Raw genomic sequence first — 48,974 nt, 5'->3', positions numbered from 1 at the left:
CTGATACCACTTTGCAGAGCATCGTTCGGGTACAGCTTTCTGATAGAGCATCACACAGAGGACACAGAGGACACAGAGAAACTTCAATCGCGTCTTCAGTTCCTCCGTGTTCTCTGTGTCCTCTGTGTGATTCCAATCTGTTCGGAACCAGAACAATGCTCGGCAATCTGGTATCAGAGGCTCGTTTCAAACGGATGCCGGGGAGGCGCGCGACGCGAAGCTTGACACGTGCACATCCGTTCCCGGCCTGTGGCGGCGGTGTCTCGATAGGGACGTATCCCGGACAGCGCGCGCATTGGGCCGTCCTGCGCACTGGAGGGACGTTCCGTGTAATTCCGTTCCTCCGCAGGGGGTTGGGCGGGCCCGGCGCGGGCTCGGAAAGGGGCGCGGAAGGTGCCTGCGCGGCGCGTGCCCACCGCCCGCGGCTCCCGCGGGCACGTCCCCTTCCCGGTAATGCGGAGGCCTTCATGCACCCTTCCTGGAGCGACCAGTTCACCGTCCCCGGCTGGTTCGGGCACGAGACGCAGGGCGCGGCGGTCGCCGTGGCCGACGTCAGCGGCAACGGCCGGCCGGACCTCGTCGTGTTCCACCTGGACAACCCTGCCGGCGAGAACCACGGCTACTACCGGATCGGCTGGAACCTGAACCCCTACGGCCAGGTCACCGGCGGCTGGAGCGACGTCAAGCCGGTCCCCGGCTGGTTCGGCGCCGAGAACCAGGGAGCCGGGATCGCGGTGGCGGACGTCAGCGGCAACGGGCGCCCCGACCTGGTGGTGTTCCACGTCACCAACCCCGCGGGCGAGAACCAGGGCTTCTACCGCATCGGGTGGAACCTGGACACCAGCGGCAACGTGACGGGCGGGTGGACCCCGGTGCAGCAGGTGCCGGGGTGGTTCGGGGCCGAGGACCAGGGGGCCGACATCGCCGTGGCCGACATCAGCGGCAACGGCCGGCCGGACCTGCTGGTGTTCCACATCACCAACCCGCCGGGCGAGAACCACGGCTACTACCGCATCGGCTGGAACCTGGACGCGGGCGGGGTAGGGGCCGTGACCGGCGGGTGGAGCCCGGTGAAGGAGGTGTCGCGCCTGTGGCTGCCGGAGCACCAGGGCGCCGGGGTGGCGATCGCCCGGGTGGGCGCCGCCCGCCACCTGGTGGTCTTCCAGCTGGCCGACTTCGAGGGCGAGAACCAGGCGTTCTACAACGTGGGCTGGAACCTGAGCGCCGCGGGAGACGTGGCCGGCGGGTGGAGCCGGGGCGCGCGGGTCCCCGGCGGGTTCGGCCCCGAAGACCAGGGGGCGGGGATCGCGGTGGCGGACCTGCAGGGCGACGGCGGGCAGGACCTGGTGGTCTTCCACGTCCAGAACCCCGTGGGCGAGAACCGCGGGCAGTACCGCGTGGGCTTCAACTTCCTCCTGGAAAACGCCGAGGCGCTGGCGGTGCACGCGGCGCTGCTCGGCAACGGCCGCGTGCTCTACTTCGGCGGGAGCGAGAACGACCCCGCCGCGAACGACAACGGCCAGGTCGACACCGCCCGCGTGTGGGACCCCGCCACCCAGGCCATCGCCTACGTGCGCGCCCCGGCCCACGACCTCTTCTGCAGCGGGCACGCGCTCCTCCCCGACGGGCGGCTCCTGGCCGCGGGGGGGACCGACGACTACGGGAGCTCCAGCCACGAGGGGAACTTCAGCGGCCTGCGCGAGGCCACCCTCTTCACCCCCGCCGCCCAGGCCTTCGCGGCGGCCGCGCCGATGCCGGCCGGCGGGCGCTGGTACCCCACGCTGGTGACGCTCCCGGACGGGCGCATCCTGGCCATGTCCGGCATCCCGGGCGAGGGGGACGCGCGCCACGTCAACACCACGCTCGAGGTCTTCCAGCCCAGTCCGGCGCCCGCGGGGAGCTGGGTCCGCGCGGGCGAGCGGCACGACGTTCCCGAGACCTACCCGCGGCTGCACGTGCTCCCCACCGGCGAGGTGCTGTGCGCCAGCCCGATGTCGGGCGACACCATGAAGTGGAACCCCGCCACGGGCGCGTGGACGACCGTGTCGACCGGCACCGGCTACCCGGTGGGCTACTGGTGGTCGTCGGTGCTCTTGCCGCTGCAGCCGCCCGACTATCGCACCCGGGTGCTGGAGGTGGGCGAGGTGAGCCCGCGGCTGCTGGATTTGGGTCCGGGCGGGAGCGCCACCGGCGCGGCCTGGGCGTCGCTCACCGGGCGCGTGGTGCCGGCCACGCCCCGGCACGGCGCCAACCCGCGCCGCCGCCAGTGCAACGCGGTGCTCCTCCCCGACGGCAAGGTGCTGGTGGTCGGCGGTACCGCCTCCACGGAAGACACCGACGCGCAGGCGGTGCTGATCACGGAGATCTTCGACCCGCAGACGGGCGCCTGGTCCACGGCGGGGAGCATCGCCGTCCCCCGCGTCTACCACTCGGTGGCGCTCCTGCTGCCGGACGGGCGGGTGTGGGTGGCGGGCTCCAACCACGACGGGAAGCAGGGGCGCACCCAGGAGCTGCGCCTGGAGGTCTACTCGCCGCCGTACCTGGGGTGGGGGGCCGCGCGCCCGTCGGTGAGCGCGCCGGCGCTGGTGCGCTACGGCACCTCGTTCACCGTGGGCTCGCCGCAGGCGGCGGCCATCGACGCGGTGACCCTGGTGCGCTGCGGCTCGGTGACGCACGCCTTCAACGCGGACCAGCGGCACCTCTTCCTCTCCATCACGGGCCGGACCACGAGCTCGCTCACCGTGGCCGCGCCCCCGAACGCGCGCGTGGCGCCGCCGGGGTGGTACATGCTCTTCGGCATCGACCGCCTGGCGGACGGGCGGCAGGTGCCTTCGGTGGGGAGGCTGGTGCAGGTGGGGCCGTGAGGAGCGGGAGAGTGCGAAATGCGAGGTGCGAAGTGCGTGACGCCGGGATCCGGAGGCCGGATCTTGCCGGCCGCCGGGAGCGGTGCCATCCTGCGGCATGGCATCCGAGACCGAACTCCGGGACCAGCTCGCCCTCGACCGCACCTTCCTGGCGAACGAGCGCACCCTGCTCGCGTACGTCCGCACCGCGCTCGCGCTCGCCGGGGCGGGGGCCGGACTGCTCGGGTTCGTCGAAACCCCGGCCGCCCGGAGCGGGGGCTGGGTCCTGCTCGTGGCCGGCGCGCTCGTGATGGTGCTCGGGATCTGGCGGTTCCTCACCGTGCGGCGGCACCTGCACCGGAACCGCACACCCGCCGCACAGGCCTGACGCCGCGCGCGATCGAAGGCGGTGGCGCGCCGAGGCCATGCTTCTCGATCGGGCCTGCCGTGCGGCGGTGATCGTGGCCGCACAGCTCTCTCGCAAGAGCGTCCCTCTCCCGTGGCGGCGCGGGAGAGGGCATCTTGTTCGTGCTGACCTTCTCTCCCGGTCGCCGGCTCTCCTCCCCTCCTTTCCTCGTCGACCATGGCCATCGTACAGGCCGACCCGTCTCGCGCCGCTACCCGCGAACCGACGGCATCCGACGCGCCGCCGCCGCGGCCGCCGGTGGCGTGGGCGGTCGTGGGCGCGCTCGCGGCCGTCAAGCTGGCGCTGCACCTGGCGACCAACGCCTTCACGCCGTACGGCGTCCACCGCGACGAGCTGCTGTACCTGGCGATGGGGCGGCATCTGGAGCTGTGGCGGATGGAGTTCCCGCCGTTCATCGCCATCGCGGCGGAAGCGGAGCGCGCGCTCTTCGGCGACTCGCTGCTCTCGATCCGGCTGCTGCCGGCGCTCGCGGGGACGCTCGTCCTGGTGCTGGCGGCGCTCGCGGCGCGCGAGCTGGGGGGCGGGCGCTTCGCGCAGGGGGCGGCGGCGCTGGCGGTGCTCTCGGGCGTCCTCTTCCAGCGCACGGCCAACCTCTTCCAGCCCGTGGTCTTCGACCAGCTCTGGTGGACGCTGGCGCTGTACGCGCTGCTGCGGCTGCGCCGCTCGGGCGACCCGCGCTGGTGGCTCGCGGTGGGGCTGGCGTGCGGGGCGGGGCTCCTCACCAAGTTCAGCATCCTCTTCTTCGGCGCGGCGCTCGCCGGGGCCGTCCTGCTCACCCGGCACCGGCGCGACTTGCTGACGCCCTGGCCCTGGCTGGCGCTCGCCGCCGCGCTCGCCGTCGGCAGCCCGAGCCTGGTCGGCCAGGTGCGGCTCGGTTTCCCGGTGGCAGGCTCGATGTCCGACCTCCAGGAGTCGCAGCTCGCGCACGTGGGCTACCTGGACTTCCTGCTCGGCCAGGTGATGATGATCGGCCCGGCGTTCGTGCTCGCGGCCGCAGGCGCCGTCTCGCTCCTGGCGGGGCGGGCGAGGGCGTTCCGGGTCGCGGGGTGGGCGTGCGTGCTAGCGGTGCTGATCCTGATGCTGCTGCACGGGAAGGCCTACTACGCGGGGCCCGTCTACCCGCTGCTGCTGGGCGCGGGCGCGGCGTGGCTGGCGGACTTGCGGGGGCGCGGGGCCGGTGCGCTGCGCTGGGGCCTGGTGGCGGTGGTCGCGGCCGTGGGGATCGTGCTCCTGCCGCTCGGCGTGCCGATCCTGCCGCCCGAGCGGATGGCGGCGTACACCCGCTCGGTGGGGATGGAGGAGGCCAACCGCAACAACCGCGGGGAGATGGAGCGGCTGCCGCAGGACTACGCCGATATGCTCGGCTGGCCGGAGCAGGTCCGCGAGATCGCGCGGGTCTACCGCTCGCTGCCGCCGGAGAAGCGCGCGAAGGCGGTGGTGTGGGGCGGCAACTACGGCGAGGCGGGCGCCATCGACTTCTACGGGCCGCGCTGGGGGCTGCCGGGCGCGGTGAGCGACGCGGGCACGTACTGGTTCTTCGGCCCGGGGCGCCTCCCCGGCGAGGTGCTGATCACCATCGGCGAGCCGGCGGAGGACCTGCGCCCGCTCTTCCGCACCGTCACCCGCGCCGGCTACGTCGACCACCCCTGGGCCGTCGGCGAGGAGCGCGGCAACACCATCTACGTGGCCGAGGGGTTCACCACCACGCTCCAGGCGCTCTGGCCGCAGCTGCGGGAGGACGATTGAAGAGGGTTCGTCCAGGGTGAGACCATCCAGGGGCGAATGAATTCGCTGCAACAACTACACGAAGTTCGCCTGCACAGGCGAATGAATTCGCCGCTACGACTACACGAAGTCCGCCTGCGCGGACTGGCGGGCTGCGCCCGCGCGCTTCGCGCCTCGAAGCCAGCCTGCCTGCGCTGAAAGCAGCCTCCGCACCGAACCAGCCTGCGCAGGCAGGCTTCTCGCCGTTGTTGCCGCGGATTCATCCGCCCGGCAACCCGCCCCGGCACCCGCCATCTGTTCCGCTTGTCCCTTCCGGAGCGCCCGTCTATCTTCGGGGCAGGGAGGCGCGACACGCTGAACCTGCCGCCTCCCGGGAGAAGTACCGATGCACGCAGTCCAGCTTTCCCGCTGGGCGGCCGTCTGGCTGACGGCCCTCGTGGTCGTCGCCGTGGTGGTGGCGATGGGCTACGGGCTGGTCGCCCTGCCGCTCCTGCTGCTGGCGGGAGGACTCGTCGGCGGCGCGCTGATGTCGTACCTCGGCGGCGACTGAGCCCCGGGGCGCCGCGGCGCCCGGGCTCCGGAGCCGGTCCGAGCCCCCGGCCTCTTCCCGCGCGGGAGACCGGTAGAGAGAGGTGCGTGCCGCATCCGCCGGCCCCGGGCCGGCGGGTTTTTTGTGCCTGGATCCCGCGCGCTCGCCGATCCCGATCAGGCGCTGGAGCGGGCATCGGCGCGGCGCTTGCAGCCCGGCGGCCCGGTCGGACCGTCGACTTCGGATGGAGACCGGGTCATGGACAACCGGGGTGCATCGCCGCTCAGGATCCTCCTGATCGCGGCCGCCGTGCTGATCGCGATCGTCTTCGTCGCCTTCGGCCAGCTCTACATCGCCCTTGCGATCTTCGTGTTCGCGCTGATATTCGGCGCGGCGGCGCTCTTCGCGCGCGCCAGGACACCGACCGACTGAAACCCTGCCGCATGCCCCGCATCCAGCTCGTGCACCTGGCCCACGCCCGCTCGGGCGACAAGGGCGACACCGCCAACGTGGGCGTGATCGCGCTACGCCCCGAGTTCTACCCGGTCCTGGTGGAGCAGCTCACCCCGGAGCGCGTGAAGGCGCACTTCGCGGGAATCGTCCACGGCGGGGTCGAGCGCTTCGAGCTCCCCAACCTGGAGGCGCTCAACTTCCTGCTGCACGGCGCGCTGGGCGGCGGCGGCACCGTCTCGCTCAAGACCGACGCGCAGGGGAAGGTGCTCTCCACCGCCATGCTGCGCCTGGAGGTCGACGTCCCCGACGAGGTGGCCGCCCTGGCGCTCGGGGCGGCCGGGACGCCGTCGTGAGCGACGCGCCGGAGGCCTCGCCGCTCCTGGCGCGGCGCGAGGGCGGCGTCGCCCGGCTGGTGCTGAACCGGCCGGAGAAGCGCAACGCCCTGGACGCCGCGCTGGTGGCCGCGCTCAAGGCCGCGCTCGGCGAGGCCGACGCCGACCCGGAGGTGCGCGTGGTGGCCGTCGAGGGGGCGGGGAAGGACTTCTGCTCGGGGGCGGACCTCTCGGCGCTGCGCAAAATCGCCGGGGCGTCGGTGATGGAGAACCTGGAGGACGTGGACGAGCTGGCCGAGCTCTTCCTCCTCCCGCGGCGGATGAAGAAGCCGGTGGTGGCGCTGGTGCGGGGGCGCGCGCTGGCCGGCGGGTGCGGCCTGGCCACGGCGTGCGACCTGGTGCTGGCGGCGGAGTCGGCGCAGCTCGGCTACCCGGAGGTGCGCATCGGCTTCGTCCCGGCCATGGTGATGGCCATCCTGCGCCGCAATGTCTCCGAGAAGCGCGCCTTCGAGCTGATCGTGCGCGGCGCGCCCGTCTCCGCGGCCGAGGCGGAGCGGATCGGGCTGGTGAACCGCGTCTTCCCCGACGACGCCTTCGCGGCCGAGACGGGCGCGGTGCTGGCCGAGCTGGCCGAGCGCAGCCCCTCGGCGGTGCAGCTCTCCAAGCGCCTCCTCTACCACTCCGACGCCATGGGCTTCGAGGCGGCCGTCCGCGCGGGGGCCGACGTCAACGTGGTGGCGCGGATGACGGAGGACATGCAGGCCGGCGTGGCGCGCTTCCTGGAGCGCGGATGATCTTCCTCTCCCGCCGGCCCCGCGGCCCGGGGCGGTTCCTCGACCTCAAGGTGCAGTTCTTCTTCGCGGGCGCGGCCGTGCTCCTGCTGGGGATGGCGCTGCGGCGCGACGCGCTGGTGGGCTTCGCCCTCGTCATTTTGGTCGCCGGTTTCGCGCTGCGCTTCTTCGAGCGCGACGAGGGGCCGCCGGACGCGGACGCAGACGCAGAGGACGGGGACGACGACGGCGTGGGAGAGCCGGCCGACGCGCCTCGCGGCGAACCGCCGCCGCACGGGCCACCCGACGAGCGATCCTGATCGTTTCGCACGATGGAGATGCCGCCGTAGCGAGATCCGCTGCGGCGGCTTCAATATTCCCGCGAATTTCCATCGACAGGAGAGCTGCTTGCCTGAAGAGGCGGGCAGGGCCTGGCGCCGGGACGGTCGCTGCGTTGCGCGAGCGGTGGGCGGCGTCTCAGGCGCGCAGGCGCTCGGCCAACGCGCGGGTGTCGGGGTCGGGGTCGGCTCCGACTTCCTTCTTCAGCCAGGCGGCGAACTCCTCGTAGTAGCGCAGAGCGCGGTTGCGCTCGCCCCGGGCGGCCAGCGCGCGCATCACCCGCCGCCGCCCCTGCTCACAGACGGGGTCGATCTGTACAGCGCGCTCGCCCAAGCGGAGCGCGCGGTCCCAGTCACCGGTAGCCTCGGCTTCGGCGCCGAGCCGCTCCAGCCGGGCCAGCGCCGCGTTGCGCAGGTCCGCGCGGCGGCGCCCCGCCCATTCGTCGAACTCCCTCGACCCGAAGCCCGCTTCGAAGCCCTCCAGGAACGGCCCCGCGTAGAGCGCGAGCTCGTCGTCTACGCCCGCGGGCGGGCCGCCGCCGAGCAGCAGCACCGCGTCGCACTGCACGGCGCCCGTCCAGCGCACGCTCTCCCTCTCCACCACCAGCGCGTCGCGGCCGGCCGTGCGCGCGATGCGCCCGAGCGTCTGGGTGAGCGAGTGCCGGGCGAGGCGCTCGGTGCTCTCGCCCCAAAGCAGCGCGGCCAGCCAGGCCCTCGAGTGCGGCCGGGCGCCCTCAATGGCCAGGTAGGCCAGGAGCGCCAGGTCCTTGCGATAGCGCAGCAGGCCGCCCACGACGCTGCCGTCCTCCCTTCGCAGGACCGGGTGCCCGAGCGTCTGGAGGAACTTCCGCCCGTCTCGCTCCATCCCTTCCTCCCACGTTCTCCAGTAAAGGAGCGTTGTGCACGCGCGCACGCACAGTGGTAGGGGTGTGCAATCTCGAAGTGTCAGCCTCAGGGCGATCCTACAGGCCCAAGACCTTACAACCCCATAGCGGGCCTGGAGAGGGGCAAGGCTAGGACCAGAGAGGAACGTCACCACTTGTCGCAAATAAGTCCTATAAATTCGTCGTGTTTGTAATTGTTGGCCCTCAAGGAGCGTTGTGCACGCGCTCGCACGCACAGTGGTAGGGGTGTGCAATCTCTGCACTTAGAGACAGCAAGACTCCCTTCGCGCCATTGCAAATCAGTGACAAGAGACGTGAAGCGACTGTGCACCAACACCACAGCGCCACCCCCGCCGAGTCGGTCCCTGAAGTGGCGTGGTTACGGGGCTGGCGTGGACGGCCTCGGGGGCGAGCTGATGTTCATCGAGGCCTCGCGACGCGTGCGGGGTTGCGGATCAGTGATTACGCCACGTCTGACGCCGGTGCAAACGTCCGTGTGCTTTCGGTGCGGGGTGTGTGCGCCTCGGGTGCGAGCTGCGTGTGCCCCGAGTGCGGGGCGCGTGCGTCCCGGGTGCGGGGTGGCCGATAGCGTGGAAGGCGCAACCTGCCCGGTGCCATGCCGGGTGCACCTTTCACCGTCTGACGGAGAAGTAAGATGACGAGAAAATTCTTCGCCGCACTGGTGGCCGCCGCGCTCGTGGCGGCGTGCGCGGACTCCCTGCCCACGGAGCCGCGGGACACGACGAGCTTCGTGCAGCCGCGCTTCGAGGACGGGGCAACCCAGCCGCCGCCCGACACCACGTGCCGCAACGGGATGCTCGGCTCGGGCACCCGGTGCTGATCCGGGGGTCTTCCGTGGCGTCGGCGCCCGGCCGCGGCGGAATGCGGAAGGATTTTCGTTTTCCGCATACTCGTACCAGGCGAGTCGGCCGGGGGCTCGGCTCCAGGGGTGAAATTCTCCCCGCCCGTCCTACTAATTCTCAGGCAAATTCTCAGGCGAGCCGCAGGTGAGCGGCGACCGTGCGGGGGGAGGCCATGGTGCACGCCGCACCTGAGCGGGAGGTGCGGGGAAAATTCGTTTTATGTGCGAGGTCCACAATAGCCTTGGTGGGTGCCAACCTGCTCGGTGACAACGCCGAGCGCACCCCCTCACCGTTTAACGGAGAAGGAAAAATGACGAGAAAGTTCTTTGCCGCACTGGTGGCCGCCGCGCTCGTGGCGGCGTGCGCCGACTCCCTGCCCACGGAGCCGCGGGACACGACCAGCTCCGTGCAGCCGCGCTTCGAAGACACGACCCAGCCGCCCGACACCGTCTGTCGCAACGGCATGCTCGGTTCAGGGACGCGCTGTTAGCCGGAGCCCCGTGCGGCCTCCCCGGCGCGTCTCGCCGCGCGCGACGCACGCGGCCTCGCCGCCCAGGAGGACCGCCGGGGATGACGCGGAAGAGGGGCGGCCGGTCCACGGCCGCCCCTCGGCTCTTCGGCGGAGACCGCACCGCCGCCCATCTCCGTCTATGAGGAATCCTGTGATCCGGCGGGGTGACAGGACGCGCTACAGGTGGAGGCGCGGGCCGCCGCGTGTGGCCGCCCAGGCGAGCGCGAGCCCCGCAGCCAACGCCGCGGGCACCAGCCAGCGGCGCCGCGCCGGGTGTGCGCCATCGGGCTCCGCCTCCCGCGGCTCGCCGCCCGCTTCCGCTTCCGGTGCGGCCGGGGCCGGTCCCGCCCACGGGCCGGGGAGGGAAGGGCCCGGCTCGGGCGGGTCGGGGGGATCGGGAGGATCGGGCGAATCGGGGGGACCGGGGGAGTCGGGGCCGGCGGAGCGGCGGATCTTCTCGTACAGGGCCGTGGTCTCGTCCTCCGGCTTCAGCCCCAGCTCGGAGAGCACGCGCGCGGCGTACTGCATGTAGTGCAGGAGGGCCCGGTTGCGCTGGCCGAGGGCCTCGAAGGCCCGCATCGCGCGCCGGTGCCCGGACTCGTCGTACTCGTCGATCTCCACCTGGCGCTGGGCGAAGCGGAGCGCGGCGGGCCAGTCGCCGCGCTCCTCGGCGGCCGCGCCCCACCGGTCCAGCAGCCCGGCCGCGAGCTCCCTGTACTCCGTCCGCCGCGCGCTCGCCCAGTTGTCGAAGTCGTGGGCGCCCTCCCCCAGGCTCAGCCCGGCCAGGAACTCGCCCGCATAGAGCTCCAGCAGCCCGGGCTCGTCGCGGCGCGCGGCCTCCTGCAGCTGCGCGGCGTCGCACTCGAGTCGCCCGACGAACTGGACCGTTTCCTTGGTAGTGACAATGGACCCCGCGCCCAGCACCTTGCGCAGCCGGACGACAGCCTGCGTGAGCGAGTGCCGCGCGTCGTGCTCGGAGTGCTCGGCCCACAGGAGCGCCGCCAGCCTGGTGCGGCGGTGGACGGTCGGCTGCTGCAGGCGCAGGTACACCAGCAGCGCCAGGTCCTTCGCCCGCAGCTTGAAGGGAACCGAGTGGGCGAGCAGATGGGGAGCGCCGAACGTGCGCAGGTAGAGCCGTGGCCCGAAGTTCGTTGCCGTCATAATGGAAGGGATGGGTGTGTGTCGGAAACGCGTGTGGCCCGGGGCGCTCCGCGAGAAGGACGGTGCGCGAGACGCCAACTTTTCAGTGGCAACTCCGAGGCCGGTTCTGTGGTTTATTTGAATTCCAGCAGCACAGGGCAGGAAGACCGCCCGTCGCGGCGGGGGGGTACTGTCCAACGTAAGCAGCGGGCGCATAATCACTTACCCGTTTGCGCGCGGAGCCGGGAGCTCCGAACGGCGCCGCTGTGCACACGGGGGTTGCGTTGCGAATACTGCGGCTGGCGGTGGGGCACCGCTGGAAAGGTGGGGCGGCGGTGCCACGGCGCCGACACCGGCGCCAACTCCGACTGAACCGGCAGGACGTAGCAGAGTAGCGTCTTGGCGGACCGCCGCTCCGGGCGAGGAGCAAGAGATCGGCTCATCGTGACTCCACGGGAATTGCCTGGGATCGATAGAGGCCACTTCATCGTGTCTCCTGCATTAAAACGTTTGGGCTTACGACTGCTTGACGCGTCGTAGTACCCTACAGGGCATCTCGCCGCACCACGTCTCGTCCGAAATACGACGCAATAGGGACGACTGCCGCGTTACATTTCGCAACGTGGCGGGACCATAGGAAGGCAAGGTGAGGGCCAGGAGAAAGCATCAGGAGCCCCAGACGAATAAGTCGTTTGATTGTATGCACTTCCGGTATTTTGTCACTTTTGGAGCGTCTGTTTATTCTGTGCACGGTCCTCTCTTATTCTGTTTATTCTGTGCACGACACTGCATCCATGCTCCTGGGCATCCCCAAGACTTTTAGGACAACTTATTCTAACAAACAAGACACCTGTCCGGTTCGCGAAGCTGGGCTCGATTCGCAATGTTCGCCTCCTAACGAGTTGTACACTTGTCTAAGCCCACTCCGGGCCGTTCGAATCGTCCATTCGCTGCCGTAAACTGCGCTGCGCTTCCCGACAGGCTGGTGGAAGCGGAGCTGTTCGGCCACGAAAAAGACCTTTACTGGCGCCACGGCCGCGTGGGTAGGGTGCTTCGAGGCGGCCGAAGGGGCACGCTCCTGCTGGACGAGATCACCGAGGTGGGCACCCCATATCTAGGCCAAGCTGCGGGCGATCCAGGAGCGGGAGATCCGCAGGGTGGGGAGCACCACGTCTCCCAAGGTCAACGTGCGGATCATCACCGCGTCCAGCGGCGACCTCCGCCAGGTGTTCGAGGCGGGAGTGCTGCGGGAGGACCTCTACTAGCGGCTGCGGATGATCGAGCTCACCCTGCCGCCCCTGCGCGAGCGCAAAGAAGACTCCCCAGCCTGTGCAAGCACCTCTTTGTGCGGTGCAGGGAGCGCTACAACACCCTATAACGATTTGTTCTGACATGTCTCGCGGCGTATCAGCTCTCCAGGTTTCGAGGGTCACCCTCCCGGAAGCAGCACAGGCCTGCGTATGTGGTACGCCTTGCAGTACCTCCCCATCTCGGGCCATTGGCTCCTCCTCGCCTCGGTGTCGCCGCCATCTCCTCCATCTTCCTTTGGGGGCTCAGCGGGCGCATGTCGGTCCACACCTCCTCCATGTGGGCGAGGCACTCGTCCTTCGGCCCCGTCTTCCCCGCGTCGTTCCAGCCCAGCGGCAGCTCGCGGTGCGCGGGCCAGAGCGAGTACTGCTCCTCGTAGTTCACCGCCGCCCGGTACACCTGCCCGGGGTCCCGTCGGCAAGCTCGCGCGGGTCGAAGCGCACGAACACGTAGCTGGGAAAGAGCGGCCAGAGGACATGCTTCCTGCGGTCCTTCACTGCTCCGTCCGGGTATGGGAAGGGACGAGGAGCGGGTCAGGCGGGCGGAGAGCAGACAATGCGAAAAGGGGCGACCCCCGCACACGGAGCCGCCCCTGCCGCATCCTCATCGAACCGCGAAGGCGCCTCTACGCTTCCTTCGCGGCCTGGCGGTCGGGCTCGACGGGGAGGCGGACGGGCTCGGAGGGCTCCTCCTCCTCGTCGCGCACCACCCTGGGCTCGCCCAGGAGCGCCAGGTCGAAGATCTGGTCCATGCGGTCCGCGAAGTGGAAGCTCATCCCCTCGCGCACGTCGGCGGGGACGTCGCGCAGGTCGCGCCTGTTCCCCGAGGGGAGGATCACCTGCTGGATGCCGGCGCGGTACGCGGCCAGCACCTTCTCCTTCACCCCGCCGATCTCCAGGATCTTGCCGCGCAGCGTAACCTCGCCCGTCATGGCCACGTCGTGGCGCACGGGGCGCTCGGAGAGCGACGAGGCGATGGCCAGCGTGACCGCCGCGCCCGCCGAGGGGCCGTCCTTGGGGGTGGCGCCCACGGGGAAGTGCACGTGGATGTCGAAGTCGACGAAGGCGCCCTTCTCGATCCCCAGCTCCCGGGCCCGCGAGCGCACGTAGCTGAAGGCGGCGTTCACCGACTCGCGCATCACGTCGCCCAGCAGGCCGGTGATGATCAGCCGCCCGGTCCCCGGCATCTTGAGCGCCTCGATGAACATCAGCTCGCCCCCCGAAGCCGTCCACGCCAGCCCCGTGACCACGCCCACCTCGGGGGCCGACTCGGCGGGGGTGGCGCTGTGGCGCGGGTAGCCCAGCACCTCCTCGATCAGCCCGCGGTCGATGATCCAGCACGCGTCGGTGCCCACGGCCCGCTCGGCGGCGATGTAGCGCATGATGGCGGCGAGCGAGCGGCGCAGGTTGCCGACGCCAGAGTCGCGCGCGTAGCCGCGGGTGAGGAAGAGGAGCGCGTCGTCGTCGATGCGCACGTGCTCCGGCAGCAGCCCGTGCTCGGCCACGATGCGCGGGAAGAGCCACTCGCGCGCGATGGCGATCTTCTCCTCGGGGGTGTAGCCGGCGATGCGGATCTCGATGAAGTAGTCGCGCAGGTCCCGCGGGATGCGGTAGAAGTCGGCCGCCGAGCCGATGAAGAACACCTCGGAGAGGTCGAACGGCACGTCCAGGTAGCGGTCGGTGAAGGCGTCGCGGTTCTCGGGGTCGAGCGTCTCCTCCAGCGCCTCCACGGGATCGCCGTCCACGTTGCCGAGCCCCACCTCGTCCAGCTCCTCCAGCAGGAACACGGGGTCGCGCGCGCCCGAGTCGCGGATGAGCTGCATGAGCTTGCCCATCTGCGCGCCGCTCCTGGAGCGGCGCGAGCCCACCAGCTGGGCCTCGCTCCGCCCGCCCAGCTCCAGCCGCACCAGGGGGCGGCCGAGCCCCTGCGCCACAGCCTGGGCCAGCGTCTTCTTCCCCACGCCGGGCGGGCCCACCAGGCAGGGGATGGGGCCGCGCAGGTCGCCGCGCAACTCGGCCACGGCCACCACCTCCAGCAGGCGGCGCTTGGGCTCCTCCAGCCCCAGGTGCTCGGAGTCGATCGCCGTGCGCACGGCCGCCAGGTCGATCACGCCGCCGTTGGCCTGCCGCGTCCAGGGGATGGAGACGAGCGTGTCGAGGTAGGCGCGGATCTCCTGCGCCTCGGACGCCGTGAGCGAGGTGGAGCGCAGCCGCTCGGCCTCGCGGCGGGCGGTGGCGGCCACGCGCGGCGGCAGCTGCGCGCGCTCCACCAGGCGCAGCGCCTCGTTCGCCTCGCGCTCCACCGGGTCCAGCTCGCCCAGCTCGGCCTGCAGCGACTGGATGCGCCGGCGGATCTCGGCGCTGCGCTCCCGGCCGCCCTGGGGGAGCGGCTCCTCGCCCTGGGCGGCCTCGTGCTCGTGCTCAATCTCGCGGAGGTGCTCCCACTCCTCCTCGAGCGCGGCCAGCACCAGCTGCAGGCGCTTCTCCACGTCGAGCTCCTGGAGCACCGCGTCGCGCGCCTGCAGCTTGAGGTTGCAGAGGTTGGCTGCCAGGTCGGCGAAGCGGCCGGGGTCGCCCAGGTTCATGCGCAGGATGCGCGGCACCTCGTCGGGGATGCGCTCCACGCGGGCGGCCACCCCGCCCAGGGTGCTGAGGACCTTCTCGATGAGCGGGTCGGCGTCCTCGGGCGCGGCGGGGACCTCCTTCACCTCGCGCGGGGTGGCCGAGTAATAGTCGTCCTCCAGCCGCACGTCGTCGAGCCGGATGCGGCGCAAGCCCTGGAGGGTGGTCTGGATGGTGCCGCCGGGGAGGTTCAGCCGGTCCAGCACGCGCACGGCGGTGGCGACCTTCTCCAGCCCCCGCGGGTCCAGGGGGAAGTCGTCGTCGGAGGTGGACACCATGGCCACCACCAGGTCGCGCTCGGGGTGGCGGGTGAGCGCCTCCACGTTGGGGGCGAAGCCGATCTGCAGCGCCGTGGCCCCGCCGGGGAAGACGATGGTGCTGCGGATGGGGAGGACCGGGATCCGCTCCGGGAGCTTCGGCATCCTATCTCGCGGTCTGGCTTCTGGTTAGCCCGGCGCCCCGTCGCCGAGGCGGCGGTCGAGCGCGTGCAAGAACCGGGCAATCCGGCGGGCGTTGGCCCCGAAGTCGGCGCCCTCGCGGCGCGACTGCGAGGCGACGTCCACGCGGGTCTGGCCGTCCTCGTCGAGCGAGACGCGCACCCACACGTCGCCGGCGAAGCGCTGCAGGCGCGGGCGCGCCTCGGCGTGGATCTCGCCGCGGCGGGGGTCGCTGGCCAGCACCGTCCAGCGCTGCCCCTGGGCCGCGGTCTCCAGCGCTGCGGTCCACACCCGTACGAAGGGGACGGCGTACTCGCGCCCCGTGAGCCGCGGGTCGGGCGAGTCGGGGTCGGTCCAGGCCCGGCTGAGGCCTCTGCGGAAGGGGCCCACGGGGTCGCGGCGCTGCGGGGGAGCGCGGTCCGGGCCGGCGGCCGGCCCGGGAGTTCGAAAGGCGGGCAATCTACGTCGCGGGGGCCGCGCGGGGAAGCGACCGGGGCGATCCAGGGCGGTCCCGCCCCGGCCTCCCGGCTGCTCTGTGCCACATCCCACCGTAGGGGCGAGGCATGCCTCGCCCGTTCCCGGCGGATACGCCGGGTGAGGCGGTCTCCGCCTCGATATCAGCTGGCCAGCGCCCCACAGTCCGTAGGGGCGAGGCATGCCTCGCCCGTCCCGGCGGATACACTGGGTGTATCCACTCCCTCGACTAACTATTGCGTTTCGGCGGAATTGACGCGATTGTAAGGTCCGTCCGTTTAGTGGCCTGTGTACCAGGGCGAAGATCCAGCGGTCGAGGCATGCCTCGCCCCTACGAGGTTTCAGTGCGACGGGGAGCGCTCGTGCAGGGACTGGCATTCACGGTCGAGGCATGCCTCGCCCCTACGGAGAGACAAATGGATCTGCCGGTACGCAAGCACACGCGGGTACGGGGGTACGATTACTCTCAGCCGGGGATGTACTACGTCACGATCTGTACGCACGACCGGGCGCTGCTGTTCGGAGAGGTGCATGAGAATGGAGTCCGTCTTTCCGATGCAGGTGAAATTGCCCGTTTATGCTGGGATGAGATCCCTACGCACTACCCCGGTGTGGTGATCGATGCATTCGTCGTCATGCCGAACCATGTGCACGGTATTCTCGACCTCACGCAGCGCTCGGCAGGCTCAGGGCAAGGTGGTCGTATGCCTGCGCTTGGTTCCATTGTCGGTTCGTTCAAGTCCGCGGTGTCGTCACGCGTCAACACGCTCCGGAACACCCCGGGCACTACGATCTGGCAGCGGGGATTCCATGACCGGGTGATCCGCACGGACGAAGAACTCTTCAAGGTGCGGAAGTACATCGCCGAGAACCCGCTGGCGTGGCACCTGGACCGCGAGAACCCGAACACCTGGCGATAACCACCGAGGGGCGACGACCATGCGGCCGCCGCCCCTCGTCGGTGCCATCATTTCGTCGCCGGCCCTACGGCTGCGACGCCGTGGTCCGCGCGGGTGCGGCGCCGTCCTCCTTCCTGGCGCCGTAGCGCTCGAACCAGCTCATCATGTAGAGCTGGGTGCGCATCCAGTTGCTGGGCCGGCTGCTGGTGCCGTGGTACTCGCCCGCGAAGCGCAGGAGCGCCGAGGGGACGCCGCGCGCCTTGAGCGCCGCGAAGTACTCCTCGGTCTGCGGCATCGGGGTGCGCAGGTCCAGGTCGCCCGTCATCAGCAGGGTGGGAGTCTTCACGTTGCCCACGTACATCAGCGGGCTCTGCCTGAGCCACGGCTGCGGGTCCTCCCAGAACGGCTTCTCGAAGAAGTTGCCCACGAAGAGCGGGATGTCGGTCTGCCCGTGGAAGGAGAGCCAGTTGATCACCGGGCAGCGCACGGCGGCCGCGGCGAAGCGGTCGGTGTGGCCGATCACCCAGCTGGTGAGCACGCCGCCGCCGCTGCACCCGCCCACGTACATCCGCGCCGGGTCCACGTAGCCGCGCGCGAGCACGGCGTCCACCCCCGCCATCAGGTCGTCGTAGTCCACGCTCGGGTACGCCCGGTCGATGGCGTTGCCGAAGGCGGTGCCGTAGCCCGTGCTCCCGCGCGGGTTGGTGTAGAGCACCACGTAGCCGCCGGCCGCGAAGTTCTGGAACATCGAGTTGAAGCCCACGTTGTACATCGCGTGCGGGCCGCCGTGGATCTCCAGGATCAGCGGGTACTTGCGGCCGGCGTCGAAGGAGGGGGGCTTGACGATCCACCCCTGCACCCGCGCGCCGCCGCTCGACGTGTACCACACCTCCTCCACCTCTCCCGTCTTCAGCCGCCCCAGCACGTCTTCGTTCACCCGCGTGAGCTGCGCGACGCCGCCGCGGCGCAGGTCGATGCGCGCCACGTCGTCGGCCTCGCGCGGGCTGGAGCGGATGCCGAACGCGGTGCCGTTCCTGGCCACCGAGCCGAGCGTCAGGTAGTGCGCCCCCGTGGTGACCGCCCGGACAGAGCCGGAGAGCGGGGCGAAGTAGACGTTGCGCGCGCCGCGGTCCTCCACCGAGAAGTAGACGCCGGAGTCGTCGGGGGCCCAGCGCAGGTTGAGCGGGTCTCGGTCCAGCGAGCCGGAGACCTTGCGCATCCCGCCGCCGTCCAGCGCCATCACGTACAGGTCCTCGGCCCGGTAGGTCTGCGGGGTGAAGGCGTAGCCGGTGAAGGCGATCCAGCGCCCGTCGCGCGAGACGGCGGGCTGGCGCCAGGTGCCGCGCTCGCGGGTGAGCTGGCGGACCGTGCCGCCGGCCACGTCCACCGCGTACAGGTGCGAGTCGCGGTAGCGCAGGTCGGCCTGCGGGTCGTTCAGCCCCTCGATCACGATGGTGCGCCCGTCCGGCGTCCAGCTCCAGTTCACCGTGCCGGCCAGCATGTCGAAGCGGTACCCCACGTTCCAGTCGCCGCGGGTGAGCTGGCGCGGGGTGCCCCCGTCGGCGGGGACCACGAAGAGGTGCACGAAGCCGGGCTCGGTGAAGCCCTGCCGGTCCTGCCGGTAGTGCAGCCGGTCCACCACCCGGGGCGCGGCCGTCCAGCGGGCGCCCTCGGGAGCGGAGGGCATGCTGATGTTCCACGGCGTGGTCTTCGGCACGAACATGGTGAAGCCGAGCGTCTTCCCGTCGGGCGACCACCCGATGTTGGCCGGCGCGCGGTCCACGCGGGTGACCTGCGAGGAGGCCCCCTCGGCGTCCATCCAGCGCACCCACACCTGCGCGCCGCGCGGCTCGCCCTCGGCCAGGTAGGCGATGCGGGTGCCGTCGGGCGACCAGACGGGGTTGGAGCCCCGGGTGAGGAAGCGGTTGTGCGAGCCGTCGGCGTCCATGATCCACAGCGACGAGTCCCAGCGGTCCTCCACCCGGTTCACCCAGCGGCGGGTGTAGACCACGGTGCGCCCGTCGGGCGAGACCTGCGGGTCGGTCACCTGCTCCAGGTCCAGGTACTTCTCCACGGTGAAGAGGGTGTCCACCGGGGGCTGCTGCGCGCGGGCCGGGGCGGCCAGCGGGGGCAGCGCGGCCAGGACGAGGGCCGCCGCTCGTAGCGTGCGCTTCATGGGTGCTCCTGCGGATAGAACCGGTGCCGAAAGGAAGGGGAAGACGGGACAAACGTAGGGCGGAAGCGCGGCGGGAGCAAATCGTCGGGCGGGGACGAAACGCGGCCGGACGGCTCGCAGGAGCCGTCCGGCCGGTGTGTGCTGTCCCGAGCCCGTTCAGGGAGATCCGCCGCCACCGCTGGCGACGCGGTAGTCCGTGTTCTGGCCCGTGCTGTTGGAAACGTCCATTCCTGCGCGGGTGCTGGTCGTGGTCTTCATCGTTGCCTCTGCGTGCATGGGTCGTTCTCCAGATGGCGCGCTGTCCGCGGGCTCACTGCCCGGAGCCGAGGACCCGGTATCCCGTGCTCTCCCCCGTGCTGTTGGACACGTCCATCCCCGCGCGGATGCTGGTCGTGGCGTTCATCCGATCCTCCTTCTCAGCCCTGACCACCGGTGCCGCTGACCCGGTAGTCGGTGTTCTGGCCCGTGCCGTTGGAGACTTCCATCCCCGCACGGATGCTGGTGGCGGTCTTCATCGTGGCCTCCCGCTCAGTTTCCGCCGGTGCCGGTGACCCTGACGTTCGTGTTCTGGCCCGTGCTGTTGGAGACTTCCATCCCCGCACGGATGCTCGTGGCGTTCTTCATCGTGGGCCTCCTGGTCAGGGAGTCGGGGGTGTCCCGGTCAGCCGCCCGGCCTGGCGGTTACCCGGTAATCCGTGCTCTCGCCCGTGCTGTTGGTGACGTCCATGCCCGCACGGAGAGCCGTCGAGGTGTGCATCGGAACCTCCCTCGTCCCGGGGAAGCGGTGGCCCCCGGCGTCGTACCGGAGCCACGGTCCAGGGTACCCGTGGATGGCCGTGCGCGCGTGGAGGTTGGGATGAACTGTGGGCGAGCGGGCCGTGGTGCGGACTGGGTGGGCTCGGCTGTCGTGCGTGCATACGGGACGAGCACAGGACCCGGCCGCGGCAGGCTCGGAAACCAGGGATGGCGACCCGGCGTCGATCGGTCGTCCGGCGGAGATAAAACGCTCGGGCCGGACGGCTCGCGGGAGCCGTCCGGCCGGGTGCGGCCCTCCGCGATGCGGAGGCGCTTCGGCCGCTAGCCGCCGGGCGAGATCCTGAAGTCGATGTCCTGCCCCGAGTCGTTCCCCGCGCGGATGCCGGTAGCTGCGTGCATGTGACCCTCCGTCGTCGTGGTGCGTGGGGTGGAGCCGTCCGGCCGGGTGGCCCGACGCGCGCCCACCCGGCCGCGGTGCTCAGTGGCTGCCGCCGGGCGAGGTCCTGATGTCGATGTCCTGCCCTCCCGCGCGGATACCTGTAGCTGCGTGCATGTGACCCTCCGTCGTCCTGGTGCGTGGGGTGGGCTCAGCGGCCGTCGGGCGCGATCCTGAACTCGATGTCCTGTCCCGCGTCGTTCCCCGTGCGCATGCCGGTAGCTGCGTGCATGTGACCTCCGTGGTCCTGGCGCGTAGGATGGGAGTCGACCAGCCGGGTGGGTCCCACGCCCACCCACCCGACCGGGTGTTCAGTGGCTGTCGCCGCCCGAGAGCCTGTAGTCCACGTCCTGTCCCGTCCCCGCGCGGATGCCGGTGGCTGCGTGCATGGGACCTCCGTGGCCCTGGTGCGTGGGGTGGAGCCGATCCGGCCGGGTGGCCCCACGCGCGCCCACCCGCCCCGGATGTTCAGTGGCTGCCGCCGGGCGAGATCCTGTAGTCGACGTCCTGCCCCGAGTCGTTCCCCGCGCGGATGCCGGTAGCGGTGTTCATCTTCCTCCTCGCTTTCCTCCCTGGTTCGGTCGCGCTCCGGCCGTCTTGCCGGGCTACCGTCCACGGTATCGCCGGACCGGCGTACGCGTTCGGCCGGCGGGACGAGCCGAGGGCGCGCGGGCCGCGGCGCGCCTGGCGGGGCCCGGTGGTGGTCGACCCATCATCTCCGCGGCCCGGCCGGTGCCAGGACACACGAGAACGGGGGCGGCGCACCCGGCGCCGCCCCCGTCGTTCGCATCTTCCCCGTCTCCCGCCGACGCGCTACGGCATGGTGCTGTTGCTGCGCGTGCCCAGGCCGAAGGTGAAGGTCCAGCCGTCGCGGCCCTTGCCGTCGACGCTGCCGTCGCTCAGCCGCGCGACGCCCAGGTGCACGGGGCCGAACGAGACGCCCGCCCCCAGCAGGCCGCCGTCGTCCAGGTTCGACGCCACGCCGGCGCGCAGGCCCACCATGCGGGTGAACTGCTGCTGCCAACCCACGCTCAGGCTCCGGTCCCACATCCCGCCCACCCGGCTGTCCTCCAGGTTCCCCTGGTAGGCGGCCGCGAAGACGGCGTTGCGCAGCGCCGCCGGCCGCCAGGCCGCGCCCACGCGCAGCGTGCGCGGCAGCTCGGTCCCCTCCTCCAGGTCCGCGGCGAGCGCCTGCTCGGCCGCAGTGGAGGTGGCCGGGTCGTAGTCGGTCTCGCTCGCCTCGTACTCGCCCAGGAGCGCGTCGGGGTCGCCGCTCTGGTAGTCGGTGCGGTCGAGGACCAGGCGGCGCCGGCGCAGAGCATCGTCCCACTCGAAGGTGTTCACCACGTTGCCGAGCGAGGCGGAGACGGTGACCCCCGGCGCCGGCTCGGCGGCGAGCCCCAGGTCGAGCCCGAAGCCGCTGCCGCCCTCGGACTTCACGCCGCTGTACGTGACCAGCACGTCCGGCTGCGGCGCGGTGACCACCTGCACGCTGGTGATCCCGGCGCGCAGCAGCGTGTTGCCGAGGTACCAGTGCGCCGTGGCCCCCACGCTCACCGGCCCGAAGCGGCGCCCGTGGGCCAGCGCGAAGTCGACGTACTCGGCGCGGAAGCCCTGCGTCTCGTCCGGGAGCACGTCGTCGTTGCGGCCCAGGATGGGGCCGTTCAGCAGCAGGTCCACGATGTCGCGGTCCACCGTGTGGCTCCCGATGATGCCGTACGAGACGCCCACGGCGAAGCGGCGGATCTGCGCCGCCACCAGGGGGATGCGCAGGTCGCCGCGCAGCTCGGTGCCGGGCTCGGGGATCTTCTCCAGGATCTCGTCGCGCTCGGCCTGGTCCAGCTCGTCGAAGCCCAGCAGGTCGCGCGCGTCGCCGTAGCCGATCCCCAGCAGCGAGTAGCCCAGGGTGAGGGTGGGGATGCCGAACGACCAGTGCGAGGTGCCCGGTAGCCCCAGGTTGGCGGGGTTCAGGAACAGCGCCTCGTGCCCGCGCGCCACCGCCACGTACGCGCCCCCCATCCCCAGCGAGCGCGGGGTGAGCGGCACCTGTGCGGCCGCCGGCGCGGCGGCGGCGAGCGTGAAGACCGTGACCGCGGTGCGAACGAGCGAACTCCTCATCTGCATTCTGCTTTCGTCGTGGCGTTCTGCCCGCGCGCGCGAGGTGGCGGCCCCGGCGCCGGAAGGGAGCCGGGGCGGGGGCGCGGGCGGTGTGGTTCTCGTTGTGGGGTTTGAAGTTAGCCTCGCGGACCGCCGCGCGCGAGTGGGGCCGCGCGCGCCGGTCCGGCGCAGGGGGAGGGGCAACTCGCGGGCCGCGGGGGTGGCACGAGCGCCCGGCTCGCACGGGCGGCTGAAGCCGCGGCTACAACAGCAGAAAGCCTCGCAAACCCCGCGAGGCTTCAACAGCGAACCCCTTGCCGGCACCTGGTTTCGTCGCGCGAAGCGCCGGGGGTGTTTCCCCTCCACCGCGCAGCGGGGGAGGGAGCGCGCCCTCCGGCCGCGAGGAACGAGCAGCCGAGGGTCGCGCGGGGAGGGGGCCTCCCCCGGTGCCGCACCTCGCCGCTCCAGCGGTGTACCGGAGCCGCAAGGGCGGGGCTTCCTCGCCCTTCGCGTTTGCGGTAGCTTGTAGCCGCTTCAGACCCGATCGTTCGTACGCCCGTTTCCGCCTGCGAGAGACCGCACGTTGCGCATAGAGCACATCCGTAACTTCTGCATCGTCGCCCACATCGACCACGGGAAGAGCACCCTGGCGGACCGGCTGCTGGAATCCACCCGCACCCTCCAGAGCCGCGAGATGAAGGACCAGGTGCTCGACTCGATGGACATCGAGCGCGAGCGGGGGATCACCATCAAGCTGAACGCCGTGCGGATGCAGTACGCCGCGCGCGACGGCCGGGAGTACGAGCTGAACCTGATCGACACCCCCGGGCACGTCGACTTCACCTACGAGGTCTCGCGCTCGCTGGCCGCGTGCGAGGGCGCCATCCTGGTCGTCGACGCCAGCCAGGGGGTGCAGGCGCAGACGCTCTCCAACCTGTTCCTGGCCATGGACGCGGGGCTGGAGATCATCCCCGTGCTCAACAAGATCGACCTCCCCGGCGCCGAGCCCGAGAGGCGCCGCGAGGAGCTGGTGGACCTGCTGGGGATCGACCCCGACGAGGTGATCCTGGCCTCGGCCAAGGCTGGCGTCGGGATCGACGACATCCTGGAGGCGGTGGTCGCGCGCGTGCCGCCGCCGCAGGGAGATCCGGCCGCGCCGCCCAGGGCGCTCATCTTCGACAGCTACTACGACAAGTACGTGGGCGCCGTCCCCAGCATCCGCGTGGTGGACGGCGTGTTCCGGCCGGGGATGCGCATCGCCTTCGGCTCCAACGACTCGGTGTACCCGGTGGACGAGGTGGGCTACCTGCAGCTCGGCCGCTACCCGCTCCCCGAGCTGCGCCCCGGGGAGGTGGGGTACCTGATCGCCGGGATCAAGCGCGTCTCCGACACCCGCTCGGGCGACACCATCCTGGACGCCGAGAACCGCGCCACCGAGCTGCTGCCCGGCTACCAGGAAGTCAAGCCGATGGTGTTCGCGGGGATCTACCCCACCGACACCGAGCAGTACGAGGAGCTGCGCGACGCGCTGGCCAAGCTGCAGCTCAACGACGCCTCGCTCTCGTACGAGCCGGAGACCTCCACCGCGCTCGGCTTCGGCTTCCGCTGCGGCTTCCTGGGTCTCTTGCACCTGGAGATCATCCGCGAGCGGCTGGAGCGGGAGTTCGACCTGGACCTGATCACCACCGTCCCCAACGTGAAGTACCGGGTGGTGATGACCGACGGGAGCGAGCGCTGGATCGAGAGCCCCAGCGGGCTGCCGGACCCCACCAAGATCGACCGTATCGAGGAGCCGTACGTGCGGGCGCGCATCATGACGCCCGCCGAGTACATCGGCGCCGTCCAGAAGCTCTGCCACGAGCGCCGCGGCGACTTCAAGGGGATGACGTACCCCGACCCCCAGCGGGTGGAGCTCACCTACGACCTGCCGCTGGCCGAGATCGTCCTGGACTACTACGACCGCCTGAAGTCGGCCACGCGCGGCTACGCGAGCCTCGACTACGAGTTCGCCGACTACCGCCAGAACCCGCTGATCAAGCTGGACATGATGATCAACGGGGACCCGGTGGACGCCTTCAGCGTGATCATCCACCGCGACAAGGCGTACGAGTACGGGCGCAACGTGGCCGAGAAGCTGCGCGAGCTGATCCCGAGGCAGATGTTCGAGGTGGCGATCCAGGCGGCGATCGGCAACAAGATCATCGCCCGCGAATCGATCAAGGCCATGCGGAAGAACGTGACCGCCAAGTGCTACGGCGGCGACATCACCCGCAAGCGCAAGCTCCTGGAGAAGCAGAAGGAAGGAAAGAAGCGGATGAAGCAGGTGGGCACCGTGGAGATCCCCCAGGAGGCGTTCCTGGCCGTGCTGCAGGTGGGAGACTGAAGTGCGTGAGTGCGAAAGTGCGAAAGTGCGAGGGGGCCGGGAGCATGGGTTGCTTCCGGCCCCCGTCGTTTCCTCGTCTGGATCGAGCCGGCTGCGACTGACATTGGCGCGGCGGCCGGCGGCCCCCGCCCTGGCGCCTGGCGCGCCTGTCCCTCCCCCGAACTTCAGGGGAGGGACTTCGGCGCTGCGCGCGACGAGCGGGACTGGTTTCCCACCGTCTAATCGGACGAATGTCATCCCGAAGGCGCCGCAGCACCGAATCCGTGTCCGTACCGGGGCCCGGCGGCGCCTGAGGGATCTACTCTGCCTTCCCGGTGGCCGGCTTCGCGCGCGACAGGCGGAGCCCGGACTGCTGTTCTCCCTCTCCCGCGCAGCGGGGGAGGGCCGGGGAGGCGGCGCCCCGCCCGCGGCCGCGCCGAGATTGGTCGAAGCGGGCGGATCCGTAGTTTTCCAATCCACTCGAGAAGCAGCAGGAATCACGCTGCACCTCGTCCCGCCGAGCGTCCACCTCCGCCCGGTTTTGAGGATTCCGGCGCGGGAGTTAGAATAGGTCGCGAGCGGCTCCGGACGGACCGAACGCGCCCGGGGCCCACTGCCTCCGATCAACCGAAAACCAGGCGAGCCTTGCGGCTTCCGATCATCGCGGGCCCGCTGCGGGGGCGCTGGTGGCTGCCGGCGAGCCGCGGCAAGGTCCTGCGCATCCTGAACGGCACCTACGAGCGCGAGCAGACCCGCCTCTTCCAGGAGTGGATCCGCCCCGGCGACACCGTGCTCGACGTGGGCGCGCACGTGGGCTACTACACGCTCCTGGCCTCCGTCCTGGCCGGCGACGCGGGGACGGTGTGGGCCTTCGAGCCGAACCCGAAGAACTTCTCGTTCCTGGAGCGGCACGCGCGGATCAACGGGCGACGGAACGTCCGCGCGGAGCGGGCCGCCGTCTCCGACGCGGAGGGAACCGCGCGCTTCGACTTCGGCACGGGGAGCGGGACGGGGCACCTGGCCGAGGGCGGCGCGCTGGAGGTGCGCACGGTGCGCCTCGACGACTTCTGCCGCCGGCACGGCCTCCGCCCCGCGGCGGTCAAGATCGACGTCGAGGGCGCCGAGGGCGCGGTGCTGGAGGGGGCGCGCGAGACGCTCGCGGCGGCGCGGCCGGTCGTCTTCCTCTCCACCCACGGCCCCGGAGTGCACCGGTACTGCCTGGACCTGCTGCGGGAGACGGGGTACGGCTTCCGGCCGATCGTGGGGGACGACGTGGAGCGCGCCACCGAGGTCCTCTGCCTCGCGGACGGCGCGGCGGCGCGGTGATGCGGATCTCCGTGGTGGTCTCCACCTACGAGAAGCCGGCCTTCCTGGAGCGCGTGCTCTGGGGCTACGCCGTGCAGAGCGACCGCGACTTCGAGCTGGTGGTGGCCGACGACGGCTCTGGGCCCGAGACGGCCGAGCTGATCCGGCGGATGCGGCGCGAGGCGGGGCTCGAGCTGCTGCACGTCTGGCACGAGGACCGGGGCTTCCGCAAGAGCGAGATCCTGAACCGCGCCATCGTGGCCGCCGCGGGCGACTACCTGGTGTTCACCGACGGCGACTGCATCCCCCGGCGCGACCTGGTGCACGTGCACCGGAAGCTCGCGCGCCCCGGGCGCTACCTCGCCGGGGGTTACCTCAAGCTTCCGCAGATCGTCAGCGAGCGGATCGGGGTGGACGACGTGGTGTCGGGGCGGGTGGCGGACCTGGGGTGGCTGCGCGCGCAGGGGTGGCGCCCCGGGCGGCGCGCGCTCCGGCTGGTGCGCTCGCGGCCGCTGGCGGCCTTCTTCGACCGGCTGACGCCCACGGCGGCGCACTTCCACGGAAACAACGCGTCCACCTGGCGCGAGGCGCTCCTGGCCGTCAACGGCTTCGAGGGGGAGATGGGGTACGGCGGGCTGGACCGGGCGCTGGGCTACCGGCTGGAGAACGCGGGGGTGAAGGGCGTCCAGGTGCGCCACCGCGCCGTCGCCCTGCACCTGCACCACGACCGCCCCTACCGCCGCCCCGAGGTGGTGGCCCGGAACCGCGAGATCCTGGCCGCCATCCGCCGCGAGGGGCTGGTGCGCGCCCGCCGCGGCATCGCCGAGCTGGGGCCCGACCCCACGCTCCGCGTCGAGGGAGAGACCGTACGACAGGAGAACGCATGACCCCGGGAACGGCCGAGAAGCGGTGGATCGTGGGCGTGGACCTCGGCGGCACCAACGTGGTGGTGGGGCTGCTGCCGATCCAGGGCGGCGACGTGCTCGGCTTCCGCACCCACCCCACCGAGGCCCACCGCGGCGCCAAGTCGGTGGTCGACCGCATGGTCCACATGGTGGAGGAGGCGATCGCCGAGGTCACCGCCGAGGCGGGGACCACGCGCGGCGCCATCGCCGGGGTGGGGATCGGCAGCCCGGGGCCGCTGGACCGCAAGACGGGGACGGTGATCAACACCCCCAACCTGGGGTGGCGGAACTTCCCGCTGCGCGACCTGATCGCCAACGCGGTGAAGCTCCCCTGCACCTTGGACAACGACGCCAACTGCGCCACCTACGGCGAGTGGTGGCTGGGCGCCGGGCGGGGGACGCAGACGCTGGTGGGGCTCACGCTGGGGACGGGGATCGGCGGCGGGATCGTGCTGAACGGCGAGATCTACCACGGCTGCAGCGACGTGGCGGGCGAGATCGGGCACATGACCATCGACAGCAACGGGCGGCGCTGCAAGTGCGGCAACTACGGGTGCCTGGAGCAGTACGCCAGCGGCCCGGCCATCGCCGTGCGGGCCGTGGAGGGGCTGGAGGCGGGCGCCGAGTCGATGCTGACCGAGATGGTGAACGGGAAGGTGGAGGACATCACCGCCGCCACCGTCTACGAGGCCACCGTGCTGGGCGACCCCTACGCCACCGAGGTGATGAAGGACACCGCCAAGTTCCTGGGGGCGGGGATCGCCAGCATCATCAACATCCTGAACCCCGAGATGGTGGTGATCGCGGGCGGCGTCACCCGCGCGGGCGACCACCTCTTCGGGCCCCTGCGCGCCGAGGTGCGCCGGCGCGCCTTCCGCTCCGCCCAGGAGTGCTGCCGCATCGTCTCGGGCGAGCTGCCGGGGACGGCGGGGGTGGTGGGCGCGGCGGCGGTGTTCAAGATGGAGAACTACGGGCACGTGTGAGGGAGGCTCGGGTCCGCACCTCGGGTTGCATCGGGGATCCACGCAGCGCGGCATCCGCAGGCAAAGGCGGATGAATCCGCGGCTACAACTGCAGAAAGCCTCACAAACCACGTGAGGCTTCAACAGCGAACCGCAACGGCGAAAAAGCGTTAGGTCGGGTAGGCTCGGTCTTCGTCACGCGCACTTCGGTGCCAGCACACTTCCGCACTCACGCACTCACGCACTTTCCACCTTGCCCAAGCGCGTCGGCATTCTCGGCACCTTCGTCTGGGACACCATCTGGACCCTGGAAGACCAGGCGGCGGGGCGGCCGTTCGAGAGCTGGGGCGGGGTGGCGTACTCGCTGGCGGCCGGCGCGGCGGCGCTCCCGCGCGGGTGGGAGATCGTCCCCATCGCGAAGGTCGGCGCCGACCTCTTCGGCGAGGCGCACCGCTACCTCGACACCCTCGAAGGCGTCGGCCCGCGCGCGGGGCTCGTCCGCGTCGCCCAGGCGAACAACCGCGTGGAGCTGCGCTACCTGGACGCGGAGCGGCGCGGCGAGCGGCTCACCGGCGCCGTCCCCGGGTGGACGTGGGAGGAGCTGGCGCCCGTGCTCGAGGGGCTCGACGCGCTCTACCTCAACTACTTCTCCGGCTGGGAGACGGACCTGGAGACGGCCCGGCGCATCGCGAGGGAGTTCCGCGGCCCCGTCTACGCCGACCTGCACTCGCTCTTCCTGGGGCCTCCCGGCGAGGGGCCGCGCGAGCCCCGCCCGCTCCCCGACTGGGAGGAGTGGCTCGCCTGCTTTGACGTGGTGCAGCTCAACGAGGACGAGCGGCGCCTGCTGGGCGCCTCCACCGACCCGCGCTCCGTCCCCGCCGAGCTGCTCCGGCACGGCCCCGACGCCGTGCTGGTGACGCTGGGCCCCGCCGGCGCCGTCTACGCGGCCCGCCCGTACGCCGACTCGCGCCCCGGGCTGCGCGGCGGCCCGCGGCTGGAGGACGGCGGCGGGCGCGTCCTGGCGCGCCGGGTCGACGGCGGCGACCCCACCGGGTGCGGCGACGCCTGGGGCGCCGCCGTTTTCGCCGGGCTCCTGGGCGGGCTGTCGCTGGAGCACGCCGTCACCCGCGCCACCGCTCTGGCCGCCGCGAAGATGGGCCACCGCGGCGCCACCGGCCTCTACCGCCACCTCCGCCGCACCGCCGACGCCTGGGCCCGCTCCCCGATCGACGCCCCGCCCTGAGGCCGTGCAGGCGCCGGGGACCGGGGCCGGCGACCGGTTGACATGACCGGCCGCCGGGGCTATCATCGCTCCTGTTGGGAAAATTTTCATGGAAGGCGTTCCGCTGGTCCCCCCTTCACAGGACGATCCCCGTCATGACGCTCCGACGCCGTCTCCTCGCCACGGTCTTCTTTGCCGCGCTCGCCGCCTGCTCGGGCGACTCCCCCACGGCGCCGCGGCCCGCCCGCCTGGAGAAGGTGGGCGGAGACGGGCAGACCGGCGCACCAGCCGGGGCGCTCCTCGACTCGCTGGCGGTGAGGGTCGTCTCGGCCGGGGGGCGGGCGGTGCCGGGGGTGACGGTGACGTGGAGCGTGGCGGAGGGAGGCGGCGCCCTCGGCGCGCCGGCCGCGGTCACGGACTCGGCCGGGGTCGCGAAGGCGGGGTGGACGCTGGGCGCGCCGGGGCGGAACGCGGCGACCGCCAGCGTGGCCGGGGTGCCTCCGGCCACCTTCACCGCCACCGCGGTCCCGGTGGCCTCGGTCACCGTCTCGCCGGCCGCGCCCAGCCTGGGGAAGGGCGACGCGCTGCAGCTCGCCGCCGTCCCGCGCGACAGCGCGGGGAACCCCCTCGCGGGGCGCCCGGTGCGCTGGTCGTCGTCCGACCCCGGCACGGCCGCGGTGAGCGAGGCGGGGGTGGTCACCGGCGTCGCGCTCGGCACGGCCACCATCACGGCGGCCAGCGAGGAGCGCAGCGGCTCGGTGGTGGTGACGGTGACGGCGGAGGACCGGGCGGCGCCGAGGCTGACGGGCCTGTCGCTGGCGCCGGCGGCGGTCGACGTGACCTCGGCGGCCGCCAGCGTGGAGGTCCTGGTGTCGGCCGCCGACGGCGGCACCGGGGTGGAGTCGATCTTCGTGATCTTCCAGGGCTCCGCGCCGGGGACGGGGACCGGCTGCAGCGACTCGCCGTCGGGGACCGCCGTGCTGGTCGGCGGGTCGCCGGCGAGCGGGGTGTGGAGGTGCACGGCCGCCGTCCCGCGCGGGGCCGTCCCGGGGACCTGGACCATCAACGACGTGATCCTGATCGACCGGGCCGGCAACCAGGGACACTCGGGGACGGCGGACCTGCGGGCCGCGGGGCTCCCCTTCTCCTTCTCCGTGGCCAACACCGCGCCGCCGGCCCGCCCCGCGCTGACGGCGGTGGCGATCACCCCGGATGCGGTGGACGTGAGCACCTCCGCCGCGTCCGTGGAGGTGGTGCTCTCCGCGAACGCAGGCGCCGGGGTGAGGGAGGTGAACGCCGCCCTGGCGGCCACCCGCGGGGAGCCGCCCGGCGGACAGTCGGCCGGGTGCTCCGCGCTCGCGCCCGCCAGCGGCACGCAGACGGCGGGGACGTGGAGGTGCACGCTGAGCATCCCCCGGTCCGCCGCGGCGGGGACGTGGAACCTGTGGGTGACGATCAGGGACCAGGCGGGGAACAGCGTCCTCTACGACCCGCCCGCCCTGGCCGCCGCGGGCCTGCCCGGCACGCTGCGGGTGGTGAGCGCCAGCGAGGACGTGACGGCGCCCGTCCTCACCTCGCTCTCCGTGAGCCCCACCCGGGTGAGCCTGGGCGACCTGGGGAGCACGGTGGAGTTCAGCTTCACGGCGGCCGACGCGGGAACCGGGGTCAGGGTCGGGGGCGCGAACCTCCGCCAGCCGGACAACCAGGGAGGGCGGGGGTGCAGCGCCGACCCGGCGGGGGGCGCCCCCCAGCAGTCGGCCGTCTTCCGCTGTTCCATCCTGCTCCCCCCCTCGTCGGTGGAGGGGACCTGGACGGTGCAGATGGTGTTCTTCGACGCCCTCGGCAACAGCCGGGCGTACACCGCGGCGGAACTCAGGGCGGCCGGCTTCCCCGCCGAGGTCGTCGTCACCCGCTGAGCCTTCCGCGCGACGCGGAGCACGCCTGGTCCCGCCTCCCCATCCGGGGGGCGGGACCTTGCGCTTGAGCGTGCGATGACGGGAGCCGGGTCCTCCCGCGCCGTCCTCGCCTCGCGCCCGAACCAGTCCGCGCAGGCGGAGTTTTGCGCCGTTGTAGCGGTGATTTCAATCGCCCGTCCGAGGCGGCCGGCGCGGCACGCCCGGCCTTCCACACCGAACACTTTCCGATCCGCTCCGCGGGATGTAGCTTCCCCGCATGCCTCACCGAGAGCCCGGCGCATGACGCGCGTAGTCGCCATTCCCCCCACGCTGAACGACGACGCCTTCGAGGCGGTGCTGGCCGAGGTCGCCGAGGGCGGCGGCCAGAAGCTGCTCTTCGACGCGCGCCACGTGCGCTTCGCCGACCCGTACGGGATGCTGGGGCTGCTGGCCGTGGGCGAGCACCTGCGCGGCCGGGGGGTCCCGCCGATCCTGCACCTGCCGCAGTCGTCCGACGTGGTGCGCTACTTCGCCGCGATGGGCTTCCTGCGCGCGGCGGCCGGCGCCTTCGAGCTGCACGACGCCCCCCGCGGCCGCGCGGCCGAGCCCACGGCGCTGCTGCCGATCACCGTCATCCAGTCGCACGAAGACGTCCACGACGTCATCAACGAGCTGAACGAGGGGCGGGTGAGCGCGCTCCTCTCCGAGCAGCTGGGCTACAGCAAGGCCGACGCGATCGCCTTCAGCATGCTCCTCTCCGAGGTCTCGCAGAACATCATCGAGCACGCCGACGCGCCCGGCTGGGTGGGGATCCAGACGTACCGGCGCTGGCGGGGGATCGACCGGCGCGTGGCGGTGATCGCGGTGATGGACCTGGGGGTGGGCTTCAAGGGCTCGCTGGAGCGCGAGCACGCCGCGCGCTTCGGCGACCGCTGGGGCGACGCCACGGCGCTGGAGGCCGCCTTCATCCACGGCGTCACCCGCTTCCGCGACCCCGGGCGCGGGCAGGGGCTCAAGCAGATCCGGAAGAAGGTGGGGCGCTGGGGCGGCAAGATCGCCATCCGCAGCGGCACCGCGCGGATCGCCGACGTCCCCGAGTGGGACGATGCGCCGCCGCTGGTGAAGGACCTGCCGGGCTTCCCCGGCGCGCAGATCGAGATCATCCTCCCCGCGCGCGAGCCCGCGCCCCCGGCCCCCGAGCCCCAGGCCGCCGGCCGCGCGCGCGCCTCGATGCGGCGGACGTGACCCCTGCACACGGCCTCGGAGCCGGGGCAGGTGGGGCAGGGGCGGGTGAACCCGCGGCAACAACGGCGAGAAGCCTGCCTGCGCAGGCTGGTTCGGCGCGGGGGCCGACTTCGGCGCGGGCAGGCCGGCTTCGGGGCGCGAAGCGCGCGGGCGCAGCCCGCTAGTCCGCGCAGGCGGACTTCGTGTGGTCGTCGCAGCGAATTCATTCGCCCGAGATGGCCGAGGACCGGGACGTTTCACTTTCGCACTCACGCACTCACGCACTGATGAAGACCGTCACCTTCGAGACCAACAAAGGCTCCTTCACCGCCGAGCTGTACCCCGACGCGGCGCCCAGGACCGTCGAAAGCTTCGAGAAGCTGGTGCGCGACGGCTTCTACGACGGGATCGTCGTCCACCGGGTGGAGCCGGGCTTCGTGATCCAGGCCGGCGACCCGCTCACTAAAGAGCTCCCGCTCACCGACCGGCGCATCGGCACGGGCGGGCCCGGCTACACCGTCAAGCTCGAGGTGCAGGGCAACCCGCACCGCCACGAGACGGGCGCGCTGTCCATGGCCCGCACGGCCCATCCCGACAGCGCGGGGAGCCAGTTCTTCGTGGTCCTGGACGAGGCGAACGCGCGCCACCTGGACGGCCAGTACACGGTCTTCGGCAAGGTGACGGACGGGATGGACGTGGTCCGGCAGATCCAGCGCGGCGACCGGCTGGAGAAGGTGACCGTCCACGACGCCTGACGTCCCGCGCCCGCGCCCACTCACCCGCAAGCTTTGCCATGCTCCTGCACCGCCGCTCGGTGACGTCGCTCTTCAGCAACCTGGTGACCCGGCCCACCGGGCGCGCCATCCGCACCGGCGTGGAGAGCCAGATCGCCGAGCTGGAGGGCGGCGGCCAGGCGTGCCTGTCGATCCTGGACTTCAGCCAGGTGCGCGTGCTCGACTACAGCTGCGCCGACGAGATCGTAGCCAAGCTGCTGCTGCGCTTCGCGGGCGACGACCGGCCGGCCGACGCCTTCTTCGTGGTGCGCGGGATCGACGAGCACCACGAGGAGGCCATCGAGGCGGTGCTGGAGCGGCACAGCCTCCTCCTGGTCGCGCAGGACGAGGCGGGCGCCGTCAAGCTGCTGGGCGAGCCGGACCCCGTGCACCGCGCCGTGTGGGACTCGCTGGTGCGCCGCGGCCGCGCGGTGCCAGCCGAGGTGGCGGCGGACACGGGGCTCGCGGTGGAGGCGGTGGAGGCGACGCTCGACGGGCTCGTGGCGCTGCGCGTGGCGGCGCGGCTGGCCGACGGCGCGGTGACGCCCGTCTCACGGCTGCTGGAGGAGTGATGGCGAACGACTACCGGGGCGCGGGCCCGTCCACCCGCGCGGTGCACGCGGGCGAGCCGCCGGCCGAGACGTACGGGCCGGTGGTGAACCCGATCGTGCTGAGCAGCACCTTCTTCAGCGAGCCGGGCGGCCAGGGGCCCGTCCTCTACCAGCGCTACGGCAACGCGCCCAACCACCTGGCCGTCGCCGAGCGGCTGGCGGCGCTGGAGGGCGGGGAAGACGCCGTCGTGCTGGCCAGCGGGATGGCGGCCATGGCGTGCGCGCTCCTCTCCGTGATCCAGGCGGGCGACCACGTGGTCGCCACCGACGCCATCTACGGCGGCACGCGCACGCTGCTGGCCGTGGAGCTGGCGCGGCTGGGGATCGAGACCACCTTCGTGGACCTCTCCTCGCCCGGATGGGTGGACGCCTTCCGCCCGAACACGAAGGTCGTGGTCGGCGAGAGCCCGTCGAACCCGCTCCTGCGCGTCCTCGACCTCCGCCCGATCTGCGACGAGGCGCACCGGCGCGGGGCCGTGGTGATCGTGGACTCCACCTTCGCCTCGCCGATCAACTGCCGCCCGCTGGAGAAGGGGGTGGACCTGGTGATGCACAGCGCCACCAAGTACCTGGGCGGCCACACCGACCTCACCGCGGGGGTGATCGTCGGCGCGCGCGAGCGGGTGGCCGCCGTGCGCGAGCGGGCGAAGGTGTGGGGGCCGCTGCTGGACGCGCACGCGGTGTGGCTGCTGGAGCGGGGGATCAAGACGCTGGCCCTGCGCATGGAGCGCCACAACCGCAACGGGATGGCGGTGGCGCGCTGGGCCGAGGGCCGCCCCGGCATCGCCCGCGTGCACTACCCGGGGCTCCCGTCGCACCCCGACCACGAGACGGCGCGGCGGACGCTGGACGGGTTCGGGGGGATGATCGGGATCGAGCTGGAGAGCGGCGAGGCGGCGGCGCGCTTCGTCCACGCGCTGCGGCTGGCGAAGGTGGCGCCGAGCCTGGGCGGGGTGGAGACGCTGGTCTCGGAGCCGCGCTACACCTCGCACGCGGGGATGACGCCCGAGGCGCGCGCCGCCAACGGCATCCGCGACGGCTTCCTGCGCGTCTCCCTCGGCGTCGAGGACCCCGAAGACATCATCGCCGACCTGGAGCAGGCGCTCGCCGCCGCGACGGAGCCGGTGCGGGCCGACGCCGCGGCGGATTGAGTATCGGCCGGGGTATCGCTGGTCATCGCGGCCACTGCGGATTATCGTTTGTGGGCGTTTCGTCGCAGACCGCGTGAGGAGGTGCCTGATGATGCAACTTGGTGAGCGGATCACCATGGACCCCGAAATCTGCCACGGGAAGCCTACGATTCGGGGTCTTCGCTATCCCGTGGAGTTGATCCTGGAGTTGCTCAGCGCGGGGATGAGTCACGACGAGATTCTCGCGGACTACCCCGACCTCGAGCGCGAGGACATCATCGCCGTGCTCGCGTTCGCGGCTCGCCTGAGCCAGGTGAAGCGGATGGTCCCGCTGGCGGCATGAACTTTCTCGTCGATGCTCAGCTCCCGCGCCGGATCGCACTGCGGCTGCGCGAACAGGGGCATGACGCGATTCATACGCTGGACTTACCCAACGGGAACAGGACGTCCGACGCCGAAATCCTGGCGATCTCCGCCCGTGAGCAACGGGTAGTGGTTACCAAGGACGCCGACTTCGTCAATTCCTTCACACTTGCCCGTCAGCCCGAAAAGCTGCTGCTGATCTCCACTGGTAACATTGCCAACGCCGATCTCGAACAGATTCTCCTGCCCAACCTGTCCACGATTGTTTCCGCGTTCACGACGGCAGACTTCATCGAGGTGACCCGCGACTCACTGCTGATCCACGCGTAGGGCCGACACCGCCGCGGGGCGCACCGCCAGTCCTGCACACCCTTTTCGCAGAAGCTGTCAGCGGCTCCCTTCGATGAAGTGAATTAAGCGCCGGTTCCCTCTTCCCGCGCTCCCTCTTTCCACCTGGACCGCTCATGCACGCTATCCTCCGCCCCCTGCCGCTGTTCGCCGCGTGCGCCGCCATGGTCCTCGGTCCCGCCCGCCTCCCGGCGCAGGACCAGGCGATGGAGCAGGCGCTGCGCCGCATCTTCGCCTCGCGCGACTTCGCCTCGGAGCGCTTCGGCCCCGCGCGCTGGCTGGACGGGGGCGACGCCTACACCACGCTGGAGCGGTCCGAGCAGGTCCAGGGCGCGCGGGACATCGTCCGCTACCGGACGGAGACCGGCGCCAGGGACGTCTACGTCTCCGCCCGGCAGCTCGTCCCGGCCGGCGCGCAGGCCGCGCTCGAGGTGGAGGACTACGCGTGGTCGCCCGACGGGTCGCGGCTGCTGGTCTTCACCAACTCGCAGCGCGTGTGGCGCAACAACACGCGCGGCGACTACTGGGTGCTCGACCGCGGCACCGGCGCCCTGCGCAAGCTCGGCGGCGACGCGCCGGAGTCGTCGCTCATGTTCGCCAAGTTCTCCCCCCAGGGCGACCGGGTGGCCTACGTGCGGGAGGGGGACCTCTACGTGGAGCGCCTCTCCGACGGCCGCGTCACGCGGCTGACCACCGGAGGGTCGCGCACGCTGGTGAACGGGACCACGGACTGGGTCTACGAAGAGGAGTTCTCGCTCCGCGACGCCTTCCGCTGGTCCCCGGACGGGCGCAGGATCGCCTACTGGCAGTTCGACATGACGGGGGTGCGGGACTTCCTCCTGATCAACGACACGGACTCGCTCTACTCCTTCGTGGTCCCGGTGCAGTACCCGAAGGCCGGGACCACCAACTCCGCCGTCCGCGCCGGGGTGGTCGACGCGGAGGGCGGGCCCACGCGCTGGCTGCAGCTCCCCGGCGATCCCAGGAACGACTACCTGCCGCGCATGGAGTGGGCGCCGGACTCGCGCGAGCTGGTGCTGCAGCGGATGAACCGGCTGCAGAACACCAACCGCCTGATGCTGGCCGAGGCGGCGACCGGGGCGGTGCGGACCATTCTCACCGAGCAGGACAGCGCCTGGCTGGACGTGGTCGACGACTTCCGCTGGCTGAAGGGCGGCGCGGAGTTCCTCTGGGTGAGCGAGCGCGACGGCTGGCGCCACCTCTACGCCGGCAGGCGCGACGGCGGCCCGCTCCGGCTCGTCACCCCCGGGGAGTTCGACGTGACCGACGTGGAGCAGGTCGACGAGCGCGAGGGGTGGGTGTACTTCCGCGCCTCGCCGTCCAACGCCACGCAGCGCTACCTCTACCGCGCGCCCCTCGCCGGCGGCCGGGCGGAGCGCGTCTCGCCGGCCGCGGCGGCGGGGACGCACGGGTACGACGTCTCTCCGGACGCGCGCTGGGCGTTCCACACCTTCGACACCTTCGACACGCCCCGCGTGACCGACCTCGTCCGGCTCCCCTCGCACGCGGCGGTGCGCACCCTCGCGGAGAACCGGGCGCTCCGGGCGGCCGTGGCCCCACTCGTCCACCGCGAGACGGAGTTCTTCCGGGTCCCCGTGGGCGGCGGCGTGGAGCTCGACGGGTGGATGCTCCTCCCGCGCGACTTCGACCCCGCGAAGAAGTACCCCCTGCTGATGTTCGTGTACGGCGAGCCCGCCGGGCAGCTCGTGGTCGACGCGTGGCAGGGCGCCTACCGGCTCTGGCACGGCGCGCTGGCCGACCGCGGCTACGTGGTGGCGAGCGTGGACAACCGGGGCACCCCTTCGCCCCGGGGCCGCGCCTGGCGCAAGGTGGTCTACGGGGCCATCGGCGAGCTCTCCAGCCGCGAGCAGGCCGAGGCGGTCCGCGCCCTCACGCGCTCGCGCCCGTACCTCGACCCGGCGCGGGTGGCCATCTGGGGGTGGAGCGGCGGCGGGTCGTCCACGCTCCAGGCGATGTTCCGCTACCCCGACGTGTACCGGGTGGGGATGTCGGTGGCGCCCGTGCCCGACCAGCACCTCTACGACACCATCTACCAGGAGCGGTACATGGGCCTGCCGCAGGAGAACGCGGAAGGCTACCGCCGCGGCTCGGCGATCAACCACGCGGAGGGGCTGCGCGGCGACCTCCTGCTCGTCCACGGCTCGGGCGACGACAACGTGCACTACCAGGGGACGGAGCGGCTGGTGAACCGCCTGGTGGAGCTCGGCAAGCCGTTCGACCTGATGGTCTATCCCAACCGCAGCCACTGCATCTGCGAGGGCGGCGGGACCACGCTCCACGTCTACTCGCTGCTTACGCGCTACCTCCTGGAGCACCTTCCCGCCGGCGGGCGTTGAGGAGGGACTCCTCCCCGGATCGGCCAGCCGGCGCGCATCGCCGCGGACCGGGCGCGGCGCGGCGGATCGATTCGCAAGACCTCCTCGAGCCTTCATCGCACCCGGCCACGCACACCCGCAGCGGAGATCCCGGCATGCGCCTTCACTTCCTCGCCCTGGCCGCGGTCGCCGCGTGCGGCGGCCCGGCCTCGGACGATCCCAACGTCCGGATGGTCGCCGCGTCGGATCCCGCCATGCTGGCCGCGATCGATTCGGCCCGCGCCACGATCGGGGAGCTGCTTTCCCGCATCGCGAGCCCGCCGGCTACGCAGACCCACCTCTCCGTGAAGGTTCCCCTGCGCGAGGGGGACGACGTGGAGCACATGTGGCTGGACAGCCCGCGCTACGACGGCCGGCTCCTCCACGGGACCCTCGACAACCAGCCGGTCGTCGTCCACAACGTGCGCCCGGGCGACGCCGTGAGCGTCGCGCCGAACGAGATCTCCGACTGGATGGCCATCGATGCGGGCCGGCTCTGTGGCGGGTACACCATACGCGCCATGCAAGACCGCCTCACGGCCGAACAGCGGGCGCAGTTCGAGAGTAGTCTCGGGATCGTCTCCCTGAACAGCCCCTGCTAGACAGCCCGCCCGCTTACGAAAACAAAGCCGTTCTCTTCGGATGTTCCGCTCAGCTCGCTCGCGGAGATGCCCACCGCCGGGTCCTGCACACCTCTCCGCAGGAGCTCCGATGTCATAGTTCTGGTTGGATTCTGATCTACCGGCGAACGGCGAAAGGCCTCACACGGAGTTAACGGAGTCAACAGAGAACCACCCGCAGTTCTCCGTTAACTCCGTTTCCTCCGTGTGAGACATTCAGTTATGGATCTCGATGCGAGCCTCGGATCGAGTTGCCGGCGCTCACCGTCCGGGCGCGGGCTCCTCGGTCACGAAGCGGCTACTCATCCAGCCCAGGCGGTCCTGCGGCGCCTCCTCGGGCCATCCCTCGGGCGAGGCGTCCCGGGGCGGGGTGCGGCCGTCCATCAGCACGTACCACCAGACGCGGCCGGTGGCGTCGGTCGCCTCGGCCAGGGCGACGCCGCGCGCGCCGCGGCCGTACTCGGCGCTGGCGTTGCCGTGCCCCTCCCACACCCCCTCCGCGCCGCTGATCTCCGGCGAGTAGCGCAGGAGGTAGCGGTCCTGCGCGACCGTGAACCGCTTCGGCCGGGCGAGGAAGCGCGTGGGCGGCGCGGTCTCCGACGAGCCCAGGATGCGGTGGCGCAGCCGGTAGCGCACCGTGTCGCCGCGGACCTCGGGGCGGTAGTACTCGATCAGCAGGTGGGTCTCGGCGCAGCAGCCGTACTGCACCGCGCGGAAGCCGAGCGGCTCGCCGGGGCGCCCGCGCCAGGTCCGCTGCAGGGTGGCGTGCGCTTCGAACACCTGCACGGCGCGCCCGCCGATCACCTGGTAGAAGAGGAGCCGGTCGCCCTCCATCGCCGCCACCTCGCCCTCGCGCATCTCGATCCACGGCCCGTTGTAGACCACGTCGCGCACCCCGTCGCCGCTGAAGTCGACGAAGTGGAAGTCGGCCGGGCTCTGCTCCACCTCGCCGCCGCGCACCACGGGGATGCCGAGCGCGCGCAACCGGGCCAGCCGGTCGCCCGGGACGGGGTCTTCCACCTCCGACCACCGCAGCGAGTCCAGGCTCAGGAAGTGGCGCGGCTCGCCGAAGTCCGGCAGCCCCGGCCAGGGCTCGTCCGGCGCCTCCACCCGCGCGGCGGCTGCGACGGCGGCGGCCGCGGACGCGCTGTCCGCGGCTTCCGGGGCCCGGGGCGTCTCTCCCCGCTCCGGGCACGCGGCGAGGCAGGCGAGTCCGAGCAGGGGGAGGAGGGAGAGCGGCTTCATGGGGTCGGTGGAGGGGAGGAAGGGTGTGGGGGCGGGGAACCGGCGCGGTTATGATCAGGCATGGGGGCGGCGGACACAAGGGAGTGTCCCTTCGGCGCCCTGGCGGAGGCGGGACGAGGGCCGCATGATCGGCCAGCCGCTTCCCCCCGGCCGAATCCCGCCGCAACGGTCCACGCCGGCGCTCCCTCCCGCGGCGGGCCGATCCGAAGCTCCCGGCCGAGTCGTATCCATCAGGGCGTGCGCCTCGCCCTTTTTCGTGGCTCAGCACAATCCACGGTCCGGGTGTCTTTCCCCGGAAGCGGCGACTCCCCCCGATCCCCGATGTCCTTCGCGCCGAATTCCTTCCTCCCATGAAGCGCTCTTACGACGTGGTGATCGCCGGCGGCGGACCGGCGGGGCTCTCGGCGGCGGAAGTGATCGCGTCGCGCGGGTGGTCGGTGTGCGTCGCGGAGCGGATGCCGAGCATCGCCGAGAAGGTGCGCACCAGCGGCGGCACGCTCGTGCACTGCATGCGGGAGCTCGGCGTCCCCGAGCGGCTCTACCACGTGATCGACGCGCTGCGCTTCCAGGCGCCCGGCGGGCACGTGGAGTTCGCCATGGACGACCCGCGGGTGTGCGTGATCGACGTGCGCGGCGTCTTTCGGCTGCTGGCGGACCGCGCCGCCGCGGCGGGGGCGGAGGTGCTCACCGGGACGGTAGCCGACGGGCCGTCGGTGGACTACTTCTCGGGCTACGCCACCGGGTGCCGGCTGGTGCGCCGGGGACACGCGCCCGCCACCGTGCGCGCTCGTGTGCTGATCGACGCTACCGGGTACGCTTCGGTACTCGCGAAGGCATCGGGGCTGCACCCCGGGTTCCGACGCTACGCCTTCGGGGCCGAGCTGGAGCTTCACGCGCCGAACGCCGACCAGAAGAACGCCACGGTATTTCTCGACGGCCGCCACGCTCCTGCGCAGTACCGGTGGGTGTTCCCGCGCGGCGGCGGCCGGGTGCGCATCGGCGTGGGCGTGCTGCACGCCGACACCCGCGCCAGCCCGCGCGACCTGCTCGCCCGGCTCAGGCGCGACGTCGCCGGCTTCGGGGTGGACCTGGCGGGCGCCGAGGTGGTGGAGGAGCACCACGGGCTGATCCCCTCCGACGGGCTGCCGCGGCGCTTCACGGGCGACGGCATCCTGGCCGTGGGCGACGCCGCCGGCCAGCCCACGCTGGTGGTGGGCGAGGGGATCCGCGTGGCCGTCGAGGCCGGGCGGCTGGCGGGCGAGACGGTGGCCGACGCGCTGTCCGCGCGCGACGTGAGCGCGGCGCGGCTGGGGCGCTACGAGCGCGAGTTCCGCCGCCGCTTCGAGCGCGACCTGGCCATCGGGCACGCCGTCAACCGCGTGCTGGCGCGCTGGGACGACGGCGACCGCGACCGCTTCGTGCGCGGCGTGCGCGACATGCCGCCCGCCGTGGTGGCCAAGCTCCTCCTCTCGCGCTTCACCGACCCGCAGGTGGTGGGGTGGGTGATGACGCACCCGGTGATGTGGCGCACCTTTCTGCGCGCCGCCGCCCGCCGCCTCACCCCCTGGGCCCGCCGCCCCGCCGAGCTGGTCGCCGCCGACGCGTCCGGCGCCGTCCCCGTGTAGTCCCACGCGAGGTTTCCATCCTTCGCGCCTGGAGGCAGCCTGCCGGCGCGGAAGCCAGCCTCCGCGCCGAACCAGCCTGCGCAGGCAGGCTTCTCGCCGTTGTTGCCGCGGGTTCACCCGCCCGGCGCGGGGCCGCGTGGAGCCGACAGTTCGACTCTCTCTCAGGAAACAGTTCACGTGAGCTCCATCGCCCTCCCGGCGCGTCCCGGCCTGCACCGGCCCGTGGGGCTGCGCGTCCTGATGCTCTTCGGCGCGCTCTTCGCCGCGGGGACGCCGGTGCTGCTGGGGCTGGCCGCGCTCGGCGTGGGAGAGTTCCGCATCGGGCCGCGGGTGGTGGACGCCGCGACGTGGCTGCGCGTGGCGGCGCCGCTCTTCACGCTGGCCGGCCTCCTCTTCGCCGCCACCAGCTACGGGATCGCGCGGCGGCGGGCGTGGTCGCGCCGGCCGCTGATGGCGCTCTGGCCGGCGATCGCCGTCTACGCCGTCACGGCCTTCGCGCTGGGCGCGGTCCGGCGCGCGGAGCTGCTCCAGGCGCTGGCCGACGCCGCGGTGCTGGGCGCCGTCTCGTACTGGTATCTCTATCGGAAGCGGAACGTCCGCGCGTACTTCCAGGCGCTGCGAACCCGCCCTTGATGGGTGGTGTAGATTTTCCCGGCACGATTCTGACGCCGCTTGTCGCACCCGACAGGCGGCGTCGCTTTCACGCCACGCACCGAACGTGCGTGAGTGAGTGTGTGAACGTCTACTCGTCTACCTGTGACCGATGGCGAGCGTGGATAGATCCGGGTCGGGGCGCGGCCGCGGGAAGCCGCGGGAGGAGGAGAGCCGGGCGATGGACGCGGTGGCGGACATCGCCGTGGTGGGGGCGGGCCCGTGCGGGATCGCGGTGGGAGTGGCGGCGAAGGAGCGCGGCCTCTCCTGCGTGCTCTTCGACAAGGGCGCCGTCACGCAGTCCGTCTACCGCTACCCCACCTACACCACCTTCTTCAGCGGCCCCGAGAAGCTGGAGATCGCGAACGTCCCCTTCACCACCGCGGGCGACAAGCCCACCCGGCGCGAGGCGCTGCGCTACTACCGCAAGCTGGTGAGCTTCTTCGGGCTCGACGTGCGGCAGTACGAGGAGGTGTTCCACGTGCGCCGGCTGGACGACCTGTTCGTGCTGGTCACCCGGCGCCGCGACGGCTCCACCACCGCGCACCGCGCGCGCAACGTGGTGATCGCCACCGGCTACTTCGACACGCCGCGCCGGCTGGACGTCCCCGGGGCGGCGCTGCCCAAGGTGGTGTCGTACTTCAGCGACCCCTTCCCCTACTTCGACCAAGACGTGCTGGTGGTGGGCGGCGGCAACAGCGCGGCCGACGCGGCGCTCACCTGCTGGCGCGAGGGGGCGCGCGTCACCGTCTGTCACCTCTTCCCCACGCTCGACAAGGGGATCAAGCCCTGGGTGCGCCCCGACCTGGAGAACCGCATCGCCGAGGGGGCGATCCCCGTGCTCTATTCGCACCGGCTCACCGAGATCCGCCCCTACGAGGTGGACGTCCTCGACATGCAGACGGGGAAGACGAAGACGCTCAGGAACGACTGGGTGCTGGCGATGATCGGCTACGTCCCCGACCCCGGCCTGCTGCGCGAGCTGGGCGCCACCATCGACGGCGAGACCGGCATCCCCACGCACGACCCCAGGACGATGCGGACCGACGTGCCGGGCGTCTACATCGCGGGGGTGATCGCGGCCGGCTTCGACGCCAACAAGATCTTCATCGAGAACGGCAAGCTGCACGGGCCGCTGATCGCGGACGCGGTCGTGGAGTCGGGGCGGAAGGGGTAGGGCTGCGACGGCGCGGGACGCCACCCTGGGCGTCGGGTACCAGACTCCAGAATTGATCATGCAAGCGTAGAGATGCGGCGTGGGAGGAGATCGTGGTCCGTCGCGCGGGCCTCGCAGCCCTCACCCGCGCCCGTCGCTCGCTCCTCGCGACGAGGCACTCCCTCTCCCGATGACGGAAGAGGGCTGACCCCGACTCGGCGCGGCGGGGGACTCGCGGCTTCGGAAGGTCGGATTCACCGGGGAGGTGGTCGTATGTTTTCCGCCCGATTAACTTTCGGGAGAGGAACGCATCCCCCATCCCCACTCCCGGAGAACCATCCCATGAAGAAGCTCAGGCTGGAGATCGAGCAGCTGGAAGTCGAGTCGTTCGCAACGGCCACCGGCCCGGAGGACGGGCTGGGAACCGTGCGGGGGCTGGCGGACAAGACCGAGACGCAGTTTCCCCAGGAGACCTGCCCCATGGAGTACACGCCGTTCGTCATGAGCTGCGACCCGGCCGACTGCGTGAGCATGGAGGTGGACTGCACGATGTCCCTGTACACGACCGATCTGAACGACGCCTGCACCGGAGGCTGAGCCGCGCGGCTCGGCTCCGGTCTCGTCCGTCGTGTCATTCTGAGGGAGCGCCTGCGCCGGCCTTGCCTTCGCGACGAAGCCTGGGCCGCCCGGCTCCATCGTGTTCAGGGGTTCGGCGCAGCGGCTTCCTCAGAATGACAATGAGGGACTTCGGCGCTGCGCGCGACGGGCGGTCCGTAAGGCGTTGATCCGGAAGGCGCAACGCGGTAAGTTCTTGACCGCCGCTCTGGCGGTCCTTCTCCGTTCGACGTCCGTCCTCCCCCATTCTTTCCCGAACCCCGCGACTGGAGGCTAGATGCCGCGCGTCCTTCGTCCGCTCCTGCCGCTCTTCGTGCTCGCGATCCCCGCCGCCGCGCCCGCGACGGCGCAGCAGCCCGTGCTGAACATCCGCCACGACGCGCGGGAGAAGGAGATGGTCATCGAGGTGGGGCCGGTGGACCTCCCCGCGAACGCCGAGCACCTGCAGCTGCCCGCTCTCCACGCGGCGATCCCGCTGGACGGGTGGCTGCACGGGTTCCGGGTGGAGATGGTGGACGGGGAGGGGAAGGAGGTGCCGCGGCGCACGCTGCACCACGTGAACGTGATCGCCACCGGCCGGCGCGAGCTGTTCAGCCAGATCATGCTGCGGGTGGCCGCGGCCGGGCAGGAGACCGCCCCCGCCATGCTGCCGCGGCTGATGGGCTACCGGGTGCGGAGCGGGCAGGAGCTGATCGTCACCGCCATGCTGAGCAACCCCACCGCGCGCGACTACCGCGGCGTGCGCCTGCGGGTGCACTTCCCCCACACGCCGGCCGACGCGTGGATCAGGCCGCTCTCGATCCTCCCCTTCTACATGGACGTGATGCCCCCGGCCAGCCTGCACTCGTACGACCTGCCGCCGGGGCGCTCCAGCAAGAGCTGGGAGGCGCGGCCGGCGGTGGCGGGGCGCATCGTGGCCGTGGGCGGGCACCTGCACCGCTACGGCCTGTCGCTGCGGCTGGAGGACGTGACCGCCGGGAAGGTGATCTGGGACGGGCGCCCCGTGCTGGACGAGACGGGCGAGGTGGCGGGGATGGACATCAAGCGCTTCATCCTGCGCCTGGGCATCCCCGTGCGCACGGACCACGTCTACCGGCTGACGGCCTTCTACGACAACCCCACCGGGAAGACGATCCCCGGCGGGGGGATGGGCGCGCTGGGCGGCGTCTTCATCCCCGAAGACGAGGCGAAGTGGCCGGGGATCGACAAGAACCACCCGGAGCTGAAGCTGGACTGGCACCTGGTGCACACCGGCAACCAGCCCGGCCAGGGCGGCGGACACGGCGGACACGGCGGACACGGCGCCGCCCCGGCCGCCGGCCACTCGCACGGCGCCGCGTCCACCGGCCACGACCACGCCGCGCCCGCCGCCAAGTCCGCCCGCGCTCCCGGCCGGCGCTGACAACCAGCCCCTGAAAGAACGTCATTCCGAGCGGCGCCGCATCGCCGAAGCTGCTACCACACGGAAGCCGTGCGGCGCCCGAGGAACCTGCTCACCCCTGCCGGGTGGCTGCTTCTCCGCGTGGACCCGGCCTCGTCGCAGCCGCGGGAAGATTCCGCGGGAGCCCGTCCGGCCACACTGCAGGCGTGGGTTCGGCGCAACGGGCTCCACTCGGAATGACATGTCTTCGGGGAACTGCATGCCGGATCGGGAGATCGAGCATCAGAACCGTTTTTGCCGGGGAGTCGCTCTCTTGTCGCGCCCGCGGCGCTGCCTTACCATGTGAGCGGTGCCGTGAGGGCGGCCGACGGTCCGCGTAAAGGGTTCAACCCGCCCCCTGCCGTTCATCCCATAGACCTTCTATTCCTCGCCCAACCTGCGGACACGGGCGGCATGAAAGGGCTCGTCCCCTTTCGAGGAAAGGAAGGTGCCTCATGTCCGAACCGACCCCCGGGTCCGCGTCCGGCGCGCTGCCGCTCCCGGACGCCCCCAACCTCGACTGGCTCCGCAAACAGGCCAAACGCCACCTCCAGGAGCTGCGCCGGACGAACCCGGACGCCAGGCTGGCCGACGCGCAGTTCGGCCTGGCCCGGCGGTACGGGTTTTCGAGCTGGCGGGCGCTGAAGGCGCACGTCGACGCGTCGACCTTCGACGGCCGGCTGTTCGAGGCGGCGCGCGGCGGCGACGCCGCCGCCCTCGCCGCGCTGCTCGACGAGCGGCCGGACGGGCTGCACGCGCGCGCGAAGCCGTACGAGTGGTCGCTCCTGCACGCCGCGGCGCACAACGGCCACCTGGCCGTGGTGGAGCTGCTGCTCGCGCGCGGCCTGGACGCGAACACCCGCGAGAAGGGCGACAACACCACCGCGATGCACTGGGCCGCGGCCGCCGGGCACCTGGACGTCGTGCGGCGCCTGGCCGACGCGGGCGGCGACGTGGTGGGGAGCGGCGACGACCACGCGCTGGAGGTCATCGGCTGGGCCACGTGCTGGGAGGGCACCGACGAGCGCCACCAGGCGATCGCGGAGTTCCTGGTGAGCCGCGGCGCGCGGCACCACGTCTTCTCCGCCGTCGCGCTGAACCTGGCGGACGAGGTCCGCCGCATCGTGGCGGCCGACCCGGCGGCGCTGCACGGCCGGATGACCCGCAACGACGGCCACCGCACGCCCCTGCACTTCGCCGTCCTGAAGAACCGCCCGGAGATGGTCGCGCTGCTGCTGGAGCTGGGCGCCGACCCGCTGGCGGTGGACGAATCGGGCCAGCCGGCGGCCGTCTACGCCACCGCGCCCGACACGGACCGGCGGCTGCTGGAGAAGATCCGCGAGATGACCGCGGCGGAGCTGGACAGCGCCGAGCGCGGCCAACGCCCGCCGCGCGGCACCCTGCTGGACCTGGTGGCCGTCCTGGCGCTGGGCGACTGGGAGACGGCCGCCCGGCTTCTGCGCGAGGATCCCGGGCTGGCAGGGAAGGGCGGCGCGCTGCACCTGATGGCGAAGCGGGGCGACGCACGGGCCGTGCGGTGGCTGCTGGACCACGGCGCGGACCCCAACGCGGTCTGGGCGCACTGGGACGCCGGGGTCACCCCGCTGCACCTGGCCGCCGCGCAGGGCCACGCCGACGTCGTGCGCCTGCTCCTGGACGCCGGCGCCGACCCGGCCGTCCGCGACGGCAAGCACGACGGCGACGCGGTCGGCTGGGCCGAGTACGGCAGGGTTCCCCCCGCCCCGAACTGGCGGGAGATCGTCCAGCTCCTCGAGGCGCACGGCGCGAAGGCGTAGCCAGCTCGGTGGGAGCGTTTTCGTGCCGGCGGGCGGTGTGGAGCTTGCGGCGCGGCCGACCCCGACGACCGTAGATCCATCCGTCCGCCCCGGAGACGCGATCCGTGCCCGACGCCGTCGTGCAGGCCCTCCTCCCCCTCGTCCGGCAGTTCGCCAGCGGCGAGTACGGGATCGCGCTCGGCGGCTCGCTCGCGAAGGGGACGGGCGACGAGCGGTCGGACGTCGACATCTATCTCTTCGCCGAGCGCGTCCTTCCCGCGGACCAGCGCCGGGCGCTCGCGGAGCAGGCCTGCGGGGCGGAGGGCGGCGTCGCCTGCTGGGGGAGCGGCGAGCCGTTCGTCGAGGGCGGGACGGACTTCCGCTACGGGGGGCAGACGGTGGAGGTCTGGATCCGCGAAGCGCGCTCCGTGGCGGAGACGATCGAGCGCTGCCTGCGGGGCGAGGTCGAGCGCGAGTACCGGGCGTGGACGGTGATGGGCTTCTTCAACCACGCCGTCCTCTCCGACGTGAAGTCGATGCGCATCGTCGAGGACCCGGCCGGCATCCTGGCGGAGTGGAAGCGGCGGGTGGCGGAGTACCCGCCCGCGCTCAAGCGGGCCGTCGTGGCGCGCTTCCTGGCCGAGGCGAAGTTCTGGCCCGGCAACGTCCACTACCGCACCGCCGTCGAGCGCGGGGACGCCATCTACGCCGGCGGCATCGCGCACCAGGTGGCGTACGCGCTCGTCCAGGTGGTGTTCGCGCTCAACGAAACGTACTTCCCGGGCGAGAAGCAGCTGGCGCGGGCGCTCGGCCGGCTGCCGGCGGCGCCGCGCGCGTTCGCGGCGCGCGTGGAGGCGCTCCTGTGGCCCGGCGCGCCGGCGAGCGTCGCCGAGCTGTGCGCGCAGGCGCGCGAGCTGGGCGCGCTGGTGGAGGAGGTCGAGGCGCTGGCGCGCGCGGAGGAGGCGGATGTCGCGTAGGGGCGGGGCGGCAAGCCTTCCGGCCAGCTCCGCGGTCCGGCCCGCAGCGCGCTTCCCCGGTCGAGCATCGGGCACGGACGGCCTGCGCGCGGCTCGCACGCGCGCGCGGGAAGATTGCCCCGCGGCCAGGTGCGAGCTACCTTCCAGACACAATATATCCGTGGACGCTCCCAGACGAGGTTCGTCCAATGAGAAAAATCAATGCGAAGGTGATCGTCATCTTCCCCTACGGCGGATTCAAGGCGGGGAGCTCCAGCGAGCGGCTGTTCTGGCGCATCGTCGAGGTGGCGCAGCGCGTAACCACCATCCCTCCCGCCGTCATCGTCCTCAACAGCGACACGGTGCGGAAAGGCCAGGCGAAAGCGTTCCTGCGCGACCCTCGCCACGCCAAGCTGGACGTGGTCGTCGCCTGGTCCGTCGACACCTGCCAGATGTGGCTCCACGGGTGGGGCCACGTGCTGGACACGTGCAGGAGGAAGAGGCTCGACCGGGTCATCCAGTTCCCCGGCGACATCGAGAGGCTGGAGGACGAGCAGGCCTTCCTGGGCCAGCTCGAGGTGTTCGCCACCCTGGGCGGCTGGAGTCTGGCGGTCGGCGAGTTCCAGATCGGAGGGCGGTTCGGGGCGAAGAGCCTGATCGACCAGTACGGGACATATCCGCTGATGTCGATCTGGTTTCCCGAGCTGACGCGAAGCGTGCTGTCTCTCCCCCTGAACCGGCCCAGGTCGGAGTTCCTCAACCTGGACGCGAAGACCCTCGACATGCTGCTGCTGGAGCGGAAGTTCGCGTACGAGCAGACGATCAACATGCTGATCAGCTGCTGGGATAGCAAAAGCGCCACCTGGAAGCGGGGCGTGCGGGTCACGCCGCACCAGTTGGGAACCCTCCAGGACAACGACAGCCAGCGGCACTACATCGGCTGCCTGGACCAGATCGAGAGGACGGAGCGGATGCTCAAGCTGCGCTGGCGGGAGGTCAACAGTCCGGGCCCCAACGCGAAAGACGCGGAATACAGCAGGTTCATCGAGACCTTCCACCGGCTCGACCGGCTGTCGACCGCCAGCCGCGAGAGCGCGGCCATCACGATCCGCTCGCTGCTCGGGATCGGAACGATCGCCTGATGCCGGGCCGCCGCCCGGCTGCGCGGCCGAGCCGGAGGGCGGTGCGCGGTCGCGGCGGAGGCGGGTCACGAGGGGAGGCCGGGTTCCGCTCTCCCGCCCTGCCGCCCGCCGCGCGAGTCGCCCGGTCGCGCGCGCTCGATGCTGGTGTCGGCGAACGAGACGGGGTCTTCCAGCGGCTCCAGGTGGGTGTCGACCGTCGAGGCCGGGATCGCGGCGCGGATCTCGGCCTCGAGGCGTTCCAGCAGCTCGTGCCC

42 protein-coding genes are annotated in these 48,974 nt (G+C 71.8%); 34 read left to right on the top strand and 8 right to left on the bottom strand.

Annotation, left to right across the window (positions count from 1 at the left end; translation table 11 throughout):
- Nucleotides 1-467 precede the first annotated feature (467 nt).
- From VF746_21475 to VF746_21440, 8 genes are all read left to right on the top strand, one after another.
- Complete coding sequence (locus VF746_21475) at nt 468-2,864, top strand: galactose oxidase-like domain-containing protein (protein ID HEX8694996.1); 2,397 nt, start codon at nt 468-470, stop codon at nt 2,862-2,864.
- A 97-nt stretch (nt 2,865-2,961) separates the two neighbouring features.
- Nucleotides 2,962-3,231: a DUF202 domain-containing protein gene (locus VF746_21470; protein ID HEX8694995.1), complete on the top strand. Its 270-nt coding sequence runs from the start codon at nt 2,962-2,964 to the stop codon at nt 3,229-3,231.
- Between the two features lie 195 nt (nt 3,232-3,426).
- Nucleotides 3,427-5,016, top strand: coding sequence for a glycosyltransferase family 39 protein (locus tag VF746_21465; protein ID HEX8694994.1), 1,590 nt, complete (start codon nt 3,427-3,429; stop codon nt 5,014-5,016).
- 364 nt (nt 5,017-5,380) lie between these two features.
- A complete protein-coding gene (locus VF746_21460) occupies nt 5,381-5,545 on the top strand; it encodes a hypothetical protein (GenBank protein HEX8694993.1) in 165 nt (54 codons plus the stop codon).
- 123 nt (nt 5,546-5,668) lie between these two features.
- Nucleotides 5,669-5,956, top strand: coding sequence for a hypothetical protein (locus VF746_21455; protein ID HEX8694992.1), 288 nt, complete (start codon nt 5,669-5,671; stop codon nt 5,954-5,956).
- Nucleotides 5,957-5,967: 11 nt separating this feature from the next.
- Complete coding sequence (locus VF746_21450; protein HEX8694991.1) at nt 5,968-6,330, top strand: hypothetical protein; 363 nt, start codon at nt 5,968-5,970, stop codon at nt 6,328-6,330.
- A complete protein-coding gene (locus VF746_21445; GenBank protein HEX8694990.1) occupies nt 6,327-7,103 on the top strand; it encodes an enoyl-CoA hydratase-related protein in 777 nt (258 codons plus the stop codon). Before VF746_21450 ends, VF746_21445 begins: the two co-directional genes overlap by 4 nt.
- The gene (locus tag VF746_21440; protein HEX8694989.1) at nt 7,100-7,399 is read left to right on the top strand and encodes a hypothetical protein; all 300 of its coding nucleotides are present in this window, start codon (nt 7,100-7,102) and stop codon (nt 7,397-7,399) included. The genes VF746_21445 and VF746_21440 overlap by 4 nt, the downstream gene beginning before the upstream one ends.
- A 157-nt stretch (nt 7,400-7,556) precedes the next feature.
- Here the strand turns inward: VF746_21440 and VF746_21435 are convergent, their stop codons facing one another.
- Entirely contained in the window at nt 7,557-8,282 is a 726-nt protein-coding gene (locus tag VF746_21435; GenBank protein ID HEX8694988.1) for a BTAD domain-containing putative transcriptional regulator, read from the bottom strand.
- A 674-nt stretch (nt 8,283-8,956) separates the two neighbouring features.
- Here VF746_21435 and VF746_21430 point away from each other — a divergent pair.
- Both VF746_21430 and VF746_21425 read left to right on the top strand, forming a co-directional pair.
- On the top strand, nt 8,957-9,142 hold the full coding sequence (locus tag VF746_21430) for a hypothetical protein (GenBank protein ID HEX8694987.1): 186 nt from the start codon (nt 8,957-8,959) through the stop codon (nt 9,140-9,142).
- A 194-nt stretch (nt 9,143-9,336) separates the two neighbouring features.
- Complete coding sequence (locus tag VF746_21425; GenBank protein ID HEX8694986.1) at nt 9,337-9,654, top strand: hypothetical protein; 318 nt, start codon at nt 9,337-9,339, stop codon at nt 9,652-9,654.
- Nucleotides 9,655-9,852: 198 nt separating this feature from the next.
- On the opposite strand, the gene VF746_21420 is transcribed toward VF746_21425, so the two are convergent.
- Nucleotides 9,853-10,836 (bottom strand): BTAD domain-containing putative transcriptional regulator, encoded by a 984-nt coding sequence (locus VF746_21420; GenBank protein HEX8694985.1) that lies wholly within the window; start codon nt 10,834-10,836, stop codon nt 9,853-9,855.
- 1,103 nt (nt 10,837-11,939) lie between these two features.
- On the opposite strand from VF746_21420, the gene VF746_21415 reads away from it, so the two are divergent.
- A complete protein-coding gene (locus VF746_21415; GenBank protein ID HEX8694984.1) occupies nt 11,940-12,080 on the top strand; it encodes a sigma 54-interacting transcriptional regulator in 141 nt (46 codons plus the stop codon).
- Nucleotides 12,081-12,748: 668 nt separating this feature from the next.
- Here VF746_21415 and lon read toward each other — a convergent pair.
- On the bottom strand, nt 12,749-15,166 hold the full coding sequence (gene lon / locus VF746_21410) for an endopeptidase La (GenBank protein ID HEX8694983.1): 2,418 nt from the start codon (nt 15,164-15,166) through the stop codon (nt 12,749-12,751).
- Between the two features lie 24 nt (nt 15,167-15,190).
- Nucleotides 15,191-15,640: a DUF1499 domain-containing protein gene (locus tag VF746_21405; protein ID HEX8694982.1), complete on the bottom strand. Its 450-nt coding sequence runs from the start codon at nt 15,638-15,640 to the stop codon at nt 15,191-15,193.
- Nucleotides 15,641-16,071: 431 nt separating this feature from the next.
- On the opposite strand from VF746_21405, the gene VF746_21400 reads away from it, so the two are divergent.
- Nucleotides 16,072-16,575 carry a transposase gene (locus tag VF746_21400; GenBank protein HEX8694981.1) on the top strand — a complete coding sequence of 168 codons (504 nt, stop codon included), beginning with the start codon at nt 16,072-16,074 and terminating at the stop codon, nt 16,573-16,575.
- 64 nt (nt 16,576-16,639) lie between these two features.
- Here the strand turns inward: VF746_21400 and VF746_21395 are convergent, their stop codons facing one another.
- Together VF746_21395 and VF746_21390 are read right to left on the bottom strand one after the other, a co-directional pair.
- A complete protein-coding gene (locus VF746_21395) occupies nt 16,640-18,730 on the bottom strand; it encodes a S9 family peptidase (protein ID HEX8694980.1) in 2,091 nt (696 codons plus the stop codon).
- Nucleotides 18,731-20,735: 2,005 nt separating this feature from the next.
- Nucleotides 20,736-22,040 carry a hypothetical protein gene (locus tag VF746_21390; GenBank protein ID HEX8694979.1) on the bottom strand — a complete coding sequence of 435 codons (1,305 nt, stop codon included), beginning with the start codon at nt 22,038-22,040 and terminating at the stop codon, nt 20,736-20,738.
- A 562-nt stretch (nt 22,041-22,602) separates the two neighbouring features.
- Here VF746_21390 and lepA point away from each other — a divergent pair.
- From lepA to VF746_21320, 14 genes are all read left to right on the top strand, one after another.
- A complete protein-coding gene (gene lepA, locus VF746_21385; protein ID HEX8694978.1) occupies nt 22,603-24,402 on the top strand; it encodes a translation elongation factor 4 in 1,800 nt (599 codons plus the stop codon).
- Between the two features lie 624 nt (nt 24,403-25,026).
- Entirely contained in the window at nt 25,027-25,707 is a 681-nt protein-coding gene (locus VF746_21380; protein HEX8694977.1) for an FkbM family methyltransferase, read from the top strand.
- A complete protein-coding gene (locus VF746_21375) occupies nt 25,707-26,573 on the top strand; it encodes a glycosyltransferase (GenBank protein ID HEX8694976.1) in 867 nt (288 codons plus the stop codon). The genes VF746_21380 and VF746_21375 overlap by 1 nt, the downstream gene beginning before the upstream one ends.
- Complete coding sequence (locus VF746_21370) at nt 26,570-27,574, top strand: ROK family protein (protein HEX8694975.1); 1,005 nt, start codon at nt 26,570-26,572, stop codon at nt 27,572-27,574. The genes VF746_21375 and VF746_21370 overlap by 4 nt, the downstream gene beginning before the upstream one ends.
- A 232-nt stretch (nt 27,575-27,806) precedes the next feature.
- Nucleotides 27,807-28,796: a carbohydrate kinase family protein gene (locus VF746_21365; protein ID HEX8694974.1), complete on the top strand. Its 990-nt coding sequence runs from the start codon at nt 27,807-27,809 to the stop codon at nt 28,794-28,796.
- Between the two features lie 134 nt (nt 28,797-28,930).
- Complete coding sequence (locus VF746_21360) at nt 28,931-30,691, top strand: Ig-like domain-containing protein (GenBank protein HEX8694973.1); 1,761 nt, start codon at nt 28,931-28,933, stop codon at nt 30,689-30,691.
- A 279-nt stretch (nt 30,692-30,970) separates the two neighbouring features.
- Nucleotides 30,971-31,915 (top strand): ATP-binding protein, encoded by a 945-nt coding sequence (locus tag VF746_21355; protein ID HEX8694972.1) that lies wholly within the window; start codon nt 30,971-30,973, stop codon nt 31,913-31,915.
- A gap of 266 nt (nt 31,916-32,181) precedes the next feature.
- Complete coding sequence (locus tag VF746_21350; protein HEX8694971.1) at nt 32,182-32,649, top strand: peptidylprolyl isomerase; 468 nt, start codon at nt 32,182-32,184, stop codon at nt 32,647-32,649.
- A 38-nt stretch (nt 32,650-32,687) separates the two neighbouring features.
- Nucleotides 32,688-33,239, top strand: a complete 552-nt coding sequence (locus VF746_21345) for a hypothetical protein (protein ID HEX8694970.1) — start codon at nt 32,688-32,690, stop codon at nt 33,237-33,239.
- Nucleotides 33,239-34,429, top strand: a complete 1,191-nt coding sequence (locus VF746_21340; protein HEX8694969.1) for a PLP-dependent aspartate aminotransferase family protein — start codon at nt 33,239-33,241, stop codon at nt 34,427-34,429. Before VF746_21345 ends, VF746_21340 begins: the two co-directional genes overlap by 1 nt.
- A gap of 88 nt (nt 34,430-34,517) precedes the next feature.
- Nucleotides 34,518-34,751 (top strand): DUF433 domain-containing protein, encoded by a 234-nt coding sequence (locus VF746_21335; GenBank protein ID HEX8694968.1) that lies wholly within the window; start codon nt 34,518-34,520, stop codon nt 34,749-34,751.
- Nucleotides 34,748-35,101: a DUF5615 family PIN-like protein gene (locus VF746_21330; GenBank protein HEX8694967.1), complete on the top strand. Its 354-nt coding sequence runs from the start codon at nt 34,748-34,750 to the stop codon at nt 35,099-35,101. Before VF746_21335 ends, VF746_21330 begins: the two co-directional genes overlap by 4 nt.
- Before the next feature lie 134 nt (nt 35,102-35,235).
- Nucleotides 35,236-37,497 carry a S9 family peptidase gene (locus tag VF746_21325; protein HEX8694966.1) on the top strand — a complete coding sequence of 754 codons (2,262 nt, stop codon included), beginning with the start codon at nt 35,236-35,238 and terminating at the stop codon, nt 37,495-37,497.
- Nucleotides 37,498-37,631: 134 nt separating this feature from the next.
- Nucleotides 37,632-38,117 (top strand): DUF2314 domain-containing protein, encoded by a 486-nt coding sequence (locus VF746_21320; GenBank protein ID HEX8694965.1) that lies wholly within the window; start codon nt 37,632-37,634, stop codon nt 38,115-38,117.
- 279 nt (nt 38,118-38,396) lie between these two features.
- Here the strand turns inward: VF746_21320 and VF746_21315 are convergent, their stop codons facing one another.
- On the bottom strand, nt 38,397-39,380 hold the full coding sequence (locus VF746_21315; protein HEX8694964.1) for a hypothetical protein: 984 nt from the start codon (nt 39,378-39,380) through the stop codon (nt 38,397-38,399).
- 350 nt (nt 39,381-39,730) lie between these two features.
- On the opposite strand from VF746_21315, the gene VF746_21310 reads away from it, so the two are divergent.
- The 8 genes from VF746_21310 (at nt 39,731) to VF746_21275 (ending at nt 48,720) form a co-directional block, all read left to right on the top strand.
- The gene (locus VF746_21310; protein ID HEX8694963.1) at nt 39,731-41,005 is read left to right on the top strand and encodes an NAD(P)/FAD-dependent oxidoreductase; all 1,275 of its coding nucleotides are present in this window, start codon (nt 39,731-39,733) and stop codon (nt 41,003-41,005) included.
- 177 nt (nt 41,006-41,182) lie between these two features.
- A complete protein-coding gene (locus tag VF746_21305) occupies nt 41,183-41,638 on the top strand; it encodes a hypothetical protein (GenBank protein ID HEX8694962.1) in 456 nt (151 codons plus the stop codon).
- Nucleotides 41,639-41,777: 139 nt separating this feature from the next.
- Entirely contained in the window at nt 41,778-42,833 is a 1,056-nt protein-coding gene (locus VF746_21300) for a YpdA family putative bacillithiol disulfide reductase (protein ID HEX8694961.1), read from the top strand.
- Between the two features lie 321 nt (nt 42,834-43,154).
- Nucleotides 43,155-43,409 carry a hypothetical protein gene (locus VF746_21295; GenBank protein HEX8694960.1) on the top strand — a complete coding sequence of 85 codons (255 nt, stop codon included), beginning with the start codon at nt 43,155-43,157 and terminating at the stop codon, nt 43,407-43,409.
- A 295-nt stretch (nt 43,410-43,704) separates the two neighbouring features.
- Nucleotides 43,705-44,829, top strand: a complete 1,125-nt coding sequence (locus VF746_21290) for a hypothetical protein (protein HEX8694959.1) — start codon at nt 43,705-43,707, stop codon at nt 44,827-44,829.
- A 473-nt stretch (nt 44,830-45,302) separates the two neighbouring features.
- Nucleotides 45,303-46,643: an ankyrin repeat domain-containing protein gene (locus tag VF746_21285; GenBank protein ID HEX8694958.1), complete on the top strand. Its 1,341-nt coding sequence runs from the start codon at nt 45,303-45,305 to the stop codon at nt 46,641-46,643.
- A 104-nt stretch (nt 46,644-46,747) separates the two neighbouring features.
- Nucleotides 46,748-47,599 (top strand): nucleotidyltransferase domain-containing protein, encoded by an 852-nt coding sequence (locus VF746_21280; GenBank protein HEX8694957.1) that lies wholly within the window; start codon nt 46,748-46,750, stop codon nt 47,597-47,599.
- A 188-nt stretch (nt 47,600-47,787) separates the two neighbouring features.
- The gene (locus VF746_21275) at nt 47,788-48,720 is read left to right on the top strand and encodes a hypothetical protein (GenBank protein HEX8694956.1); all 933 of its coding nucleotides are present in this window, start codon (nt 47,788-47,790) and stop codon (nt 48,718-48,720) included.
- Between the two features lie 65 nt (nt 48,721-48,785).
- On the opposite strand, the gene VF746_21270 is transcribed toward VF746_21275, so the two are convergent.
- Nucleotides 48,786-48,974, bottom strand: a 189-nt coding sequence (locus VF746_21270) for a hypothetical protein (GenBank protein ID HEX8694955.1), incomplete at its 5' end; no start/stop codon positions are given.

The organism is Longimicrobium sp., from assembly GCA_036389795.1.
In the GTDB taxonomy this organism is placed as follows: domain Bacteria; phylum Gemmatimonadota; class Gemmatimonadetes; order Longimicrobiales; family Longimicrobiaceae; genus Longimicrobium.
Note: the sequence above shows the minus strand (reverse complement) of the source record. Positions and strands in the feature narration are given on the sequence as shown.

Bases quoted from the DNA above. Each gene is read 5' to 3' on its own strand.
- VF746_21425 (HEX8694986.1), top strand. From the start codon at position 9,337: ATGGTGCACGCCGCACCTGAGCGGGAGGTGCGGGGAAAATTCGTTTTA.
- VF746_21400 (HEX8694981.1), top strand. From the start codon at position 16,072: ATGGATCTGCCGGTACGCAAGCACACGCGGGTACGGGGGTACGATTAC.
- VF746_21460 (HEX8694993.1), top strand. From the start codon at position 5,381: ATGCACGCAGTCCAGCTTTCCCGCTGGGCGGCCGTCTGGCTGACGGCC.
- VF746_21465 (HEX8694994.1), top strand. From the start codon at position 3,427: ATGGCCATCGTACAGGCCGACCCGTCTCGCGCCGCTACCCGCGAACCG.
- VF746_21320 (HEX8694965.1), top strand. From the start codon at position 37,632: ATGCGCCTTCACTTCCTCGCCCTGGCCGCGGTCGCCGCGTGCGGCGGC.
- VF746_21275 (HEX8694956.1), top strand. From the start codon at position 47,788: ATGAGAAAAATCAATGCGAAGGTGATCGTCATCTTCCCCTACGGCGGA.
- VF746_21430 (HEX8694987.1), top strand. From the start codon at position 8,957: ATGACGAGAAAATTCTTCGCCGCACTGGTGGCCGCCGCGCTCGTGGCG.
- VF746_21345 (HEX8694970.1), top strand. From the start codon at position 32,688: ATGCTCCTGCACCGCCGCTCGGTGACGTCGCTCTTCAGCAACCTGGTG.
- VF746_21285 (HEX8694958.1), top strand. From the start codon at position 45,303: ATGTCCGAACCGACCCCCGGGTCCGCGTCCGGCGCGCTGCCGCTCCCG.
- VF746_21315 (HEX8694964.1), bottom strand. From the start codon at position 39,380: ATGAAGCCGCTCTCCCTCCTCCCCCTGCTCGGACTCGCCTGCCTCGCC.
- VF746_21390 (HEX8694979.1), bottom strand. From the start codon at position 22,040: ATGAGGAGTTCGCTCGTTCGCACCGCGGTCACGGTCTTCACGCTCGCC.
- VF746_21440 (HEX8694989.1), top strand. From the start codon at position 7,100: ATGATCTTCCTCTCCCGCCGGCCCCGCGGCCCGGGGCGGTTCCTCGAC.
- VF746_21475 (HEX8694996.1), top strand. From the start codon at position 468: ATGCACCCTTCCTGGAGCGACCAGTTCACCGTCCCCGGCTGGTTCGGG.
- VF746_21375 (HEX8694976.1), top strand. From the start codon at position 25,707: ATGCGGATCTCCGTGGTGGTCTCCACCTACGAGAAGCCGGCCTTCCTG.
- VF746_21335 (HEX8694968.1), top strand. From the start codon at position 34,518: ATGATGCAACTTGGTGAGCGGATCACCATGGACCCCGAAATCTGCCAC.
- VF746_21435 (HEX8694988.1), bottom strand. From the start codon at position 8,282: ATGGAGCGAGACGGGCGGAAGTTCCTCCAGACGCTCGGGCACCCGGTC.
- VF746_21330 (HEX8694967.1), top strand. From the start codon at position 34,748: ATGAACTTTCTCGTCGATGCTCAGCTCCCGCGCCGGATCGCACTGCGG.
- VF746_21350 (HEX8694971.1), top strand. From the start codon at position 32,182: ATGAAGACCGTCACCTTCGAGACCAACAAAGGCTCCTTCACCGCCGAG.
- lon (HEX8694983.1), bottom strand. From the start codon at position 15,166: ATGCCGAAGCTCCCGGAGCGGATCCCGGTCCTCCCCATCCGCAGCACC.
- VF746_21355 (HEX8694972.1), top strand. From the start codon at position 30,971: ATGACGCGCGTAGTCGCCATTCCCCCCACGCTGAACGACGACGCCTTC.
- VF746_21395 (HEX8694980.1), bottom strand. From the start codon at position 18,730: ATGAAGCGCACGCTACGAGCGGCGGCCCTCGTCCTGGCCGCGCTGCCC.
- VF746_21310 (HEX8694963.1), top strand. From the start codon at position 39,731: ATGAAGCGCTCTTACGACGTGGTGATCGCCGGCGGCGGACCGGCGGGG.
- VF746_21470 (HEX8694995.1), top strand. From the start codon at position 2,962: ATGGCATCCGAGACCGAACTCCGGGACCAGCTCGCCCTCGACCGCACC.
- VF746_21325 (HEX8694966.1), top strand. From the start codon at position 35,236: ATGCACGCTATCCTCCGCCCCCTGCCGCTGTTCGCCGCGTGCGCCGCC.
- VF746_21340 (HEX8694969.1), top strand. From the start codon at position 33,239: ATGGCGAACGACTACCGGGGCGCGGGCCCGTCCACCCGCGCGGTGCAC.
- VF746_21295 (HEX8694960.1), top strand. From the start codon at position 43,155: ATGAAGAAGCTCAGGCTGGAGATCGAGCAGCTGGAAGTCGAGTCGTTC.
- VF746_21370 (HEX8694975.1), top strand. From the start codon at position 26,570: ATGACCCCGGGAACGGCCGAGAAGCGGTGGATCGTGGGCGTGGACCTC.
- VF746_21290 (HEX8694959.1), top strand. From the start codon at position 43,705: ATGCCGCGCGTCCTTCGTCCGCTCCTGCCGCTCTTCGTGCTCGCGATC.
- VF746_21450 (HEX8694991.1), top strand. From the start codon at position 5,968: ATGCCCCGCATCCAGCTCGTGCACCTGGCCCACGCCCGCTCGGGCGAC.
- VF746_21360 (HEX8694973.1), top strand. From the start codon at position 28,931: ATGACGCTCCGACGCCGTCTCCTCGCCACGGTCTTCTTTGCCGCGCTC.
- VF746_21420 (HEX8694985.1), bottom strand. From the start codon at position 10,836: ATGACGGCAACGAACTTCGGGCCACGGCTCTACCTGCGCACGTTCGGC.